Here is a 54663-nt window from a genome sequence, read left to right on the forward strand (position 1 = left end):
GGATATGTAACGGGCAAGCGGGACGCTCGCGCCGGCGGCGTCGACGCGAAGCGCGGCGGGCGGTCGCGCTGCATGCGGCGTGACGGGCGGCGGCTAATGCAATCCGTGCCGCCAGCGCCGCTCGTGCCACCCGTGCCGCTCGTGCCACCCGTGCCGCTCGTGCGATCCACGGCGCGGGGCCGCCAATGAATGCGGCCAGTGCGACTCGTGCCCCGCGACCACCCGCATCCGCCCTCAGCCCACACGCCCCGTCCGACACCGCACGCGAGCACGTACGCCGCGATCAGCGCGGGCTGGTCCAGCCCTTGTAGCCTTTCACGTTGTCGCGCGTGACGAGCGTCGGCTCGATCAGGATCATCGGGTTGGCCGGCTTCTGACCGTTCATGATGCCGTAGCCGACGTTCACCGCCTGTTGCGCCATCGCCCACGGGTCCTGGCTCGACGACGCCTGCACGAGCGTGTTCGACTTCAGTGCGACCTCGATGTCGGGCGCGCCGTCGACCGACGTGATCACGATGTTCGGGCGGTTCAGTTGCTTCGCCGCGAGATCGCTGCCGATCGCCTGCGGATCGTTGATCGTGAACACGCCGTCGAGCTTCGGAAAGCGCGTCAGGTAGCCTTGCATCGCGTTCATCCCGCCTTCGCGCGAGCCCTTGCCGTCCTGGTCGCTCGACAGCAGCTTGATGCCCGGGTTCTTCGCGAGCACGGCCTTGCAGCCGTTCACGCGGTCGATCACGGCCGACACCTGCGGGCCGTTCTCGATGATCACGTTGCCCTTGCCGTTGAGCTTCTTCGCGAGGTAGTCGCACGCGAGTTCGCCGGCCTTCACGTTGTTGGTCTGCACGGTCGCGTTCGCGCCGGCGGCCGCGACGTCGACGGCGACCACCGTGATGCCGGCTGCCTGCGCCTTCTTCACCGCCGGCTCGATCGCCTTCGGATCGGTCGCGTTCAGTAGGATCATGTCGACGTGCGCGGAGATGAAGTTGTCGATCTGCGTGAACTGCTTGTTCAGATCGTAGTCGGCCGACACCGCGGTGACTTTCGCGTTCGGATTGATCTGCTTCGCGCGCGCTTCGGCGCCCTTGACGATCGTGACGAAGTACGGGTTGCCGAGCGATCCGACCGTGACGCCGATCGATTTCAGCGGCTTGTCGGCCGCGTGGGCGGCGGCGGTGCCGAATGCGAGCGCGCAGGCGACGGCGGTCAGGGCGGCTTGGTGCTTGAACATGTCGTTGTGTCTCCGAAGGTCCGTTGGCGGTCGGGCGCAGGAGGACCTGCCTGCGCCCCGATGGTTGAACGGGAAGGGCGGCTCAGGTGCGGGCCGAGTCGCGCTGGCGATAGCGGTCGAGCGCGACGGCGCCGATGATCACGAGCCCCTTGATGATGTACTGCCAGATGTCCGATACGCCCAGCAGCACGAGGCCGTTGGTCAGCACCGCGATGATCAGCGCGCCGATCAGCGTGCCGACGATCGAACCGACGCCGCCGACGAAGCTCGTGCCGCCGAGGATCACCGCGGCGATCGCGTCGAGCTCGTACGACTGGCCGAGCTGCAGGCCGTTGGCCGCGTAGAGCCGGGCGGCCGACATCACCGCGCCGAGCCCGGCGAGCAGCCCCGACGCCGCATAGACGAACAGCTGGATCGCGCGCACGTTGATGCCCGACAGCCGCGCGGCTTCCGGGTTGCCGCCGACCGAGTAGATCCGCATCCCGAGCACGGTGCGGCGCAGGATGAACCACGACAGAGCGATCACCGCGCAGGCGATCACGACGAGCCAGGGCACGCCGAGTACCGTGCCGTTGCCGATGAACGCGAACGGCAGTTGCGGGTTGAAGATGGTCGTGTCGTTGCCGATCAGGCGCGCGACGCCGCGCACGGCCGTCATCGCGCCGAGCGTGACGATGAACGGCGGCAGGCGCAGGAACGAGATCAGGCCGCCGTTGATCGCGCCGAACGCGAGGCCGACGGCGAGCGCGATCGGCACGCCGAGCCAGCCCCAGCCGGGGATCGTCGACGCGAGCAGCGCGGCGACCGCCGACGCGGCGAGCACCGAGCCGACCGACAGGTCGATGCCGCCCGTCAGGATCACGAACGTCATGCCGGCGGCCAGCACGATGTTGATCGACGCCTGCTGCGTGACGATCGACAGGTTCTGCAGCGTGAAGAAGCCGTCGGTCAGGAAGCCGAAGCCGATGCACAGCACCAGCAGCACGGGCAGCATCCCTGCCGTGCGCAGCAGCGACTGCATGCGTGCGCGATGATCGGCGCCGCGCAACAGCGGCGTGCGGGTGGCGACCGGTTGGGCCGCCGCGGAAGCGAGGTTCCGTTGCTTGGGCTGGTTGATCATGTCGGTACCTTGGATGAAGGAGTGAGTGAGGGCCGCGGTCAGTGCGCGTCGGCGAGTTCGGCCTGCGAGCCGGTCGCGAGCGCGATGATCGCTTCCTGCGTGATCGGCGTGTGCGTGTGGCCGCCGAGTTCGCCGGCGATTTCGCCTTCGCGCATCACGAGCACGCGGTCGGCGACGCCGATGATCTCCGGCAGCTCGCTCGAGATCACGATCACGCCGACGCCCGCGCGGGCCAGTTCGTTGATGATCCGGTAGATCTCGGACTTGGCGCCGATGTCGACGCCGCGCGTCGGTTCGTCGAGGATCAGCACGCGCGGCTTGGTCTCGAGCAGCCGCGACAGCAGTACCTTCTGCTGATTGCCGCCCGACAGCGCGCCGACGTTCACGTTCGCGTGCGGCACGCGGATCGACAGCGATGCGATCGCGTCGCGCGCGCGCTCGGCGCCGCGCGCGAGATCGAGCGTGCCGAGCCGCGCGTCGCGGTTGCACACCGAGATGTTGATGTTGTCGCGCACGCTCATGTCGAGGAACAGGCCCTGGCGCTTGCGGTCTTCGGTCAGATAGACGAGGCCGGCGTCGATCGCATCGCGCGGCGAATGTGCGCCGAACGTGCGCTCGCCGAGCTTCACCTCGCCGCGCGTGCGCGGCTCCGCGCCGAAGATCAGCCGCGCGAGTTCGGTGCGGCCCGCGCCGACCAGCCCGGCGATGCCGAGCACTTCGCCCGCGTGCAGGTCGAGGCTGCAGCCGCGCACGCGCTCGTCGTCGGCGATGTCGCGCACCGACAGCAGCAGGTGGCCGGGGTCGTACGGCGCGTGTTCCTTCTTGTAGAAGCCGGAGATGTCGCGGCCCACCATCATCGCGACGAGCCGGTCGGCCGACAGCGCCGCGCGCTCGAGCGTGCCGACGTAGGTGCCGTCGCGCAGCACCGACACGCGGTCGGACAGCTCGTAGATCTCGGCCATTCGGTGGCTGATGTAGATGATCGCGAGGCCTTCCTCGCGCAGCTGGCGGATCAGGCCGAACAGATGTTCCGTTTCGCGCGACGACAGCGGCGTCGTCGGTTCGTCCATCACCAGAATGCGTGCGCGGGTATGCACGGCGCGCGCGATCTCGACGAGCTGCTGCTCGGCGATCGACAGCGTGCCGACCAGCGTGTCCGGCCCGAACGGCGCGCCGAGGCGCGCCAGCACGTCCTGGCAGCCGCGCGCCATCGCCGCGCGGTCGATGGTGCCCCAGCGCCGGTTGCCGCGGCGCAGCTCGCGCCCGACGTAGATGTTCTCCGCGACGGTGAGGTTCGGCGCGAGGCACAGCTCCTGATAGATCACCGCGACGCCGGCATCGCGCGCGGCGAGCGGGCCGTCGACGTCGATGCGCTGGCCGTCGATCAGGATTTCGCCGCCGGCGTCGGCACGATACGCGCCCGACAGGATTTTCATCAGCGTCGACTTGCCCGCGCCGTTCTCGCCCATCAGCGAGTGGATCTCGCCCGGATAGACGGTCAGGCTGACATTGTCGAGCGCGCGCACGGCCGGGAACGTCTTGCTGATTCCGCGCATTTCGAGCAGCGGCCGCGGCGACTCAGATCGCGACATGGTTGACCTCCTGCGATTCGATGCGGGCGCCCCTGAGGATGCCGGCCCGCGGGGAGAAGTTGAAGTACATCGGCAGCGTCGCGGCGCCGATCGCGCCGGCGTCGGCGCCGAACGTGCCGCGCACGAGCGTCGGCGTGCCGCGCGCTTCCGGAGCGGTGGCGACGAGCGCAGCGCGCAGGCGGCTGGTCAACGCGTCGAGCAGGCCCGCGTCGGTATCGGCGTCGAGCACGACCACCGGCGCATCGACGACGCACAGCACCGCACGCAGTGCCGGTGCGAGCGCATCGACGCAGTCGTCGATCCATTCGGTCACCGCCGGCAGGCCACGGGCGATGCACGCCTCGAGGTCGGCGCGGCTTTCGACCGTCTCGCCGTGATGGCGCAGATGGCGCACCAGCGCATGCAGCGACGCGCGCGCGAGCAGGATGTCCCACGGCCCGCGTGGCGGCGGCGCGGAGGCGAGCCGGCTCGGCAGCACGGGGATCACGGCGATGTCGCCGGCATTGCCCGTCACGCCGCGCAGGCAGTCGCCGTCGATCGCGATGCCGCCGCCGATCGCCGGGCCGATGAACAGATAGACGAAGTCGTCGCACTGGCGGCCGTACCCGTAGAACAGTTCGGCGATGGCGGCCGCGTTGCCGTCGTTCTCGCCGAACACGGGCAGCGACACCGTGCGCCCGAGGTCGCTGGCGAAGTCGACGTCTTCCCACGCGCGGAACGTGTCGGGCGCCAGGCCGAGCTCGCGCATCCACGCGCCGAGGTTGTACGGCTGGGCGACGCCGATGCCCGCGAGCCGCGCGCGTTCGTGCGCGGGCAGCAGAGCCTGCATCGCGTCGATGTCGTGGCGCACGATCTCGATGACTTCGGCGGGCGGCGGCAGCAGGGTGTCGTGCGAACGGCGGCCGAGTACGTCGCCGGCGAAATTGACGAGCGCCGTCTCGATGCGCATGCGGTCGAGATGGACGCCGATGCCGAACGCGCCGCGCGGATCGAGACGGATCAGCGACGCCGGCTGGCCGCGCTGGCCTTCGGTGCGCCCGGCGAATTCGATCAGCTTCGCATCGGCGAGCGACGCGATGATGCTGCCGACGGCCGTGCCGGTCATGTTCGCGAGTCGGGCGAGATCGGCTTTCGACGCGCTGCCCGCGCGGCGCAGCGTCTTCAGCAACAGGCGCTCGTTGTAACGGCGCACGTTGGCCGAGTTGCTGCCCTGACCGATGTGCGGGCTTCTCATCGCGTCTCCTTCCATGTCGCACCGGTGTCGGCGCATTAAATAAATCATGTTGATTTATTTAACCGCGTGGACGGCGTCATGTCAGCCTAGGGAAATCCCGGTTTTTCTTGGTGACGAGAGTGGGGGCATGCGGGAGAGGGCGGTTGCCGGCGCGTTACCGCGCGGATGCGACGCATGCCGGGCGGCTGGTCGCGTCGTGTCGGCGCGATCGGGAATCGTGGTTCAGGGAGCAGAAATGAAAAAAGGCCGGCTAAAAGCCGACCTTTTCGAAAACAGATGGTGCCCAGGAGAGGACTCGAACCTCCACGATGTTGCCACCGCTAGGACCTGAACCTAGTGCGTCTACCAATTCCGCCACCTGGGCACGTTTCGCTTGCTGCGATACGAAGACCGCTATTCTAGCGTGTCTGAGAGATCTGTCAACAGAATTTGAGGTCGCGAACGATAATATTTTTCGGATGAAATTTCACGGCGGTGCAGGGTGAAGTTGCCGCGCATCACGCCGCTGGATGAATCGCGCCGCATGCGCGTGGCTTCCCCCAGCCCGTGCACTTGGCGAGCCCATCGAATCGCGCGCGGAAAATAAAAAAGGCCGGCTAGAAGCCGACCTTTTCGAAAACAGATGGTGCCCAGGAGAGGACTCGAACCTCCACGATGTTGCCACCGCTAGGACCTGAACCTAGTGCGTCTACCAATTCCGCCACCTGGGCACGTTTCGCTTGCTGCGATGCGAAGACCGCTATTCTAGCGTGTCTGGGAGATCTGTCAACAGAATTTGAGGCTGCGAACGATAATATTTTCCGGATGCGATTTCACGATGGTGCAGGGTGAGGTTGCCGCGCATCACGCCGCTGAACGAGTGCACCTGGCGATCTCATCGAACCGCGCGCGGAAAATAAAAAAGGCCGGCTAGAAGCCGACCTTTTCGAAAACAGATGGTGCCCAGGAGAGGACTCGAACCTCCACGATGTTGCCACCGCTAGGACCTGAACCTAGTGCGTCTACCAATTCCGCCACCTGGGCACGTTTTGCAGTAGCTGCTTGCTGCAAAGAAGCGAAATTATAGCGCCCCAATTATTCGTGTCAACACTTTTTTGCGATGCACCGTGAACGGCGCGCGGCGGCGCATGCATGCGGCATTCGGGTCATTTCGCGACACGGGCGGGTGATAGAATGACTCGCCGCCGTCACTATAGAACTGTCTGACGGACACTTCTATGTTGATGCCGTGCACCATCAGTCAACGCAACGAGAACAACCATCGACAAGCCCTTGAGCAAATACCCGTACCCCATTCCGAGCCGTGAAGAAATTCTGGGCGTGCTGCGCACGAGCGACGCGCCGCTGGCCGCCAACGACATCGCCGAGGCGCTGTCGATCAAGCGCCAGGAGCGCGAGGGGTTCTTCCGGCGTGTCGCCGCGATGGAACGCGACGGCCAGATCCGCCTCGACAAGCGCGGGCACTATCAGCTCACCCACCCATCGAACTTCGTCGCCGGCCGCGTGCAGGGGCATCGCGACGGCTACGGCTTCGTGATCCGTGACGACGGTCAGGACGACCTGTTCCTGCCCAACGGCGAAATGCAGAAGGTGATGCACAACGATCGCGTGCTCGCGCGCATCGTCGGCTACGATCGCCGTGGCCGCCCGGAAGGTCACGTCGTCGAAGTGACCGAGCGCGCGAACAAGCGCGTGATCGGCCGGCTGCTCAACGAGAACGGCGCGCTGATCGTCGCACCGGAAGACAAGCGCATCGGTCACGACATCCTGATCACGCAGAACGTGAAGAAGGCGAAGGTCGGGCAGGTGGTCGTCGTCGAGCTGACCGACTTCCCGAGCCGCCATTCGCAGCCGCTCGGCCGCGTCGTCGAAGTGCTCGGCGACATCGACGATCCGGGGATGGAAATCGAGATCGCGGTGCGCAAGTACGGCGTGCCGCACGAATTCAGCCAGCCGGCGCTCGACGAAGCCGCCGCGCTGCCCGACAAGGTACGGCCGGCCGATCTGCGCTTCCGCGTCGATTTGCGCGACGTGCCGCTCGTGACGATCGACGGCGAGGACGCGCGCGACTTCGACGATGCCGTCTACTGCGAGCCCACCAAGGTCGGCCGCGGCGACGGCTTCCGGCTGATCGTCGCGATTGCCGACGTTTCGCACTACGTGCAGCCCGGCAACGGCCTCGACGCCGACGCGCTGGAGCGCAGCACGTCGGTGTACTTCCCGCGCCGCGTGATTCCGATGCTGCCGGAGAAGCTGTCGAACGGCCTGTGCTCGCTGAATCCGCAGGTCGACCGCTGCGTGCTCGCGTGCGACATGGTGATCACCGCGCGCGGCGAGATCAAGGCGTACCAGTTCTATCCGGCCGTCATCCACTCGGCCGCGCGGCTCACGTACACCGAAGTCGCTGCCGTGCTGTCGAACACGAAGGGGCCGGAAGCCGCGCGCCGCGCGGATCTCCTGCCGCACCTGCAGGATCTGTACGGCGTGTACAAGGCGCTGTTCGCCGCGCGTCAGAAGCGCGGCGCGATCGACTTCGACACGACCGAGACGTACATCGTCTGCAATTCGCAGGGCAAGATCGAGCAGATCGTGCCGCGCCAGCGCAACGACGCGCACAAACTGATCGAGGAATGCATGCTGGCCGCGAACGTCTGCGCGGCCGATTTCCTGAAGCGCAACAAGCATGCGGGCCTGTACCGCGTCCATGCGGGCCCGACGCCCGAGAAGCTCGAGAACCTGCGCGCGTTCCTGCGCGGCATGGGCCTGACGCTCGGCGGCGGCGAGAAGCCGCACGCGAGCGACTATGCGGCGCTGATGGCGCAGATCCGCGACCGGCCCGACGCGCAGATGCTGCAGCCGATGCTGCTGCGCTCGATGCAGCAGGCCGTGTACAGCCCGGACAACATCGGCCACTTCGGTCTCGCCTATGAGGCGTACGCGCACTTCACGAGCCCGATTCGCCGCTATCCCGATCTGCTCACGCACCGCGCGATCTACGCGATCCTGTCGGGCAAGAAGTACACGCCGAAGGCGCCGGAAGGCTTCGAGCTGAACACCGCGCTGTCGCCCCGCGCGCGCGCAATGCAGCAGGCCGACGACGAAACGCGCGGCCGCTCGCGCCCGAACACGGCGATCTGGGAAGAGCTCGGCCTGCACTGCTCGGCGAACGAGCGACGCGCCGACGAAGCATCGCGCGACGTCGAAGCGTGGCTCAAGTGCTACTTCATGCGCGACAAGCTCGGCGAGGAGTACGGCGGGATGGTGAACGGCGTCACGTCGTTCGGCATCTTCGTGCAGCTCGACACGCTGTTCATCGAAGGGCTCGTGCACGTCACGGAGCTCGGCTCGGACTATTTCCAGTACGACGAGATCAAGAACGAACTGCGCGGCGAGCGCACGGGCATCCGCTATCGCTTGTCGGATCGCGTGCGCGTGCAGGTGAGCCGCGTCGATCTCGACGCGCGCAAGATCGACTTCCGCCTCGTGCGCGACACGCCGGTGAAGGCGCCGCGTCCGGCGCCGCAGGCGCCCGCTGCGGGCGGCAATGGCAACGCCAATGCCAACGGCAGCGATCGCGGCGGCCCGCGCTTGCGCATGCTGCCGGCCGCGGACGAAGCCGCGCCGCGCCGCAAGCAGGCGGCGAGCGCGCCGACTGCCGCGGTGAAGGAGGCACGTGCCGCGCGCGCCGCAAAGAAGAAGGGCGGTGCGGCGGCGAAGACGCCCGCCAAGAAGGCGCACCCACGCAAGAAGTATTGAGCGTACGGGGCGGCGCCGGCGCCGCCCTCGCCGTATCGACAGACGCCGCGTTGCACCGGCCGCCGGCCGGCCACGCGGCGCTTTCCTTTTCCATGGTCGCGGCCGCGCGCGTTGCGCGGCCGCACGTTTGATCGAAGGTTGTTCCAGTCATGTCACGTCTGAAGGTTCTTTACGGTTTCCATGCGGTGACCGCACGTATGCGGCACGATGCGTCGACGGTTGCGGAGGTGTTGTACGACCAGACGCGCCGCGATCGCCGCATGCAGGAGTTCCTGCACGCCGCGAAGGAAGCGGGCGTGCGGCTGATCGCGGCCGACGAAACGCGTCTGTGGGGGCTCGCGCATACCGAGCGCCATCAAGGCGTCGTCGCGCGCGTCGAGGACGTTCCGCTCGCGCAGAACCTGTCCGAGCTGCTCGACGGCATCCAGGGCCCGGCGCTGCTGCTGGTGCTCGACGGCGTCACCGATCCGCACAACCTCGGCGCGTGCCTGCGCGTCGCCGACGCGGCGGGCGCCCATGCGGTGATCGCGCCGCGTGACCGCGCCGTCGGCCTGAACGCGACGGCCGCGAAGGTCGCGAGCGGCGCGGCCGACACCGTGCCGTACATCACCGTCACCAACCTCGCCCGCGCGCTGCGCGAGCTGAAGGACGCGGGCGTGTGGATCATCGGCACCGCCGACGAAGCGTCGGGCACGCTGTACGACACGAAGCTCGACGGCCCCGTGGCGATCGTGATGGGCGCGGAAGGCGAAGGCATGCGCCGGCTCACGCGCGACACGTGCGACGACGTGATGAGCATCCCGATGGCCGGCAGCGTCGAAAGCCTGAACGTGTCGGTCGCGAGCGGCGTATGCCTGTACGAAGCGGTACGGCAGCGGCGCGTGAAGGGCTGACGCGCCCGGCGTTGCGTATGGGCAAGCCGCTTCACCCGAACCACGCGTGCCGCGATCGCGCGCGGCGCGTGCTCGACGCACTGCGAACCAGGTTCCTGTTGCGCATCGGTGCGTCGTGCGCGATCGCCGGCATGCTGGCCGGCTGCGCGTCGCCTTCGTTGGTCGAGCGCGGCAGCTACTACGCGGACACGAGCCTGCACGCGCGCGGCGCCGATTCGCGCATCCGCTTCCTCGTGATGCATTACACCGAAAGCGACGAAGTGCGAGCGTTGCGCACGCTGACGGGCGACTCGGTCAGCGTGCACTACGTGGTGCCGCCGCAACCGCGCATCGAACGCGGTGAGCCCGTCGTGTACCAGCTCGTTCCGGAATCGAAACGCGCGTGGCATGCGGGCGTCAGCGCATGGCAGGGCACGACCGAGCTCAATGCGGTGTCGATCGGCATCGAGAACGTGAACCGCGGGCCGCTCGATCCGCAGCACCGCAGCTGGCAACCGTACACGCCGGAGCAGGTCGATGCGCTGATCCGGCTCTCGAAGGACATCGTCGCGCGCTACGGCATCCCGCCGACGCGTGTGGTCGGCCACAGCGACATCGCGCCGCAGCGCAAGATCGATCCGGGCCCGCTCTTTCCGTGGCATGCGCTCGCGCAGGCCGGCGTCGGCGCGTGGCCCGACGATGCGACCGTCGCCGCGCGGCTCGGTACGCGCGATCCGCATGCACTCGTCGACGTGCGCGAGCTGCAGTTGAAGCTCGCGCGCTACGGTTACGACGTCCCGACCGATGGCGTGCTCGATGAGCGCTCGCGGCGCGTGTTCGCGGCGTTTCAGATGCACTTCCGGCCGTCCGACTATGACGGCAATCCGGATGCGGGCACCGACGCGATCGCGCAGGCGCTGCTCGACAAGTATTTCCCCGGCACGCCGGCTGGCGGCGACGCGACGGCGCCCGGCGCACCTTGATCGCCGGCACCTCCCGCGCCGAAAAAGCGTGGGCCGTGGTCCGAGTCCGGTAAACTGGCGCCTTTTCGCCATCCCGCAGCATTTCCACCATGACTCAAGACGAACTCAAACGCCTGGTCGGCCAGGCGGCCGCCGATTATGTGATCCAGAACGTGCCCGAAGGCGCGGTGATCGGCGTCGGCACCGGCTCGACCGCCAACTGCTTCATCGATGCGCTCGCGGCCGTCAAGTCGCGCTATCGTGGCGCCGTATCGAGCTCCGTCGCGACGACCGAGCGGCTCAAATCGCACGGCATCAAGGTGTTCGATCTGAACGAGATCGACGCGCTGCAGGTGTACGTCGACGGCGCCGACGAGATCGACGCGAGCGGCGCGATGATCAAGGGCGGCGGCGGTGCGCTGACGCGCGAGAAGATCGTCGCGTCGGTGGCCGATACGTTCGTCTGCATCGCCGACGGCAGCAAGCGCGTGCCGGTGCTCGGCGCCTTCCCGCTGCCGATCGAAGTCGTGCCGATGGCGCGCACGGCGATCGGCCGGCGCGTCGCCGCGCTCGGCGGGGTGCCGGTGCTGCGCGTGACGAAGGACGGCGCGCCGTACATCACCGACAACGGCAACGAGATCATCGACGTCAAAGGGCTGCAGATCGCGGAGCCGCGCGCATTCGAGGCGAAGGTGAACGCGTGGCCGGGCGTCGTGACGGTCGGCCTGTTTGCCGAGCGCGGCGCGAACCTGTGCCTGCTCGGCACGGAAAACGGCGTTGAAACGATTATTTACCCCGCTTAATCGTTTCTGAATGAGAAGCAGTCCGTAGTTGCGTCACGAGTCGTAACGGACTGCATGTTTAAATATTGTTCAATGGCCCGCCCGGCAAGCGCAGAGCGCTTCCCGGGCTTTTTTTGAGGCCTTATAAATCACTCCATATAAAAGAGGGATAACCCTGTCAGGTGTTTACCAGATAGCGAAATATCTCCGAACTCATCAACTTATAGATCATAAGAACAGTCGTAACCAGGGCCGGCGGAACTGCGGAGCAGTTATTCGCAAATAGACGCACGGGGAGGTGTCATGGAGCAGGGCAAAGACCGGTCACTGGTCGCTAAAGTGATGGATGGACTTGTCGCGGGTATCGTCGAGGACAAGTACGGCGGCATTTTGCCGCCGCAGGATGTGTTGTCGAAAGAGTTCGACGTCAGCCGCACGGTCATGCGCGAAGCATTGTCGATGTTGCTGGCGCGCGACATGCTCGACGTGCGTCCCAAAGTCGGCACGCGGGTTCGGCCGATGCGCGATTGGCGGATGATCGATGAAGACGTCGTGAGCTGGCGGTTTCGTGCGAAGCCCGACCCGCAGTTCATGCGCGACGTGATCGAATTCCGCATGCTGATCGAGCCGCGCGCCACCGCCCAGGCGGCCGTGCGCGCGACGGCGGTCGACATCGCCGGGATTCGCGAGGCATTCGAGGCGTTCAAGGTGCTGCAGCCGGGCGACCCGAACTACGACACCGCGGACGAGCTGCTGCATACGCGCATCGTCCAGGCGAGCGGCAACCAGTTCTTCCAGCAGATGGCGGCGATCGTGCGAGGCGCGGTGCGGCTCGTGAATCCGCGCGTCGTGCAGAAGGAAGGTGCGCACGACATCGCGGTGAAGGCCCATGCGCGCGTCGTCGACGCGATCGAACGACGCGATCCGCGCGAGGCCGAGGCCGCCTCGCTCGCGCTGATCGACTTCAGCGCCGACGAGATCTCGCGCGACTTCTCCGTCGACGTGCCGGTGCGGGCGTGACGCTGCACGGGTCGTTCATCGGCGAGCCGGTGCGCGTATCATGACGGCCGGCCGGCTGTGCGCCGGCCACCGTCATACGACCGCCACGGAAGATCCGATGAACGACTTGAACGACCGCCCGGTGCGCTTCGGCATCGTCGGCGCAGGCAGCATCGCCCACCGTTTCGCGCAAAGCCTCTCGCACGTGCCCGGCGCCGTACTCAGCGGTGTGTGGGCGCGCCGCGCCGACGCCGCCATCGCGTTCTGCAACAGCTGCGGCGGCACGCCGGCCGCGAGCCTCGATGCACTGCTGGCAAGCGATATCGACGCCGTCTACATCGCGACACTCCACGACAGCCATGCGCAGTACGCGCAGGCCGCGCTCGCGGCCGGCAAGGCCGTGCTGTGCGAAAAACCCGCGACGCTGAACGCAGCGCAGCTCGATGCCGTGCTCGACGCGGCACGCGTGGCGGGGCGGCTTTTCATGGAGGCGATGAAGCCGCCGTTCTTTCCGTTGTACCGACGATTGCGCGCGCATCTCGATGACGACCCGATCGGCGAGATCCGGCTCGTGCGCGCGGGCTGCGCGTCATCGACGGTGCCGGCCGAGCATTCCGTCTATCGGCTCGACCGCGCAGGCGGCGCGTTGCTGGACATCGGCATCTACGAAGCGTTTCTCGCGGTCGACTGGCTCGGCGCGGTGCACGACGTGCAGACGCTCGGCCGCGTCGGTGCGACCGGTGTCGACGTATTCGCGAGCCTGAACAGCCGCCACGCGAGCGGTGGCATCGCGCAGCTCTTTTGCGGGCTGGACGTGATGGGGCGCGGCGACGCGTTGCTGGCGGCGGCCGGCGGGCACGTGACGATTCACGAGAAGTGGTGGAACCCGGCGCGCGCGACGATCCGCTACGCGGACGGCCGTACCGTCGAACTCGATGCGCCGGTCGAAGGCGGCGGCCTCAATTACGAAACCGCGCATTTCTGCGAATTGCTGCGCGCGGGCGCGCTCGAGAGCCCGATCATGACGCACGACCATTCGCGGCAGATGATCGCGATGACCGATGCGGCACGCGCGGCGCTCGGCGTGCGCTATTCGGGCGAGTAGGGAGAGAGCAGGCTGGCCGCGCCGGCCGCGAAGCGCAGCGCGGCGTTCAGTGCCGGCCGGGCAGCGACAGGCGCTTCTCGTACCAGCGCTGGACCCATTCGAGGATCTGGCACAGCACCCAGTACACGGCCGCGGCGGCCAGATACAACGGCAGCGGCTGATAGGTCGCCGCGATCACTTCCTGCGCGCTGCGCAGGAGTTCGGTGACGGTGATCACCGACACGAGCGACGTGTCCTTGATCAGGCTGATCAGGCTGTTCGACAGGCTCGGCACCGCGATGCGCAGCGCCTGCGGACCGATCACGTAGCGCAGCGTCTGCGACCACGACAGCCCGAGGCTGTAGGCGGCCAGCCACTGGCCGCGCGCGATCCCGTTGATGGCGCCGCGCATGCTTTCCGACATGTACGCCGCGACGTTCGCCGACAGCGCGATGACGCCGGCCGGCGTCGGATCGAGCGAGATGCCGAGGCTCGGCAGCCCGTAATAGATGACGAAGATCTGCACGAGCAGCGGCGTGCCGCGCATCAGGCTCACGTAGCCGCGAGCGAGCCATGCGAGCGCGTTGACCCAGATCCGTTCGAAGCCTTCGAGCGCTTCGCTTTGCCGGATGCCCATCATCGCGAGCACGACCGCGCCGAGCAGGCCGAACACCATCGACAGCACGGCGAACTTGACGGTCAGCACGGCGCCCTGGGCGAGCACCGGCAGCGATTGGACGAGCAGGGACGTTGTCGACATGGATGGCGAATCGAGTGCGTGCGCGAAAGCGCAATCATAAACCGGACGAATAAAACAAAGGGCGGCATCGTTTCGGATGCCGCCCATTCCAGCCCGCCGTCAGGCGGGAAACAGAGGCGTGCTTACTTGACGGGCTTCGTCACGTCGATGCCGAACCACTTGTCCGAGATCTTCGTGAACGTGCCGTCGGCTTCGAGTTGCGTCATCGCGTCGTCGATCGCCTTCTGGAACTTCGGGTTGCCCTTCTTGAACGGGATGCCCGACGGGTTCGCCGAGCCGACGTTCGCGCCCGGGCGCAGCGGCAGCTGCGAGTTCTTCGTCAGATACGCGAGCATCAGACGGTCGTTCAGCGCCGCGTCGAGACGGCCGGCCGCCAGGTCGCGCAGATACTCGGGCGCGCCCGGGTACGTCTTCACGTCGATGCCGGGCACCGACTTCGCCATGTCCATGTAGTTCGTGCCGAGCGCGACGCCGAGCTTCTTGCCCTTCAGATCCTCGAGCGACTTGAACTGGCGCGTGTCGTCCTTGCGCTGGATCAGCTGCGCGGACGAGTACGTATATGCCGGCGAGAAGTCGAGCGTTTCCTTGCGCTTGTCGGTGATGCCAACCTGGTTGGCGATCACGTCGAACTTGCCAGCCTGCAGGCCCGCGATGATCCCGCTCCATTCGGTCGTCACGAACTCGGCCTTCACGCCGAGCTTCGCGGCGACGGCCTTCGCGATGTCGACGTCGAAGCCGACGAGCTCGCCCTGCGGGCTCTTCGAGTTGAACGGGGGGAACGTGCCTTCGAGGCCGACGCGCAGCGTGCCGCGTTGCTTGACCTCGTCGAGGAGGTCGGCCGCGTGCGCGGTGGCAGCAGCGAACGACGTGCCGACCAGGCCGGCGACCAGCAGCTTCTTCAGCAGCGAAATTTTCATCGTGTGAGCTTCCTTGCCCCAGCGGGCGTGATTCGGACAGTGACGCCGATCATAGCAAGAATGCAATCGGCTACTAAATATCGTTTGATTATGGCTATATTACGCGGCGCGCTCGGCGGCGATTGCCTTCACGCATTCGGCGACGAGCGCCGGGCCGCGATAGATGAAGCCGGTATACAGCTGGACCAGCGACGCGCCGGCGGCGAGCTTCGTGCGGGCGTCGTCGCCGGAGAAGATGCCGCCGACGCCGATGATCGGCACCGCGCTGCCGAGTTCGGCGTGCAGCTTGCGGATCACTTCGTTCGAGGCGTCGAAGACCGGCCGGCCCGACAGCCCGCCGGCTTCGTCCGCGTGCGGCAGCCCTTGCACGGCTGCGCGCGACAGCGTCGTGTTGGTGGCGATGACCGCTTCGATCTTGTGGCGCAGCAGCGTGTCGGCGATTTCCTTGACCTGCTCGTCGTCGAGATCGGGGGCGATCTTCAGCGCGAGCGGCACCAGCTTGCCGTGCAGGTCGGCCAGCCGCTGCTGCTTGTCCTTCAGCGCGGCGAGCAGCGCGTCGAGCTCGCCGGCGCCTTGCAGCTGGCGCAGGTTCTTCGTGTTCGGCGACGAGATGTTGATCGTCACGTAGCTCGCGAACGGATACACGCGTTCGAGGCAGTACAGGTAGTCGTCGGCCGCGCGCTCGATCGGCGTGTCGGCGTTCTTGCCGATGTTCAGACCCAGCACGCCGCGATAGCGGGCCGCCTGGACGTTCTTCACGAACTGGTCGACGCCGTGGTTGTTGAAGCCCATCCGGTTGATCAGCGCGTCGGCCTGCGGCAGCCGGAACATGCGCGGGCGCGGATTGCCCGGCTGCGGCCGCGGCGTGACCGTGCCGACCTCGATGAAGCCGAAGCCGAGCGCGGCGAGGCCGTCGATGGCCGCGCCGTCCTTGTCGAGGCCCGCCGCGAGGCCGACCGGGTTGCGGAACGTGAGCCCCATCACGGTGCGCGGCGCATCGGGCACGCGGGCCGACAGCGCGCACGCGAGGCCCGTGCGGCCGGCCGCGCCGAGCGCGCGCAGCGTGAGGTGATGAGCGTCTTCCGCATCCATCTTGAACAGGGATGCGCGGGCCAGCGGGTAGAGGGAACTGAACACGGGAATTGGGCGGACGGCCGAAATGGATGACAACCCGCTATTTTACCGGGAGTTGCGCGGCAAGGGCGCGCTTCGCTTCGTAGGCGTCTCCGTTGCGCGGCGGCGCGGCGCGGTGCGCGGGCAAAGGGGAGAGTGAAGGCGCGCGAGCGCGCGCCGTCCTCAGCCTGCGCCGGAATGCCCGCCCGGCAGCGGCGCGCGGGCGAGCGCGGCGTCGACGGGCGGCAGGTCGACGCGGGCCGGATCGAGCGTCTTCCAGCGTCCGTCGAGCAAGCCTTCGAGCGGATGGAAGTTCGCCTTGTACGCCATCTTCGGGCTTTCGCGGATCCAGTAGCCGAGATACACGTACGGCAGCCCGAGGCTTCGCGCCTGCTCGATCTGCCACAGGATGTTGTAGGTGCCGTAGCTCGTGTGCGCGTCGTCCGGCTCGAAGAACGTGTAGACCGACGACAGCCCGTCGCCGAGGATGTCGATCATGCTGACCATGCGCAGCTTGCCGGGCTCGCCGCCCGACGCGTCGAGGTCGCGGAATTCGACGAGCCGCGAGTTGATCCGGCTTTGCAGCAGGAACTGCTCGTACTGGTCGCGGCTGTCGCGGTCCATGCCGCCGCCCGCATGACGCGCCGACTGGTAGCGCATGTAGAGCGCGTAGTGCTCTTCGTCGTAGTGCAGCGGCGAGACCGTCGCCACCAGTGCGCGGTGGCGCTTCCACATCCGGCGCTGCGTGCGCGACGGCGTGAACGCGCGCACCGGCACGCGCACCGGCACGCACGCGCGACAGCCGTCGCAGTACGGCCGATAGGTGAACACGCCCGAGCGGCGAAAGCCGGCCTTCACGAGTTCGGTATAGATGTCGGAGTTGATCAGGTGGCTCGGCGTCGCGACTTGCGAGCGCGCGATGCGACCGTCCAGATAGCTGCACGGATAAGGCGCCGTTGCATAGAATTGCAACGCCGAAAGCGGTGAAAGCGGCAGCTCAGTCGGGTGAGTCATGGGCAGCTCTCGATGCAGGGAAGGAGTGCCGCGCTAGCGCTCGATCCCACGAGGGGCCGCCGCTCCGGCGGGGCCCGTCAGCGCGGCGAGCGCGCGCTTGTCGAACTGCCACGGAATCGGCGGTTCGGCCACCGCGCGGCGCACGTGAGCGACAAAGGCCTTGCGTGCGATCTCGCGGCCGCCGAGCGACGCTAGATGCGACGTATTCTGCTGGCAGTCTATCATTTCCAGCCCCTGGTCGCGAAGGTGCGCGACCAGCGTCGCCAGCGCGATTTTCGATGCGTCGGTGGCATCCGCGTACATCGATTCGCCGAAGAACATCCGTCCGAACGCGACGCCGTAGAGGCCGCCCACCCGCCGGCCGTCGTGCCACGTCTCGATGCTGTGCGCGTTGCCCGAGCGGTGGAGCGACGTGTACGCGTCGATGATCTCCGCGGTGATCCACGTGCCGCGCTGACCGCGGCGCGGCGCCTGCGCGCAGGCGCGCATCACGCCGGCAAAATCGTGATCGACGCGCACTTCCCATGCGGCGTCGCGCAGCACGCGCTTGAGCGTCTTGCGCAGCGACGGCGACACCTTGAATTCCGCCGGCGCGAGAATCATCCGCGGATCGGGGCTCCACCACAGCACCGGCTGGCCGTCCGAGTACCACGGGAAGATGCCGCGCAGGTAAGCGTCGATCAGCCGCGACGGCAGCAGGTCGGCGCTCGCGGCGAGCAGCCCAGGCGCGCCGGTCGCGGGCCCGAGCGCGCGTTCGACGGGCGGAAACGGATCGTCCGGGTCGAGCCAGGGGACCATGGGGCGCGGGCTCAGCCGGTGCGCAGCGAGCGGAAGATATCGCCGGTATGCACGCCGTAGTCGCCGGCGGCGCGATCGGCGAAGAAGAAACGCAGCGTCTGGCTGACGGTCGGGAACGCGATCTCGTCCCACGGGATGTCGGCTTCGTCGAACAGCTTCACTTCGAGGCTTTCCTCGCCGGCCTCGTAGTCGGGATCGATGAGCCGCGCCAGATAGAACAGGTGGACCTGGTGCACGTGCGGCACGTTGAGCAGCGTGAACAGGTTCTGTATCTCGACGCGCGCGCCGGCTTCCTCGAGCGTTTCGCGTGCGGCGGCCTCGGCCGTCGTCTCGCCCATTTCCATGAAGCCCGCGGGCAGCGTCCAGAACCCGTAGCGCGGTTCGATCGCGCGGCGGCACAGCAGCACCTGATCGCCCCAGACCGGCACCGTGCCGACCACGTTGCGCGGATTCTGGTAATGGATCGTGCCGCAGTGATCGCAAACGAAGCGCTCGCGGTTGTCACCCTGAGGAATGCGCGCGATGACTTCGTGGCCGCAGACGGAGCAGAATTTCATGTCGAGTGGAAGGGACGAGGTGATGCGAGTGTATCACCGGGGCCGCGCATTCTCGAACGCCGGCGCGTGTGCGCGGTGTACCGCGGTGCGCGCGACGAGCGATGCAAGAAACCAGGCGCGGAAAAACAAAAAGCCCGGCGCAGAGCCGGGCTTTTTGCATGAATCGGGACGTTGGTTGCGGGGGTAGGATTTGAACCTACGACCTTCGGGTTATGAGCCCGACGAGCTGCCAGACTGCTCCACCCCGCGTCCGTCGAAGAATTGAATTATATGGACTTCCCCAAATGCATGCAAGCACTTTCTGACAATCGTGCTGCACGGCCCATCGCGGGCCGCGCAGGGCGGAGGTTCGGGCGCGTGCGCTAGAATCGCTCGGTTTGCTCGTGTCATTCATACCGCAGCGCGGCCGTGCGCATCTCGCATCGTCGCCGTTGCAACCCTCACTACTGCCTCGACGGATTCATGGACATCGCTCACGATCTGCAATCGATCGGCGCGCAGGAACAGGCGCTCGTGTTTCCCCAATTCGACCCCGCGCGCGCATGGTCGCTCGGCAACCGCATGCATGCGCTCGCGACGGCACGCGGCCATGCGATCGCGATCGACATCGCGACGTTCGGTCAGCCGCTGTTCTTTGCGGTGCTTGCGGGCGCGACGCCCGACAACGCGGACTGGGTGCGTCGCAAGCGCGCCGTGGTCGCGCATTTTCGCCGCAGCTCGTATGCGATCGGCCTGCGCATGCAGCAGGCCGGCGCAACGCTCGCGGACAAGCACGGGCTGCCGATCTCCGAATATTCGCCGCACGGCGGCTCGTTTCCGCTGACCGTCGCCGGGGCCGGCGTGATCGGCTCGATCACCGCATCGGGGTTGCCGCAGCGCGCGGATCACGAGTTCGTCGTCGAAGCGCTGTGCGCCGAACTCGGACACGACTATGCGGTGCTGGCACTCGAAAGGAGCTGACCGATGCAACTGCCCGGTTACGCATGGCTCGCGATCGCGATCGTCGCGGAAGTGGTCGGCACATCCGCGCTGCGCGCGGCCGACGGCTTCACGCGCTTCTGGCCGTCGGCGCTGGTCGTCGCCGGCTACGGGATCGCGTTCTACTGCCTGTCGCTCACGTTGCGCACGATGCCCGTCGGCATCATCTACGCGGTGTGGTCCGGCGCCGGCATCGTGCTGATCACGCTCGTCGCGATGCTGCTGTATCGCCAGGTGCCCGACGTACCGGCGGTGATCGGCCTCGGGCTGATCGTCTCGGGCGTCGTGGTACTGAACCTGTTCTCGAAGATGCAGGCGCACTGAGCGTGCGCCCGCGATACGCCGGATGACTCACATGACCGATTCCACTTCCCGTTCCGGGCCCGCTGGCGCGGACACGCCTCAGCCCGATGTGCGCGCGTACGTCGCGAACCGCATCGGCTATCTCGAACTGAACCGCCCGAAGGCGCTCAATGCGCTGTCGGTCGGGATGATCCGCCTGATGCAGCAGGCGCTCGACGCGTGGCGCGCCGATCCCGACGTGGTCGCCGTCGTCGTGCACAGCCCGCATCCGCGCGCATTTTGCGCGGGCGGCGACGTGCGCTTCTTCCACGACGCATGGCAACGCGGCGAGCGCGATGCGATCGACACGTTCTTCATCGACGAATACACGCTCAACCATACGATCTTCACGTATCCGAAACCGTATATCGCGCTGATGCACGGCGTCGTGATGGGCGGCGGCATGGGCATCTCGCAGGCCGCGCGCCATACCGGCGGCCTGCGGGTCGTGACCGATTCGACCAGGATGGCGATGCCCGAGACGCGCATCGGCCTGTTCCCGGACGTCGGCATGAGCTGGTTTCTCGCGCGCACGCCCGGCACGATCGGCCGCTACCTCGCGGTGACGGGCGCGACGCTCGATGCGGCCGGCGCGTTGTACGCGCAGCTCGCTGACGTCTATCTGCCCGATGCGGCGCTGCCTGCGCTGCTCGATACGCTGCGCAGCGCGCGCCTCGACAGCGGCGCGCACGCAGTGCAATGCGTGATCGACGCGGCCGCCGCGCACCGCGTCGTGCCGACGCCCGATACGTCGGCGCTCGCCGCCGCGCGCGCCGGCATCGACCGCCATTTCGCGCAGCCCGACCTCGGCGCGATCCTCGCGTCGCTCGACGCGGCGCGCGACGGCGCGGCCGTCGACGGATGGGTCGCGCAGGCCGCCGATGCGATGCGCAGCCAGTTGTCGCCGCTGTCGATGGCCGTGTCGCTCGAGGTCGTCGAGCGCGCGCGCGATGCGACGATGGCCGATTGCCTGCGGCGCGACCTCGACCTCACGCGCTCGACGTTCGCGCACGGCGACGTGATCGAAGGCGTCAGGGCCTTGATCGTCGACAAGGACCACCAGCCGGTGTGGCGCTTCAAGTCGATCGACGCGCTCGATCGCGCGCACGTCGTCGCGATGTTCGACAGCCCGTGGACGCCCGACACCCATCCGCTGCGCGACCTCGAGGACTGATCGCGAGCGTCACGCGATCGCTTCAAAAACAAAAGAGGCCGCGTGCAGATGCACGCGGCCTCTTTGCGTTGCGGATAGCGGTTCGGCCGCGTCGCGGCCGCAACGCCGTCCGCGCTGCGGACGGGCGCGCTTACTCGTCGCCGGCGTCGTCCGACATGAACGCGCGCATGAACACGAGCGCGCCGAATCCCCACACCGCGTTGGTCGCGAAACCGGCTGCGAGCACGGGCATCATGTTGCCCGACGGCCAGATGCCGCGCAGCGGATCGATCGCGAACACGCGTGCCGCGGTCAACACGATGCCGCCGAATACCAGTGCGCCGATCCACGGTGCTTCGCGATCCGGCGACACGCGCAGCAGCCACGCCATCGGCACCGCACAGCACGCGCTGATCAGCGCGTTCGCGACGAATTCAGGAATACCGAGCGGCGCGAACGGTTGCGTCGAGAAGCCGGCGGCGGCGATCAGATCGGCCGTATGCAGCAGCGCGAGCGTCGCTTCGCGGAAGAACAGGGCGGCCAGGAAGCCGGACAGGAACGGCAGGATCAGTTTCTGCATCGATGAGTGCATTGCAGGCGTGCACGACGCAAGCCGGGCGCGCGAAGTTGTTCGGAGAGATCCGTCATTATAGGGGCCGGTCGACGCGATATTCGCTGCAGCGTCGTGCTAATCACGAAAGCGGAAAACCTAAGCTCAAAAAAATCGTTCCTAAGCCCTGTAGCGATCCATAGACTGATTTCCCGGAATCAGCCGTGCAGTGGCGCTCTCGCGAGCGGCACGATCAGGCCGGCGAGCCATCCCGATTTGAATGCACACCATGCATGCGCCGCGTAATCGCGATGCATGCAGGGGCGCCTTTTGTCCGAATTCCGGCACGAACAGTCAAGCAGGAGCAGCAGATGAACGTTTTCTGGTTTATTCCCACGCACGGCGACAGCCGATACCTCGGCACGACCGAAGGCGCGCGCGCAGCGGACTACGACTATTTCAAGCAGATCGCCGTCGCCGCCGATACGCTCGGCTACGAAGGCGTGCTGCTGCCCACGGGCCGTTCCTGCGAGGATGCGTGGGTCGTCGCGTCGAGCCTGATCCCGGCGACGCAGCGTCTGAAGTTCCTCGTCGCGATCCGTCCCGGCATCGCGTCGCCGGGGCTGTCGGCGCGGATGGCCGCGACGTTCGACCGGCTGTCGGGCGGCCGGCTGCTGATCAACGTCGTGACGGGCGGCGACTCCGCCGAGCTCGAAGGCGACGGCCTGTTCGCCGATCACGACACGCGCTACGAAATCACCGACGACTTCCTGAACATCTGGCGTGGGCTGCTCACCGCGTCCCACGACAACGGCGGCTTCGACTATATCGGCAAGCATCTGCAGTCGAAGGGCGGCAAGGCGCTGTATCCGCCCGTGCAACGGCCGCATCCGCCGCTGTGGTTCGGTGGCTCGTCGCCGGCCGCGCATGCGATCGCAGCCGACCACATCGACACCTATCTGACCTGGGGCGAGCCACCCGAGGCCGTCGCGAAGAAGATCGCCGACATCCGCGCCCGCGCCGACGCGCGCGGCCGCAAGATCAAGTTCGGCATCCGCCTGCACGTGATCGTGCGCGAGACCGAGGACGAAGCGTGGCGCGACGCGGAGCGCCTGATCAGCCGTCTCGACGACGAAACGATCGCCCGCGCGCAGCAGGTGTTCGCGAACATGGATTCGGAAGGCCAACGCCGGATGGCCGCGCTGCACGGCGGCAAGCGCGGCGGCCGCGACACGCTCGAGGTGTATCCGAACCTGTGGGCCGGCGTCGGTCTCGTGCGCGGCGGCGCGGGAACGGCGCTCGTCGGCAATCCGCAGCAGGTCGCGGAACGCATGCGCGAATACGCGGATCTCGGCATCGAGACGTTCATCCTGTCCGGCTATCCGCATCTCGAGGAGTCATACCGTTTCGCGGAACTCGTGTTCCCGCTGATCAAGAGCGGCGGCGCGAAGCGGGCGTCCGGTCCGCTGTCCGGGCCGTTCGGCGAGATCGTCGGCAACAACTATCTGCCGAAGGCGAGCCAGAGCTGAACGAAGGAGGCTGGCGATGACAACGAAAATCTCCGTGACCGCCGCCGTCGCCGCCCGCGCGTGGCGCGGCGTCGCGCCGTGGCTCGTGCCGCTCGCGCTGTTGGCCGGGTGGGAGATCGGCGCGCGCGTCGGCTGGCTGTCGACCCGCGTGCTGCCGGAACCGGTGGCGGTGGTGCGCGCCGCATGGTCGCTCGTGACGTCGGGCGAAATGTGGGCGAACGTCAAGGTCAGCACGTGGCGCGCGCTGTTCGGCTTCGCGATCGGCGGCGGCGTCGGCCTGGCGCTCGGCCTCGCGACCGGTCTGTCGAAGGCGGCGGAGGTCGCGCTCGATTCGACGATCCAGATGATCCGCAACATCCCGGCGCTCGCGATGATTCCGCTCGTGATCCTGTGGTTCGGCATCGACGAGAAGGCGAAGCTGTTCCTCGTCGCGCTCGGCGTGTTTTTCCCGGTCTACATCAACACGTATCACGGGATCCGCTCGGTCGACGCGAACCTGATCGAGATGGCGAAGAGCTACGGCGTGCGCGGCTTCGCGCTGTATCGCGACGTGATCCTGCCCGGCGCATTGCCGTCGATCCTCGTGGGCGTGCGCTTCGCGCTCGGGCTGATGTGGGTGATGCTGATCGTCGCGGAAACGATCTCCGCGCAATCGGGTATCGGCTACATGACGATGAACGCGCGCGAATTCCTGCAAACCGATGTAGTGGTGGTCGGCATCCTGCTGTACGCGGTGCTCGGCAAGCTGGCCGACGTGCTCGCGAAATGGATCGAGCGCGTGACGCTGCGCTGGCACCCCGCTTATCAACCCGGAGCAAAGGCATGAATGCGACGACTTCGGCGGCGGCCTACGGCGCGCTCGCCGGCGCAGACCTCGAGGCCGAGCTGGCACACGCGCGCGTGACCGACGATGACGCGCGCGACGCGGCGCTCGCCGAGCGGGACGGCCGCGCATCGGTGGTCCCGATCGCGCCGCGCCGCGCGGGCAATCCGTCACGGGACGATGCGGTGACGCTGTCGGGCGTCAGCAAGCGGTTCGGTGCGCGCACCGTGCTCGATGACGTCGAACTCGGCATCGCGCGCGGCAGCTTCGTGGCGATCGTCGGTCGCAGCGGCTGCGGGAAATCGACGCTGCTGCGTCTCGTCGCGGGGCTCGACGCGCCGAGCAGCGGCACGCTCGCGACGCACGGCGACGGCGGCGGCGTGCCCGACACGCGGATCATGTACCAGGACGCGCGCCTGCTGCCGTGGAAGACCGTGCTGCAGAACGTGATGCTTGGCCTCGGCCGCGGCCGAGAGGCGCGCGAGCGGGCGCGTGCGGTGCTCGACGAAGTCGGACTGCTGGAGCGCGCGAACGACTGGCCGGCCCAGCTGTCGGGCGGCCAGCGGCAACGCGTCGCGCTGGCCCGTGCGCTCGTGCACCGGCCGCAGTTGCTGCTACTCGACGAGCCGCTCGGCGCGCTCGACGCGCTCACCCGCATCGAAATGCATGCGCTGATCGAGCGCTTGTGGCGCGAGCACCGGTTCACCGCGCTGCTCGTCACGCACGACGTGCAGGAAGCCGTCGCGCTCGGCGACCGGATCCTGCTGATCGAGCAGGGGCGCGTCGCGCTCGATCAGCCCGTGCCGCTCGAGCGGCCGCGTGCGCGCGCGTCGGCGGCGTTCGCGGCGCTCGAGGACCGCGTGCTGCAACGCGTGCTCGCCGGCGGGCCGGGCGGTGCCGATCCGCACGCGGCACGCGACGACGATTACGTACGACCGGCCGCGCAGATTCGCTGGGCCGTTTAAACGCGGGCGGCTGAGGCCGCCCGTCCCTGGACTTTCCATTCGGAGCGATTACCCGATGAGCATCACTGCAATCAACGTACGTAACCAGTTCAAAGGCAAGGTGAAGGAGATCATCCGCGGGCCGGTGGTGTCGGAAGTCGACGTCGAGACGCCGTTCGGCATCGTCACGTCGGTGATCACCACGCGCTCGGTCGACGAACTCGAACTGAAGGTCGGCGCGGAAGTCGTTGCGCTCGTCAAGTCGACCGAGGTGTCGATCGCGCGCCTCTGAGCCGGTTTGCCGTGCCGGCGCGCGGGTGGGGCGGTTGCCCGTCCGCGCGGCGGCGGGCGGCGGGTTCAGCCCGCGTTTGCCTCGGTATTCGCCGTCCGGACGAAGTGCTAGGATGGAGCGACACCGATGCCGGAGGCCAACGCATGACCCCCATCCTTTCTCCCGAAGCCATCGAGGCGCTGAAGTGGATCGACCAGTTCGGCGACAGCCGGCCGGTGCCCGCCGCGTTCGACGACGTGGTGTATGCGTTGCTGAACGAAGGGCTGATCTACCAGGCGGCAGCCGGGCGCGTCGATCTGACCGCCGACGGCCGATCCGTTTTGTCCAACGAATACGATTGAGCGCGCGTCGCCGGCCGCCGCGGCGGCCAGGCGCCGTGGCGCGACGGAGCCAGCGATGGAACCGACGGGCAGCGATCTCGGCGATTTCAGCGAGCCGTACCGAGGCTATGAGATCGAGGTGAAGACCGAGCAGGTGTGGGACGGCGAGCACGCGCACTACCGCGTGCTGCAGGACGCCGTCGTGCGGATCGACTGGCGGCTCGTGAAAGTCGACGGGATGCTGCTGACCGAACGACGTGTGATCGAGCGCGTGCTCGACGAGGCGCGGCGCGCGGTGGACGTCGAACTGGGCGACGGCGCGGCCGCGTAGCCTCGTTACGGTGGCCGGCGCGGCCGTGCGGCCCGCGTTGCGGTAAAATCACGGGTTGCCTTTCGCGCTGCTTGCTGCCCCGAATTCCATGTCCGCACCGTCTACGCTTCCTCCCCGCCGCGTTTCCGTGGCGCCCATGCTTGACTGGACCGATCGTCATTGCCGCTCGTTCCATCGCACGCTGACGCGCGACACGTGGCTGTATACGGAAATGATCACGACGGGCGCGCTGCTGTTCGGCGACGCGCAGCGGCATCTCGCGTTCACGCCGAACGAATCGCCGGTCGCGCTGCAACTCGGCGGCAGCGAACCGGACGATCTCGCCCGCGCCGCGAAGCTCGGCGAGCAGTGGGGCTACGACGAGATCAACCTGAATTGCGGGTGCCCGTCCGAGCGCGTGCAGCGCGGCGCATTCGGTGCGTGCCTGATGAACGAGCCGCAACTCGTCGCCGACTGCGTGAAGGCGATGCGCGATGCGGTGTCGGTGCCCGTGACGGTCAAGCACCGGATCGGGGTCGACGCAGTGGAGGACTATGCATTTGTGCGCGACTTCGTCGGCACGGTTGCGCAGGCAGGCTGCGACACGTTCATCGTGCATGCCCGCAATGCGATCCTGAAAGGGCTGTCGCCGAAGGAGAACCGCGAGATCCCGCCGCTCAAGTACGACTATGCGTATCGGCTGAAGCGCGATTTCCCGGCGCTGGAGATCGTGATCAACGGCGGGATCAAGACGCTCGACGAGGTGGCGGAGCATCTCGAGCACGTTGACGGCGTGATGCTCGGCCGCGAGGCGTATCACAACCCGTACGTGCTCGCGGGCGTCGATGCGCGCTTTTACGGATCGACTGCGCCGGCGCCGACGCGCGAAGAGGCCGAGGCGAAGCTGATCGAATATTGCGCGGCGGAGTTGAAGCGCGGCACCTATCTCGGCGCGATCGTCCGGCACGCGCTCGGGCTGTATCGCGGTGTCGCGGGCGCACGTGGCTGGCGGCGCGTGCTGTCGGACAACAAGAAGCTCGCGCGCGGCGATCTGAGCGTGTTCGACGAGGCGCGCACGCATCTGAACGACGCTATCGAAAATTTTGAAAAAAATGCTTTGCAAGATGGAAAAGTGTTCGTATAATCTTGTTCTTCGCTGCTGAACACGAAACGAAACAGCGAAGACGCAAAGCAGTATCAGTGGTGGCTGTAGCTCAGTTGGTAGAGTCCAGGATTGTGATTCCTGTCGTCGTGGGTTCGAGTCCCATCAGCCACCCCAAAGAATTCCTAGCGGTATCAAGTTGTTGAAAACGGCACTGTCCATCAGGACAGTGCCGTTTTTGTTTTGGCATTCCCGAATTGGGAATTGCGCGCGGTAACGCTTTACGAGCTATGTGAAGTCGCAGGGGCGGGCAGCCGTCGCCGGACGCATGCCGATCCCGCAACGCACCGGGTCCGCCTTTGCCGGGTCACGAATACGTGCGCCGGCTCCCAGTGCCGAGTCCGTCGCGCGGCAGCGGTGCGCTGCCGGAAACGGCTCGCGGCCGAGCAGTCGCTTCTCGTCGCGCCGTTGAAGCCGCGCGCGTCAGCCGACGCAAGCCACCCGAACCCGGCCCGGGACCCGCGGCGAACCCAGACAGCGTCCCTCATCGAGCGGAGTTTGACCCGCGGCGGTCGCCGTCCTAGTTGTCTTGAACGGCCGCGTCACCGGTCTGGGCAATCTTGGATAGCACGCGCTTCTGATATGCATACCAGGACATCAGGCAGTCTTTATCGCGGCAATTTTTTTCTCGAAAGTTCCATTGCCGCCTCGTTCTATTATTGAACGCCGTTTTGTCTACCGCGGCCTCCTTGGCCTGACGGTACGTGTCGGCGAGGTCGCGGTCAGCTGCCGCCAAATCCGGATCGTGACAGATCAGAAACTCTGGAATCGACTTCGCCTTGCTGCAGTCGAAGCTCGTTTGCTGGACGGGGCCGTTGGCAGAGTCATACTGAGCGTCGGTGGCGGGTGTGGTCGTGGTCGGTGGTTGCAGCACTTGCGATGACGATGTTGCACCGACCGGAGCTTGGCTCACGGTCTGACTTGGCGCTCTCTGGCCGAACGGAATCAGTTGCCCGGCTACGGCATCTTCCACCATTCCATTCAACAGGGATCCCGGCGCAACACGTATGGTTTCCGTCTTTACCACCATATCTCCGGCCATAGTCTGCGATTTTGCGAATTCACAGGGCGCTTGACACGCGACGCGCGTCGAGAAATTCGGATTATCTTCGTCGATCAACAGCAGGATGTACGTGCCGTCGCGAAGGCCGACGTATCGCATCATGACCAAAGGCTTGGCCGTCTTTCCGGCACGAATATCATCTTCGCTTAGGCCCGGCTCGTAACCATAAGTCCCGTCCTGATTGATGGCGTAATTATGCCGAGGCGCGGGCGGGGCAGTGGTGGTCGTTTGCGTCGGAGAAACCTGAGAGGCCGGGGCAGTGTCACTGGCCGCGGCAGGTGCCGCCGTTGTGGTTGCCGAATGAGTGTTGTCCTGCTTCGAATTACATCCCGCGAGAGCTGCAACGACAAGCAGCACAGGGCCAATATGTTTCATGGTCTTCCTCGTTTCTTGTTTGATTTAGTATTTCCATTGCGACTAGCAGATTTCGCTGCACGCACATGCGCCTAAGGTGCGCTTGCGAGTCGATCATGTCAGTCGGCCGCGGGCATCGCAAGCGGCCCATCGCATAGCCGAGCCCGGTACCTACGGTCTGGTTCAAGGTTATTTGTTTTGTTAACTAATTTGATGCTAAATCAGTATGCCGGTGTTGACTTGGATCAGTCGGTGGCTGAAGGTGTCAAATCAGCATTTTTTTCTGATGGACACAAACGGGGAAGCAGCACGATCGCTTTTGGCGCCCCTATTTTCAGCATGATTACCGCCGCAATATCACCGCCAATTCGACCGCGGTTTATTCTGTCGATATCCGACACAAGGTTTATGGAGGAACGAGCGCCTTGGAATATGCCGAAAACGGACCGAACGGCGGGCACCCGAGCGAGGCGATCGCCATGGTTTCAGCGGAGGAGCGCTACCGCTCGCTGGTCGACGCAATCCGCGACTATGCGATTTTTCTGCTGGACCCGACTGGCCATGTCGCCAGCTGGAACGCCGGCGCGGAGCGTATCAAAGGCTATCGCGCCGACGAAATCATCGGCCAGCACTTCTCGGTCTTTTACCCATCCGACGCGCAACAGCGCGGCTATCCGGCGGAAGAACTCGCTCGCGCCGTCACGCTCGGACGCTGGGAGGACGAAGGGTGGCGCATACGCCGCGATGGTTCGAGGTTCTGGGCCAACGTCGTCATTACGCCGCTGCGAGACCGCGACGGCATGCTGGTCGGCTTCGCGAAAGTCACGCGCGACCTGACCGAGCGCCGCAGCAATGAAGAGAGACTGCGTCAGAGCGAAGAGCGCTTGCGTTTGCTGATGGACGCGGTCGAGGATGCCGTTTTCATGCTCGACCCGGACGGTCACATCACCAGCTGGAACGCCGGTGCGAAGCGGCTCAAAGGTTTCGAACCGGCGGAGATCATCGGCCACCACGTGTCGCGTTTCTATCCGGCGGAAGACATCGCGGCGCGCAAGCCGGAGAGGGAACTGGCGACCGCGGCCGCACAGGGCCGGGTGGAGGACGAGGGCTGGCGGCTGCGCAAAGACGGATCGCGTTTCTGGGCCAACGTCGTGATTACGGCGGTCTACGGTCCGGCCGGCAAATTGCTGGGCTTCGCGAAAGTCACGCGCGACATGACCGAACGTAATCGCCTGAAGCAACTGGAGTACGCAAGCGAACTTGCGGCGCGTATCGAGACGGCCCGAGAGGAAGAAAAGAAGCGGATCTCGCGAGAACTGCACGACGACCTCGGCCAACAACTGACGGCGCTGAAGATGGGCCTGAACAGGCTCGTGACGCAGGATGACGCGACGCCGAGTGCCCAAGCGGCCCAACTCGCCGACAGCATGCGCGCCGCGCTCGACCGCGCGATCCTGTCGGTGCGACGCTTGTCGGCCGGTTTGCGGCCGGCGATCCTGGACGATCTCGGCCTGCTTCCCGCGCTCGAGTGGCTGGTGGACGACTTTCGGCAACGCTCCGGCTTGCGGGTGCTGTTCCACACAGAGCGTTGCGATGTGAGATTCACGGACGCCGCGTCGACGGCGTTGTTCCGCATCGTCCAGGAGGCGCTCACGAACATTGCGCGGCACGCATGGAATCCGACCGAAGTCCGGATCGCATTTCGTTGCACGGAATCGCAATGCGACCTGTCGATCGAGGACGACGGCGAGCCGGCCCCGTCAACCGAGCGCCCGCCGGCTGCGGTTCACTCGTCGGGGCTCGCCGGCATTCGCGATCGCGTGCGACGGCTCGGCGGCACGAGCGTCGCGGAGCCTTTACCGTCGCGGGGCTTCGGCATCAGTCTGTCGGTCCCACGCAGGTCGGTCACGACCGACTGAGGCCAACGGCACAACGTCGTCGCGCCGTGTTCGCGAACGTCGAGACCGAACCGCCGCCACTGCCGATCCGATCGAGCCTCACATACCGCAATAGCGCGCGAGCAAATCCGCTTCCGTCTCATGCACCTCCACCGGCACGCGCGTCGCGCCCGCGTGCGCCAGATAGCGCGCGCGATGCTGCCCGTTCCGGAACGACGCAACGCCGGTCTTCGACAGACTCGGGATGCCGAGCAGCGTCCGCGGCCTCGTCTCGCGGAACGTGATGAACGGCATGTCCGGAATCCGCGCCTTGTCCGGGTCGAGAAATTCGCGAATGCCGGCCGCCTTGCCGGGCGGCCAGTCCTGAACGGACGGCAGCACGTAATCGGTCGTGTCGCGGTCCGCGCACGCGAGCAGCCGACGCAGGTCGATGGTCACGACGCGATGTCGCGAGTCGTCGGATCCGAATACCCGCTTGAGGTGCGTATAGGCGTAGGCGGCGTGTCCGGGCAACGGAACGATCCAGACGTCGACGCCGTCGTGTTGTGCCTGAGCGAGTGTCATGGTTTGCATCGTATTGCGGTGATTTCTATAGCTCGACTGTCGCAGTGCGGCGGCCTCCGTCCGCAGCGGAATGCGGCGACAGAGGTCACACGAGCAGCTAACGCGCGATCGCCGCCGCGCCGCGCTCGTCGACGCGTTCGCGATCATTCCGAGAATAACGGCACCGTGCGTCCGGAATTTATTCCCACGAGCGAAATTCACACAAGATTCACGCGGTGCAGCGCGCATCCGGACGCGCCGGCACATCGCGGACGCGGCGCGTGCCGCGCGGAGGGAAACAACGGAATTCGCCGACGAAAGGTGCAAGCGTCGCTGTCGCCGAGTGCGATCGACACTGGCGCTTGCCGGTTGCAAGGGTGAGTTGTCGCACAGACGGTTGCGCGCGCCACGATCACAATCCGACGAGTTGACCGTTCTCCCCGGCCCGGTCAACGTTTCCCCGCTCGCTCGTGCAGGAGCGGGGACTTTTTGCAGGCCGGATGCGTCAGTGGCTGTCAGGGCTCGAGCGAGCGCTCGGGACGACCGCGTCTATAGGTTGATGATGCCTATTTCCGCCGATGCGCCGCCGGGGCGTCTCGGCCCGCCAGCCGTCAGCGCGCGCGCTACGCTCCGGCCCGCTCACCCAGCCTGTTCGACGCTCGTTTCCCAACCGTCGTAGTTGCCGCCGAGCGCGCGCACCTCGCGGTTGATCTCGAGCGTATGGCGCGTGATGTCGGCCAGCGCCATCGTCCCTTCGTGCGCGAAGCGCACGGCCGATTTGCCGTCCTCGGTCGGCGCGACCGATTCGACCAGATAGCCCTTCGATTCGGCCCAGTCGGCGAACTGGTGCGCGTCGCTCGGATCGGGGAAGTAGGCCCAGTGCGCCACGCGCCGGCTCACGTCGCCGACGTCGCCTTTTTGCAGCAGGGCGTCGAGCCCGCGCATGTCGCGCATCAATTGCCAGTCGTCGTCGGTCGGGTAGAGCGTGCGCCAGTAGGTCTCCTTGTCCGGATCCTCGTGGTATGCGTATTGAAGTGCGTAGGCCGTCTGGTCGGCCAGCGCGTCGACGATCCCGGCCGCGGTGTCTTCGTCGAACGACACGTAAAACAGGAAATCCTGGTTGTTGTCGACGGTGATGCGGCCGACCTGTACGCCGTTGCGCCCGGTCACCGCGGCGTCCAGCAGCGTCTCGACGCGCGTGAGTTCGGCGAATTCGTCGCTGCCGGGCAGGCCGTCGGGCGTCGGATGCGCGAGCGCGACGCGCACGCTGAGCAGCGACGTGCGCGGGTCGGTCTCGGCGATTTCCGCGAACGCGTGATTGAAGCTGATGAAAGCCTGATGGTCGCCCATTCTGGCCGGGAAGGTTCCCCAGGCGTCGGTCATGTGTTTCTCCGGTGCACGATGGTCTGTTGACGGTTGCAAAGCGTCTCAATGTATCATCGAAAATCGCGTCGGCCGAAGCCGCGCGCGCGGCCGGTCGCAACCGTTTCGAAGGAGAGGTCGATGTCGATGTTCGCGGTGAATGGTGTCCGAATCGATGTGCGCAGCGCGCGGGTGACACACGTGCGCTGGGCGGCCGTCAACCCAACGGACCGCTCGTGGGCCGCAGCGCCCAGCGAGGCGACGGTCGCGGAGGTCGCCCGCGCGCTCGCCGCCGGCGCCGACGTGTTGGCCGTGTTCGACGAAGCGGACGCAACGGCCGTCGGGCCGAGGTTGAAACGCGTGCTGTACCGCGACGCATCCGAAGGGATCGAGCTCGACATCGACGCGACGAACGAGTCGCGCACGCTGCGCGACCTTCCGCAAATCTGACGGCAACTGCGGCGCGCGCCCGCACTGCGCAGCGCAGCACGACGACCCATCCCGCCGCGGCGGCAAACGCGATGCCGCCGGTCTCCAGCGCGCCGTTGGCGCCGCACCGCGCTCGCTGCCCGCGTACGTTCGTGCCGGTCCGGCACGACGCAAAAAAATTTCCGAACCGATGTCGATTTCAGTCGAGCCCGTTCGTCGTGTCATCGGCGGCGGATGCATCGCGCGTCCGTCCCGTTTCCGATACGACAACTCACTGAAGGAGCGACACCCATGGCCACGTCCGTCAAACCGATTCCGGAAGGGATGCGCACGCTGACGCCGCACCTGATCTGCGCCGGCGCAACCGCCGCGATCGAGTTCTACACGCGCGCGTTCAACGCCACCGAACGGTTCCGCCTGATGCTGCCCGACGGCCGGCTCGCGCACGCGTGTCTCGCGATCGGCGATTCGGCGCTGATGCTCGTGGATGAAATGCCCGAGCACGGCGCGGTCGGGCCGAAGGCGCTGAAGGGCACGCCGGTCAGTCTGCATCTGTTCGTGCCGAACGTGGATGCGGCCATCGAGCAGGCCGTCGCGGCCGGCGCGACCCTCCGGGTTCCGGCGGCCGACATGTTCTGGGGCGATCGCTACGGTCAGGTCGAGGATCCGTTCGGTCATCGCTGGTCGATCGCGACCCACCAGCGCGATCTGACGCCCGGGCAGATCGCCGAGGCGATGGCCAGCGCGCCGCCTTGCGGCAGCTGACCGCAGCAGGCAGGCCCCGCGGGGCCGACGCAGCGGGCTGAACGCCGCAGCCCCGGCCGCGCGCCGCCGCGGCATCGGCAGCGGCGTGCCGGCGCTCAGCCGCCGGTGGCCTTGCCGCGCCGCTTGTCCTCGTACATGCGCCGGTCGGCCGAATCGAGCAGGTCGGCCACCGTGCGATGACGGGCGGGATCGTAAGCGACGTGGCCGACGCTGAAGCGGATCGCGTAACCGCGCGCGTCGTCCGCGTTGCGCCGCTCGAGCGCCTGCTTCACGCGTTCGATCGGCTCGCCGACGTCGGCCGGGTCGATCGCGCTCAACAGCACGACGAACTCGTCGCCGCCGAGCCGGGCGATCACGTCGCTGTCGCGCAGCGTGCCGGTGAGCGTCTGCGCGAACGCCTTCAGTGCACGGTCGCCTTCCGCATGGCCGCAGCGATCGTTGATCGCCTTGAAACCGTTCAGGTCGAAGAACAGCAGTGCCGCTTGCCGGCCCGTGCGCTCGCACAGGCCGAGCACCTGACGCGCGAGAATCTCGAAGCCGCGCCGGTTTGTCAGTTGCGTCAGCTCGTCGGTGGTCGCGAGATGGAGCGCCGCGATTTCGCGTTCGGTCATGTGGGCGAGATCGCCGAGCAGCGCGAGCTCGTCGGCGCACAGCTCACGCGGCCGCGTATCGATCAGGCACAGCGTGCCGACCGGCGCGCCGTTCGGCGCGGCAAGCGGACGGCCTGCGTAGAAGCGAATGCCGGGCTGGCCGGTGACGAGCGGGTTGTCGTGGAAACGATCGTCGTTGAGCGCGTCCTTGACGACCATCGTGTCGTCCGCGAGCAGCGCATGCGCGCAGAACGACACGTCGCGCGAAGTCTGCGTGGCGTCGAGCCCCGGATGACTCTTGAACCACTGGCGGTCCTCATCGACGAGGCTCACGACAGCGATCGGCACGTCGAACAGCCGGCGCGCGAGGCGCGTGATGCGGTCGAAGCGTTCTTCGGGCGGCGTGTCGAGAATCGACAATGAATGGAGTGTGGCGAGCCGGGCCGTCTCGTCGGCCGGTTTGGAAGCAATCTGCATGGGTCTTTGTCTCGGGTGCCGGCATGGGCAGCCGGTCATCGAACGAATGTCGCCTCGCGCGGACACGACGTAGCAGGCGGGCGGCGGTTGCTGCCGAAGGCGCGCCGACGAGCGACTGTGAATCAGTATCGCGCATTCTCCATCGCGCCGCCAGAACGGGCTGGGCGCTCAAGCCGCCCGCTGCGAGGCCGTAAACAGGGGCGAGATCAATCGTTCCGCTATCGCCTCATGGTCCGTTTTCTGTATGCAGCGTATCTCGCGTTTGCGCTGTATCTGCTCTATCCGATGGTCCAGAACACGCTGGCCTTCAGTGCGGGCTGTATCGTCGGCGCGCTGCCGGGCGGTGCGCGCGACGTGCCCAAGCCTTCCGCGAGCGACGCGCACGCGCATCCCGGGCGATGTGTCGCGACGGCGCAGAGCGGTGGACGCTCTTCTGCCGAGATCCACTGACGTCGCTCGTTCGTACCGGCTGCGCTAGCGTCGTGCGTGCGGGGCTGGCCATTCGGCCAGGTTGATGCGTGCGCCGTCCACGCGGATCATGGACGACGTCGCGGTGCTTGCCGACCGCGGCGTGCGTGAACGGCCACGGCGATCGCGCCGATGCGGCGCGTCAATACGATGAGCGATACGGCGTGCCCTGGTCGAAGCGGCTCTGCCAATGCGCGAGGTAGCGCGACGCGAGCTGCGGGTTGTTCCACACCACGACGACGTTCTCCGAATTACGGCTGGCGGCCGACGCGCTGTAATTGAACGAGCCCGTCTCGACATGCTCGGCGTCGATCACGAGGTACTTGTCATGGTGGATCGCGTACACATCGATCGTGCGTGTCGGGATGCCCGCGTTGACGAGCAGGTTCAATGCCTGCTGGCTGCTTTTCGCGCGGTTGCCCTTGTCGTCCACGACCACCGCGACGTTGACGCCGCGCCGCTTCGCGGCGAGCAGCGCGCGCGTGATCGGCGGCGACGTGAACGAATAGGCGGCCACGCGGATGGAAGTGCGTGCTGCGCCGATCGCCTTCAGCACCAGCGCCTCGGCGCCGCCATCGGGCGAGAACGCCGATTCGACGACCTGCGTGGCGGGCGCTGCATGGGTGGGGGCGGGCAGCAGCTGCGTGACGAAATCGATCGCCTGCTGAAGCAGCGATTCGTTGTGCGTCTTGCCGAACGCGGCGAACGGAGTGGCGAGCAGGGAAGCGGCGAGACAGGCGGCGGCGAGGCGTTGGCGCGACAACATCGTGGACAGCGAATGATTTTGAGACAGCGGGCCGTGAGTGTAACGCAGACAGGGCGGCGCGGCCACGCCCGGATGTGGATGCAACGGACGACGTGGCGGGTGCGGGTACCGGGATCGCCTGCGGCAACGTGCGGCGCCCGGGGCAGCAGGCGGTCCGTAAGCGTACGCACGGCCCATCTGAACGGCGCGCGCCGATGTGATAGCGTTCCTGCTTTCCACTGACGCGACGGGAGCACCATGGAATACCGCACACTCGGCGATTCCGGCATCGAGGTCAGCCTGATCGGCCTGGGCACGATGACTTGGGGCGAGCAGAATTCGGAGCGCGACGCGCACGAGCAGATCGATTACGCGCTCGCGCAGGGCGTGACGCTGATCGATACCGCGGAGATGTACCCGGTGCCGCCGAAGGCCGACACGCAGGGCCGCACCGAGCAGTACATCGGCACCTGGCTCGCGCAACATCGTGCGCAGCGCGCACGCATCGTGCTCGCGACGAAAATCGCCGGCCCGGCGCGACAGCCGCACAACCCGCGTCACATTCGCGGCGAAGGCAATCAGTTCGACCGCAAGAATCTGACCGAGGCGCTCGATGGCAGCCTGAAGCGTCTGCAGACCGACTATGTCGACCTGTACCAGCTGCACTGGCCCGATCGCAGCACGACGACGTTCGGCCGTAGCGCGTATCCGTGGATCGACGATGCCTATACGGTGCCGATCGAGGAAACGCTCGGCGTGCTCGCGGAGTTCGTGAAGGCCGGCAAGGTCCGCGCGATCGGCGTGTCGAACGAAACGCCGTGGGGCGTCGCGCAGTTCCTGCGCGCGGCCGAGCGGCTCGGGTTGCCGCGCATCGCGAGCATCCAGAATCCGTACAGCCTGCTGAACCGCACGTTCGAGAATGGCCTGTCGGAGTTCACCCATCGTGACGGCATCGGTCTGCTCGCGTATTCGCCGCTCGCGTTCGGCTGGCTGTCGGGCAAGTACGAAAACGGCGCGCGGCCGGCCGGTGCGCGCATCACGCTGTTCGAGCGCTTTCAGCGTTACAGCAAGCCGCACACCGTTGCCGCGACGTCGCGCTACGTCGCACTCGCGCAGCGCCACGGGTTGTCGCCCGCGCAGCTCGCGCTCGCGTTCGTCAACAGCCGGCCGTTCGTGCGCAGCAACCTGATCGGCGCGACGTCGCTCGAGCAGCTGAAGGAGAACATCGGCAGCATCGACGTGAAGCTGTCCGACGAGGTCCTCGCCGAAATCGACGCGCTGCACGAATTGCAGCCGAACCCGGCGCCGTAAGCGGCCTCGATCAACGCGCGGCATCGCTATCGATGCTGCGAGGTCGCTTCATGGCGCAGCGTGGTCAGCGCATCCCGAGCCGGATGCGCGCGCTCGGCTGTGCGGCAAGACCGAACGGCGCCAGCCCATCAGGTACAGTCCAGGCGCGAGCTGGTTGCCGGGCGGCGAGCGGCTGCTGCACTTCGCACGGCTGCCTGTTGGAGGTCGAGCACGCGATGAAGGAAATCGGCGTGCTGGAAGTGCTGTATGGCAGCGTGTTGAAGATTGTGTGCCCGGAGGGATTCTTGAGCGAGTTCCTGCCCGGCGCGCTCGCCGCCTTCAAGGCGCGCCGCGCCGGTTTCTCGCTGTGGCGCCCGTGCGCGCTTTTCGCGATCACCTGCTCGACGCGATGAGCGCCACGCCGACCGCACGCCGCCGGCGACGCCCGGCCGTGAGATAATTGCGAATCCGCCTTCCGTGCCCGTGCGGCTCGCCGAGCCGCATCGCCCCTGTTCGACGCCAAATTGAAGAACCTGATTGTCACCCTCGATCGCGCCGGCGAGTTCGACGAGATCATCGACGTGCGCACGCCGCTCGAGTTCGCCGAGGACCACATCCCCGGCGCGCTGAACGCGCCCGTACTCAGTAACGAGGAGCGCGTGATCGTCGGCACGATGTACCGTCAGGTGTCGCCGTACGAAGCGACGCGGGTCGGCGCGGCGATGGTCGCGCGCAACATCGCGCGGCATCTCGATACCACCTTCGCCGACCGTCCGCGCAACTGGCGGCCGCTGATCTATTGCTGGCGCGGCGGCAAGCGCTCGGGTTCGATGACGGCCTGGTTCAACCTGATCGGCTGGCAGGCGCGCCAGCTCGACGGTGGCTACAAGGCATACCGGCGCTCGGTGTGCGCGACGCTCGATACGCTGCCCACGCAGTTTCGCTATATCACGCTCGTCGGTCATACGGGCTGCGGCAAGACACGGCTGCTGAACGCGCTGCGCGCAGAAGGGGCGCAGACGCTCGATCTCGAGGCGCTCGCCCGTCATCGCGGCTCGCTGCTCGGCGCGCTGCCGGGCGTGTCGCAGCCGACGCAGAAGGCGTTCGATTCGGGGCTGGTCGGGACGCTCGAACGTTTCGACCCCGCGTGGCCGGTGTTCGTCGAGTCCGAAAGCCGCAAGATCGGGCTGGTGCAACTGCCGCTCGCCTTGCTCGATGCGTTCCGTGCGGGGCCGTGGGTGCAGGTCGAGGCCGCGCACGACGAGCGCATCGCGTTCCTGCTCGACGACTATGCGCATCTGTTCGACGACCGCGACGCGTTCAAGGCGCAACTCGCGCGGCTGATCGGGCTGCACAGCCGCGAAGAGGTCGCGCACTGGAGCGCGCTGGTCGACGCCGATGCGCGCGCCGACCTGTTCCGCGCGCTGATCGACCGGCATTACGATCCTGCCTATGCGCGCACCTATCGTTCGTCGTACGACAGACCGAACCGCGTGCTGACGTTCACGTTCCGGCCGAACGCAGCCGACGCGCGCGATCAGGCGCGCGCGTTGCTCGATGCGCTCGCGCAGGCCGGCCTGCCGGCATCGCCCGCGGGCGATGCGGCGGCGCGTGCCGACACCAATACCGATACCCACAACAACGCAACGACTCCCACACGATGACGACCACACGCTCCCAACCCAGTCCGGCGCTCGGCTGGATGACCTTCCTGCTGATCGCAGTCGCGGGCCTGTTCTACGTGAAATGGTTCCCGTACTACAACAAGGCGTTCGTCGCCGCCGAGCATCACTCGATCGGCAACTCGATCCTGATGGGCACGTCGGCGAACGCGCCCGAACCGTCGCTGAAGGCGGCGCTCGACTACGCATGGGCGTACGGCAAGGCGATCTGGCAGGCGATGGTGCTCGGCCTGCTGCTCGGTTCGGCCGTGCAGGCGCTGTTGCCCGCGCACTGGGTCGCGCGCGTGCTCGGTCGCAGCGGCTTCGGCAGCGTCGCCGCGGGCGGCCTGCTGTCGCTGCCGGGCATGATGTGCACCTGCTGCGCGGCGCCGGTCGTCGCGGGCCTGCGCGCGCGGCATGCATCGCCGGGCGGTGCGGTCGCGTTCTGGCTCGGCAACACGGTGCTCAATCCGGCCGCGCTGGTGTTCATGGGCTTCGTGCTCGGCTGGCAATGGAGCGCGCTGCGTCTCGTGCTCGGCGTCGCGATGGTGTTCGGGATCGGCTATCTGCTGAACCGCATCGCGCGCCCCGAGGATCGCAGCATCGACGACGCGCAGCTCGCCGCGCTGGCGGCCGAGCAGGCCGCCGCGGGCAATCCGTTCGTCCGCTGGGTGAAGCTGCTCGCGCGCATGGCCGTGCGGCTCGTGCCCGAATACATCGTGCTCGTGCTGCTGCTCGGCGCGGCGCGCGCGTGGCTGTTCCCGCACATCGGTCCGGACATCGGCAACCATCTCGGCTGGATCGTCGCGTTCGCGGTCGCCGGTACGCTGTTCGTGATCCCGACCGCCGGCGAGGTGCCGATCATCCAGGCGATGCTGTCGCTCGGCATGGGCGTCGGCCCGGCCGCCGCGCTGCTGATGACGCTGCCGCCGATCAGCGTGCCGTCGCTCGCGATGCTCGCGCGCTCTTTCAAGCCGTACATGCTGGCGATCGTCTCGGTGCTCGTCGTCGTGTTCGGGGTCGTGAGCGGGCTGCTCGCGATCGCGTTCGGGTTCTGACCGGCGGCCGGCGCCGTATTGGCGGATGCTCGCTGCTGCCGCCGCTGTCACCGCAGTAGCCGCGCGCGACAGCCGCCCATGCGGACCAGCGAGCCGGCCGTGTGCGCGTGCCCGGTGACCGGCCGGCCGGCGCGCCGCCCGCGCCTCGTATTCACCCGGCGCCGCCGCTACACGCGTGCGGTGCCCTTTACAAGAAGCAAACAGGAAAACGCATGACCCAACCGAAGATTCATCCTCGACTCGAAAAGGCGCTGACGCGCGGCGATCTCGCGATCCGCCAGGCCAATTCCGCACGCGCCACGGCCGTGCTGAACGCGCTCGGCACGATGATCATCGAAGCGTCCGCCACGATCGGCGTCGAAGCGAGCATCGAGATTCCGCACGGCGATCGCATCTACGACCCGGTCAACGGGCTGTGGCCGCAAAAGATGCTGGTGTCGTTCGACGGTCCGGTAGCCGAGGCCGACGCGGAGGAATTGCGCGCGGTCTATCTGATCGCCGACGATCCCGGCACGCAGTTCCGCGTCGAGTGGCATCGCGCGGACGGCAAGCTCGGTCGTCAGGAAGGCGGCCCGCTGGCGACCGTCGCGTTCCTGACCGACGTCGAAATTCCGTGGAGCGACGACGACGAGTGACGTCGTCGTCGGCTCGGCACACCGGCCGGCGCGGTATGCGCGTGCGCGTCAGCGCATCATCCGCCGCCGGAACAGCCACGCCGACACCACGAAGCCGCTGAGCGCATAGGCGGCGAGCACCGCGACGTGCAGCCCGACGTCGGTTGCCGGCCGGCCGAGCATCGCGGGCCGGATCAGTTCGACCGCGTTCGCGAGCGGCAGCAGATGCGCGGCGTGCTGCGCGAGCGGCGGCAACTGCGTGATCGGGAAGAACACGCCGGACAGCAGCAGCATCGGCGTCAGCACGAGCGTCTGGTAGAACATGAAGAAGTCGTAGGACGGCGCGAGCGCGGTGACGATCATCGCGGTGCTCGCGAACGCGAGGCCGGCGAGCGCGATCACCGGCAGCGCCGCGAGCATCGACGGAAACCGCGCATAGCCGAGCAGGCCGGCGACCAGCATGATCGCGGCGCCCGACAACAGCGCCTTGCTCGCGCCCCAGACGATCTCCCCGAGCACGATGTCGCCGAGCGCGAGCGGCGTGTGCATGATCGCTTCCCACGTGCGCTGCACGTGCATGCGCGAGAAGCCCGAATACATCGACTCGAAGCTCGCGGACATCATCACGCTCGAACCGACCGTGCCGGCCGCGAGGAACGCGATATACGACACGCCGTCGACGTGCCCGAGCATCAGCCCCAGCCCGAATCCCAGCCCGAACAGGTAGATCATCGGATCGGCGAGATTGCCGAACAGCGACGCGAGCGCGAGCTTTCGCCACACCAGATAATTGCGCCGCCACACCGCGATCCAGTTGGTCGCATTCGCGGGCAGCGCGATCGCGAAGCGCGTTTCGCGCGGCGGGGCGGACGATGTGGAGGCGGAATAGTTGCGAACGTCCATGGTCGGTCAGTCCTGCATTTCGCGGCCCGTGAGCCGCAGGAACACGTCTTCCAGATTGGCCGGACGGTGCAGATAGCGCAATCCCGCACGGCCTTTGAGTCGCGCGGCGAGCGGTTCGGGGTCGCTCACGTAGCAGAACAGCGTTTCGCCGCTGATCTCGGTGCGCTCGGCGAACGACGCCACCTCGTCGCGCAGCGCGACCGGATCCGGCCCGTAGATCTCGATCACGTCGCAACCGATCTCCGACTCGATCAGCGCGTGCGGCGCGCCTTCGGCGATCTTGCGGCCTTCCTCGATCACGCACAGCCGATCGCACAGGCGCTCGGCTTCTTCCATGAAGTGCGTCGTGATCAGGATCGTCTTGCCGCGCGCGAGCAGCGAGCGCAAGCGCTCCCACATCAGGTGCCGCGCCTGCGGATCGAGGCCGGTCGTCGGCTCGTCGAGCACCAGCACGTCGGGATCGTTCACGAGCGCCCGCGCGAGCGTCAGGCGCCGCTTCATGCCGCCCGACAACTCGCCGACGCGCGCGTCCGCCTTGTTCTCCAGCTTCGCGAATTCGAGCAGCGGCGGCACGAGTGCGCGCGCGGCCGGCGCGGAGATCCCGAAATAGCGGCTGAACACGAGCAGGTTCTCGCGGACCGCGAAGTCCGGATCGAGATTGTCGAATTGCGGCACGACGCCGACGCGCCGGCGCGCATGGCGGGCGCGCGACGGGACCGGCTCGCCGCAGAGCGAAATGGCGCCCGCGTCCGGATAGACGAGGCCGAGCAGCATTTTCAGTGTGGTGGTCTTGCCGGCGCCGTTCGGGCCGAGCAGCCCGTAGCATTCGCCGGCCTCGACGTGGAAGGACAGGTCGTTGACGACGAGTCGGTCGCCATAGCGTTTTTCGACGTTCCGGAAATCGATCGGTGCAACGGACATGGGCAGGGTGTCGTTGTGAACGGGCGCCGCCGCGCCGGCCGGCTCGGCGGATGCCACGCGCCGCATGCGAACGGCTCGGACTGTCGCCGGTCACACGGACATGGCTCGCGTGCCCGCGCTGACGGCACGGACGACCCATTCTAGTGCATCGACCGCGCTGCTTCAGCGCGGGCCTGCGGTTTGCGTCGGATGCGCACACGAATCGTGCGCTGCATCATCGCCGACGCGCGTGGTGCGGCGAATCAGCGTTTTCCATCCCTTGCGCGTTGGATTGCGGCGCACCATGATGATTGCATAGCGCACGTAGTCGCGACCGGGAGGTTTCATGGCTAGCTACAACAAGATTCTGCTTTGCTACGACGGCACGCTCGAGGGACGCAAGGCACTGCGGTGCGGTGCGAATCTCGCGCTCGACCTGAAGGCGGAAACGCATTTGCTGTCGGTCGTCGACATGCGCTCGAGCATCGCGCAGAGCGCGGGACTGCTGACCGATGTCGCGTGCGGCCGCTTCGAGGAAACCGCGCGCGAGATCCTCCAGGAAGGGGTGAACTGGCTGCGCGAGCGCGGCGTGCAGGCCGAAGGTCATTTTGCGTTCGGCTACCCGATCGACGAAATCGCGAACCTCGCAACCGAGATCGGCGCCGACCTCGTCGTCGTCGGCCATCGCTGTCGTAGCGGATTGTCTAGATGGTGGATGGGGGCCGGCAACACGCTACTGCTCGATCGCGTGAACTGCAGCATCCTCGTCGCATGTTCGTCGGCCCAGGAGCAGAAGGCCGAAATCGCACGCGAGCGCGAGGCGGCTACCGCGAGCGGTAAATAGTGGGCTAATGGCACGAGGATGCACGCGTTTGCCGCATGACCAGCTCGCTGGCTTCGCGATGAGCGCGTGCCGCATCCGCGGCATCGCCTACCGGCAACGCGCGCTCAACCGTGCAGGTCGATTGCCGCGAGCTTCCACGTAAACTGGCCGAAGCGGTGGAAAATCGCCGCGTAGCGTGTGTCGTCGGCGCTGCGCTGGTATGTCACGACGAACTCGTCGATATTGCGGTAGCCCGCGCTCATTTGCTGCGTCCGGCTGGGTTCGCTCGCGCCGGCGGGCGCGGGCGCCGGGACCGATGTGGCGCCGCTGGCGGGTGCCGGCACGCTCGCTGGACTGCCGGCGCTCGTCGGTGGCACAGCCGGCGCGCTGGCTGGCGCGGTGCCTGACGGCGACCCCGACGGCGAGCCGGCCCATTCGGGAGGCCGTTCGCCGGGACTACCGCGCGGCGGGATGCCGCTCATCAACGCTGCAACACCTTCCGGCGTCGCGTACGCGTCGACCAGCGGGCCGATCAACGCAGACCCGATCAACGCGCCCAGCACCGCGAACGGATTGTTCTTCTTCACCGCGTCGATCCGGCGCATCAATTCTTCCGTGACCTGCTGCTTCAGACTGATGCGCAGCGACGGAAAATCGACGTACTCGCTGACCGCCTGCGCATCGCGCGCATCGATTGCCGATTTGAGCCGGCCGAGTGCCACGTATGGCGACGCATATGCGTAACCGATCGCCGCCAGTACGGCGACGATCAGCATGGCGATCAGTAGCGGCTTGAGCCGCCGGACGCGGCCCGCAGATCCAGTCACGATGCCTCCGGTGCGGATGGGTTCCGCCCTCAGAGACCGTGGTGCGCTGCCGATCGTTCCTCGGCGATGCAACGGTCGATCATCCGGCAGACGGCGTCGATCGTCCCCACCATGATCAGGCGCGAGCGGCCGTGATAGACGCGCACCGGTGCGCGGCGCGCCGGTTCCGCATGATTCAGGCCGGCATTCAGCGAGACCCGCGCGAATGCGGGCAGCGCCGACGGCAGCAGCGACGCCTGCCGTTCGACTGCGACTTCTTCGCTCACTGCGGGCGCCGCAGCGGACAGCGGCGCGCAGGGCGTGCGGCCGCGCAGGTGACGCAGGCGGCCGAATTGACGGAAAGGCAGCAGACGGGACAGGCGTTCCATGGTGTTCTCCTCAGCGAGACCGATTGTCAGAGTTCGCCCGAGCGGATCAGCCCGACGGCGATGCCTTCCAGCGCAAATTCCGCGCTGCCGGCTTTGACGAAGATGTTTTCGTAATCCGGGTTCTCCGCGATCAGCTCGATGCCGCCGGGACGGCGCATCAGGCGCTTGACGGTGACGTCGTCGCCCAGCCGCGCGACGATGATCTGGCCGTCCTTCGCTTCGGTGCGCTTTTGCACCGCGAGGAGGTCGCCGTCGAGAATGCCGGCGTCGCGCATCGACAGGCCGCGCACCTTCAACAGATAGTCGGGCTTGCTCGTGAAGAGCGCCGGATCGCACGCGTAATGCTGCGAGATGTGTTCCTGCGCAAGGATCGGGCTACCGGCAGCGACGCGGCCGACGAGCGGCAGCGACAACTGCATCAGCCCGGCGTGCGGCAACGTGAACTGGTGCGGCATGTCGTCGATGCCGAGCAGGCGGATGCCGCGCGAGGCGCCTGCCGCCAGCTCGATCACGCCCTTGCGCGCCAGCGCGCGCAGGTGCTCCTCGGCTGCATTCGGCGAGCTGAAGCCCAGTTCGGCGGCGATCTCGGCGCGCGTGGGCGGGAAACCCGAGCGCTCGATCGCGCGGCGGATCAAGTCGAACACTTGCTGCTGACGTGCGGTGAGTTTGGTCATGGCTCAACTGTATGGATAGACAGTGAGCTGTATTTTTATACAGTACTTCGCGAATTTCAAGTGTTACTTGAGGTTCGATGCGATCGCGCCGGTTCCGCCGTCGTTTTGCGACGTCCCGACGCCGGTTCATCCGCCGCAACCGTCCGCCCAGTCTGCGTTAGCACTTTTGAGTATTAAAAAATGAAGAACGATTATTTTTAATAATGTAACCCGTTCGTTAGACTGGCCCGACATCGCAACACCGACGACACTGGAGAACCAATGATGGCGAAGCGCAATACGGGGCTGGGCGGCGCAGCGGGGCGCCTGATCGCAACACTGGCGCTGGGCGCGGCGGCCGCGCTCGGCGTCGCCTCGCACGCATGGGCCGACACGACGTTCCTGAACGTGTCCTACGACCCGACGCGCGAGCTGTACCAGGACTACAACCAGGCGTTCGGCAAGGAATGGAAGGCGAAGACGGGCGAGACGGTCAACTTCAAGCAGTCGCACGGCGGCTCGGGCGCGCAGGCGCGCTCGGTGCTCGACGGGCTGCAGGCCGACGTGGTCACGCTCGCGCTGGCATACGACATCGATGCGCTCGCGAACAAGGGGCTCGTCGCGAAGGACTGGCAGAAGCGCCTGCCGGACAACGCATCGCCGTACACGTCGACGATCGTGTTCCTGGTGCGCAAGGGCAACCCGAAGGGCATCAAGGACTGGGACGATCTGACCAAGCCCGGCATTTCGATCGTCACGCCGAACCCAAAGACCTCGGGCGGCGCGCGCTGGAACTATCTGGCCGCGTGGGCGTACGCGGTGCACAAGCCGGGCGGCAGCGAGCAGAGCGCGAAGGAGTTCGTGACGAAGCTCTACAAGAATGCAGGCGTGCTCGACTCCGGCGCGCGCGGCGCGACGACGAGCTTCGTGCAGCGCGGCATTGGCGACGTGCTGATCGCGTGGGAGAACGAGGCGTTCCTGTCGATCAAGGAATTCGGCACCGACAAGTTCGAGATCGTGGTGCCGTCGGTGAGCATCCTCGCCGAGCCGCCCGTCGCGGTGGTCGACAAGGTGGTCGACAAGAAGGGCACGCGCAAGCTGGCCGAGGCCTACCTGAATTTCCTGTACAGCCCGCAGGGCCAGGAGATCGCCGCGCGCAACTACTACCGGCCGCGCTCGAAGAACGTGCCGGCGGAGCTGACGAAGCAGTTCCCGAAGCTCAAGCTGTACACGGTGGACGACACGTTCGGCGGCTGGACGAATGCGCAGAAGACGCATTTCGCGGACGGCGGCGTGTTCGATTCGATCTACAAGCCGCAATAACGCCACGCAGTAACGACACGCAGCACACGATAACGACAGCGGCGCGCCACGACAGCGCGCCGCATACCCGACGGGCCGGCGCGCGATTCCGAGCGCCGGCATATGCGTCGGGCCCATGAGCAGCATCGACCCAGCAAGAGCATCCGATGACGACGTACATCTTTCGCAAGCCGAGCGCGCTGCCCGGTTTCGGCGTGACGCTCGGCATCACGGTGGCGTATTTGAGCCTCGTGGTGCTGATTCCGCTCGCCGCCACATTTCTCAAGACCGCGACCTTGTCGTGGGACCAGTTCGTCGCGGCCGTCACGTCGCCGCGCGTGCTCGCGTCGTACCGGCTGACGTTTTCGGCCGCACTCGGCGGCGCGTTGATCAACGCCGTGTTCGGCTTTCTCGTCGCGTGGGTGCTGGTGCGCTACACGTTCCCGTTCAAGCGGGTCGTCGATGCGATCGTCGACCTGCCGTTCGCGCTGCCGACGTCCGTCGCCGGCATCTCGCTCGCGGCCGTCTACGCGACCAACGGCTGGGTCGGCCAGTATCTCGCGCCGCTCGGCATCAAGATCGCGTTCACGCCGGCCGGCGTGCTGGTCGCGTTGACGTTCATCGGGCTGCCGTTCGTCGTGCGCACCGTGCAGCCCGTGCTCGAGGATTTCGAGCGCGAGCAGGAGGAGGCCGCCGCATGCCTCGGCGCGTCGCGCTGGCTCACGTTCCGCCGCGTCGTGCTGCCGGCCTTGCTGCCCGCGCTGCTCACCGGCTTCGCGCTCGCGTTCGCGCGCGCGCTGGGCGAGTACGGGTCGGTGATCTTCATCGCCGGCAACGTGCCGATGAAGTCGGAGATCACATCGCTGCTGATCATCACGAAGCTCGAGCAGTACGACTACGCGGGCGCGACCGCGCTGGCGGTCGTGATGCTGGTCGTGTCGTTCCTGATGCTGCTGCTGATCAACACGCTGCAGTGGTATCTGCAGCGCCGCACGAGCCGGGGCGCGAGCGCGCCCGTCGCGGTGGCCGCGAGCGCCGCGGGAGGTGCGCAATGAGCCGCCAGTCCAGCATCGTGTCGAACAACCATGCCGCCGCGCACGCCCGCGCGGCGACGCGGCTCGATCCCGTGAGCGAGCCGCGCGCCGTGCGCTGGCTGCTGATCGGCGTCGCGCTCGCGTTCCTCGCGTTCTTCCTCGTCGTGCCGCTCGCCGCGGTGTTCTTCGAGGCGCTGCGCAAGGGCGTCGGCTTCTATCTCGAATCGCTCGCCGATCCGGACGCGTGGTCGGCGATCAGGCTGACGCTGACGGTGGCCGTGATCGCGGTGCCGCTCAATCTCGTGTTCGGCGTGTGCGCGTCGTGGGCGATCGCGAAGTTCGAGTTCCGCGGCAAGGCGTTGCTGACCACGCTGATCGACCTGCCGTTCTCCGTGTCGCCGGTGATCTCGGGGCTCGTCTACGTGCTGTTGTTCGGTGCGCAGGGCTGGCTCGGGCCGTGGCTGCAGGACCACGACGTGCAGATCATCTTCGCGGTGCCGGGCATCGTGCTCGCGACGATCTTCGTCACGTTCCCGTTCGTCGCGCGCGAGCTGATCCCGCTGATGCAGGCGCAGGGCAGCGACGAGGAGGAAGCCGCGCGCGTGCTCGGCGCGTCGGGCTGGCAGATCTTCCGGCGCGTGACGTTGCCGAACGTGAAGTGGGGCCTGCTGTACGGCGTGATCCTCTGCAATGCGCGCGCGATGGGCGAGTTCGGCGCGGTGTCGGTCGTGTCCGGCCACATCCGCGGCGTGACCGACACGATGCCGCTGCACGTCGAGATCCTGTACAACGAATACAACTTCGCGGCGGCGTTCGCGGTGGCGTCGGTGCTTGCGCTGCTCGCGCTCGTCACGCTCGCGCTGAAGCTGCTCGCCGAGCGTCACCTCGCCGCCGAACTGGCCGGGGCACGCGACGACGTTCCCGCTCATGCCGGCCCCGTCGCGGCCGTTTCGTCGAAATCGTAAAGAGGCAAACAGAATGGGTATCACCGTCCGTCATCTTCAGAAGCGCTTCGGCGATTTCACCGCGCTCGACAACGTGTCGCTCGATTTCCCGCCGGGCGAGCTCGTCGCGCTGCTCGGGCCGTCCGGCTGCGGCAAGACCACGCTGCTGCGCGTGATCGCGGGCCTCGAGCACGCGGACGCCGGCCAGGTCGTGCTGCAGGGCCTCGACGTCGCGTCGGTCGGCGCGCGCGATCGCCAGGTCGGCTTCGTGTTCCAGCATTACGCGCTGTTCCGCCACATGACCGTGTTCGAGAACGTCGCGTTCGGCCTGCGCGTGAAGCCGCGCCGCGAACGCCCGTCGGAAACGGTGATTCGCGACAAGGTGCACGAGCTGCTGAAGCTCGTGCAGCTCGACTGGCTCGCGCAGCGCTATCCGTCCGAACTGTCGGGCGGCCAGCGCCAGCGCATCGCGCTGGCTCGCGCGCTCGCGGTGGAGCCGAAGGTGCTGCTGCTCGACGAGCCGTTCGGCGCGCTCGACGCGAAGGTGCGCAAGGAACTGCGCAGCTGGCTGCGGCGCCTGCACGACGACCTGCACATCTCGACGATCTTCGTCACGCACGACCAGGAGGAGGCGCTCGAAGTGGCCGATCGCATCGTCGTGCTGAACCGCGGTCACGTCGAGCAGGTCGGCAGCCCGCAGGACGTCTACGACCATCCGCAAAGCGCGTTCGTCTACGAATTCCTCGGCGCGGCGAACCGGCTGCCGGGCACGGTCGCCGCGCGCGGTTTCGTCGCCGAGGGCGCGGCGGCGTCGATCGCGGTCGACGCCGATTTCGCGGGCCCCGCACACGCCTACGTGCGGCCGCACGACCTGCAGCTGTGGCCGGTGGGCGACGGCCATCGCGACGGCATCGCGGTGGACGTGCGCCGCGTGATTCCGCTCGGCGGTTCGGTGCGCGTCGAGCTGGAGGCGCGCACGGGCGGGGCGCTGGAAGCCGAGCTCGATCGCGACGCGTGGCGTGCGCTCGCGCTGCAGGTCGGCGACGGCGCGACGGCCGTGCCGCGCGCGCTGCGGGTCTTTCCCGCACACTGACGCCCGAACCCGGTCATGAGAAGAGGGCGGATACCGCTCCCGATCGATCTTCGAACAACGACAGCCCAAGAGGCATACCCATGAATTTTCAGCAATTGCGCTTCGTGCGCGAGGCCGTGCGCCAGAACATGAACCTGACCGAAGTCGCGAACGTGCTGTACACGTCGCAGTCGGGCGTGTCGAAGCAGATCAAGGATCTCGAGGACGAGCTGGGCGTCGACATCTTCATCCGGCGCGGCAAGCGGCTCACCGGCCTCACCGAGCCGGGCAAGGCCGTGCACCAGCTGATCGAGCGGATGCTGCTCGACGCCGAGAACCTGCGGCGCGTCGCGCGCCAGTTCGCCGATCAGGACAGCGGCCACCTCGTCGTCGCGACGACGCACACGCAGGCGCGCTACGCGCTGCCGAAGGTGATCCGCCAGTTCACCGAAGTGTTCCCGAAGGTGCATCTCGCGCTGCGCCAGGGTAGCCCGCAGCAGATCGCGCAGATGATCCTGAACGGCGAAGCCGATCTCGGCATCTCGACCGAGGCGCTCGACCGCTATCCGGACATCGTCACGTTCCCGTGCTATTCGTGGCACCACACGGTCGTCGTGCCCAAAGGGCATCCGCTCGTCGGACGCGAGCATCTGACGCTCGACGAGATCGCCGAATATCCGATCATCACCTACGACCAGGATTTCACCGGCCGCTCGCACATCGACCAGGCGTTCGCGCAGGCCGGCGCGGTGCCCGACGTCGTGCTGACCGCGATCGATGCTGACGTCATCAAGACTTACGTCGAGCTCGGGATGGGGATCGGCGTGGTCGCGGCGATGGCGTTCGATCCGCAGCGCGACACGGGGCTCGTCGCGCTCGACACGCAGCACCTGTTCGAGGCGAGCACGACCCGCGTCGGGCTGCGCAAAGGCGCGTTCCTGCGCGCCTATGCTTACCGCCTGATCGAGATGTTCGCGCCGCAGTTGAACGAAGCCGAGATCGCGGCGCAGTTGCGCGAGGCGGTGTAACTGGCGGCGAAGTGAAGGGCGGCAGGCGGGCGCTCGCCTGCCGATCCCTGCGGCCGCGCGACGACGCGGCATCGCGTGGTCCGGCCGGCCGGGCGCGGCTGACGGTGCGCTGCCGCGATTCACGCGACGGTCTGAAGCGCATCGCCTCGGCTGGAGGTGGCACATCCGCCACATCTGGAAACACCGCGCCGGCAAGTCCTGCCGCAACGTACCGCCGCAGCATAACCAGCCATCGCGGCGTAACGCACCCCAGCCCGCTCAGAACAAACCCTTAAATAGCGATCGCCCGGGTTGCGCGCCGAACCGAAACGGTACAGCATAGCCGTCACTCCGCCGGCTTCCCGCCGGCGGTGGCGCGTCGACGACAGCGCGCGCCAGGCAGTCGGCCGTCTGCCCCGTTTCCATTTCGTGATACCGACAAGCAGCATCGATGGCCAATGTCCGGCTCATGTAGCGCAAACGTTTGCTTGCATTAAAACAACAGCCAAACAAAACAATCCGGCCCGCCGGGCCGATCGCCAGGAGATGAGTATGAAGGTCCTGTTTCGCCGTCGCTTCCTGACCGCCGCGCTCGCCGCCGTCGCGGTCGCCGCCACCCCGGCCGCGTATGCGCAGTCTGCGGCCAAGCCGAAGGTCGCGCTGGTGATGAAGTCGCTCGCCAACGAGTTCTTCCTGACGATGGAAAACGGCGCGAAGGAATACCAGAAGCACAACGCCGGCCAGTTCGACCTGGTCACGAACGGCATCAAGGACGAGACCGACACCGCCAACCAGATCCGCATCGTCGAGCAGATGATCGTGTCGAAGGTCGACGCGATCGTGCTCGCGCCGGCCGATTCGAAGGCGCTCGTGCCGGTGGTGAAGAAGGCGGTCGACGCGGGCATCGTCGTCGTGAACATCGACAACCGGCTCGATCCCGACGTGCTGAAGTCGAAGAACCTGAACGTGCCGTTCGTCGGCCCGGACAACCGCAAGGGCGCGCGCAAGGTCGGCGACTACCTCGCGAAGAGGCTCAAGGCGGGCGACCAGGTCGGCATCGTCGAAGGCGTGTCGACGACCACCAACGCGCAGCAGCGCACGGCCGGCTTCCAGGATGCGATGAAGGCGGGCGGCATGAAGGTCGTGTCGGTGCAGTCGGGCGAATGGGAGATCGACAAGGGCAACGCGGTCGCGTCCGCGATGCTCAACGAATACCCGAACCTGCGCGCGCTCCTGTGCGGCAACGACAACATGGCGATCGGCGCCGTGTCGGCGGTGCGGGCGGCGGGCAAGCAGGGCAAGGTGCTGGTGGTCGGCTACGACAACATCAACGCGATCAAGCCGATGCTGAAGGACGGCCGCGTGCTCGCGACCGCCGACCAGTACGCGGCGAAGCAGGCGGTGTTCGGCATCGACACGGCGCTGAAGGCCATCGCCGAGCATCGCAAGCAGTCTGAGCTGTCCGGCGTGGTCGAGACGCCGGTCGACCTCGTCACCAAGTGACCACGTGACGCCGCACCGATGACGGCCGCCGTCCCTCAAGAATTCCGGGCGGCGGCCGTTATCTGGAGTGAGCGCGATCACGGCCACGGCATACCCATGCACTTGTGAGCGTCATAACCGCACGCCGCGGGCGCGCGGCCGCAACCAGGATCGCGATGGAACCGACCTTCCAACCTTCCCGTCCAGTCGTCCCCGTGCTCGCCGTATCCGGCGTGGGCAAGACCTACGCCGAACCGGTGCTCGCCGACGTCACGCTGACGCTCGCGGCGGGCCAGGCGCTCGCGCTGACCGGCGAGAACGGCGCGGGCAAGAGCACGCTGTCGAAGATCATCGGCGGGCTGGTCGAGCCGACGACCGGCACGATGCAGCTCGGCGGCGACGCGTATGCGCCGGCCAGCCGCACGCAGGCCGAGGCGCTCGGCGTGCGCATGGTGATGCAGGAGCTGAACCTGCTGCCGACGCTGACGGTCGCCGAGAACCTGTTTCTGAACCGGCTGCCGCGGCGCTTCGGCATCATCGACCGCGCGCGGCTGCGCGCCGATGCGCGGGCCGCGATGGCGCAGGTCGGGCTCGACGCGATCGATCCCGATACGCCGGTCGGCGCGCTCGGCATCGGCCATCAACAGATGGTCGAGATCGCGCGCAATCTGATCGGCGACTGCCGCGTGCTGATCCTCGACGAGCCGACCGCGATGCTGACCGCGCGCGAGGTCGAACTGCTGTTCGAGCAGATCGACCGCTTGAAGGCGCGCGGCGTCGCGATCGTCTATATCTCGCACCGGCTCGAGGAGCTCGCGCGCGTTGCCGAGCGGGTCGCGGTGCTGCGCGATGGCCGGCTCGTGCACGTCGGCGACATGGCCGCGATCAGCGCCGACGGGCTCGTCACGCTGATGGTTGGCCGCGAGCTCGGCGAGCACATCGATCTCGGCGCGCGCCGGATCGGCGCGCCGCGCCTCGTCGTGTCGGGCATGACGCGCGGCACGGCCGTGCAGGACGTGTCGCTCGAAGTGCGCGCCGGCGAGATCTTCGGCATCTCCGGGCTGATCGGCGCGGGGCGCACCGAATTGCTGCGGCTGATCTACGGCGCGGACACGCCCGATACGGGCATGATCGCGGTCGGCGAACCGCCGCAGCCGGTGCGCATCCAGTCGCCGGTCGACGCGGTCGCGCACGGCATCGCGCTGATCACCGAGGACCGCAAGGGCGAAGGGCTGCTGCTCACGCAATCGGTCGCCTCCAACGTGTCGCTCGGCCAGCTCGATCGGCTCGCGCGCGGCGGCGTCGTCGATACGGCGCGCGAAACGGCGCTCGCCGAGCAGCAGATCGACGCGTTGCGGATCCGCACGCACGGCGCGGCGCAGCCAGTCGGCGAACTGTCGGGCGGCAACCAGCAGAAGGTCGTGATCGGCCGCTGGCTCGCACGTGACATGGGCGTGCTGCTGTTCGACGAGCCGACGCGCGGCATCGACGTCGGCGCGAAGTTCGAGATCTACACGCTGATGGGCGCGCTGGCGCGCGACGGCCGCGCGCTGGTGGTCGTATCGAGCGACCTGCGCGAGCTGATGCTGATCTGCGACCGGATCGGCGTGATGTCGGCCGGCCGCATGACCGCCGTGTTCGAACGCGGCAACTGGACTCAGGATGCGCTGCTGGCCGCCGCGTTCGCCGGCTTCGGCCGCGACGCGTTGCCGGACGGCACGCAGCATCCGGATGCGGGAGCGGCGCCGCGCGCGGCTTCCGCGGTTTCGACCACAGGACCACACTCATGACCCAGCCTCCCGTATCTCCGAGCGACGCAGGCGCACAGCAGGACCTGACCGGGCGCCGCGCGCGCACGCTGTCCGGCACACGGCTCGGCGTCTCGAACTACCTCGGGCTCGCCGGTGCGCTCGTCGCGATGGTCGCGCTGTTTTCGGCGCTGAGCTCGCACTTCCTGACCTACGACACGTTCAGCACGATCGCGAACCAGATTCCCGATCTCGTCGTGATGTCGGTCGGCATGACGTTCGTGCTGATCATCGCCGGCATCGACCTGTCGGTCGGCTCCGTCCTGGCGCTGGCCGCGTCGATGGTCAGCGTGGCCGCGCTGAAATGGCAGTGGGCGCCGTTGCCGGCCGCGCTGAGCGGCATCGCGGTCGCCACCGTGACCGGCTCGCTGACGGGCGCGGTGACGGTCGGCTGGCGGATTCCGTCGTTCATCGTGTCGCTCGGCGTGCTGGAAGGCGCGCGCGGGCTCGCGTACCAGCTGACGAATTCGCGCACCGCGTATATCGGCGACGCATTCGATTTCCTGTCGAACCCGATCGCGCTCGGCATTTCGCCGGCGTTCCTGATCGCGGTCGCGGTGATGATCGCCGCGCAGTTCGTGCTGACGCGCACCGTGTTCGGACGCTATCTCGTCGGAATCGGCACGAACGAAGAAGCCGTGCGGCTGGCAGGGGTTAACCCGCGGCCGTATAAAATCCTCGTATTCGCATTGATGGGCGCGCTTGCCGGGCTCGCGTCGCTGTTCCAGATTTCGCGGCTCGAAGCGGCGGACCCGAACGCGGGCGTGGGCCTCGAGCTGCAGGTGATCGCGGCCGTCGTGATCGGCGGCACGAGCCTGATGGGCGGGCGCGGCTCGGTGATCAGCACGTTCTTCGGCGTTTTGATCATCTCCGTGCTGGCGGCGGGGCTTGCGCAGATCGGCGCGAACGAGCCCACCAAACGGATCATCACGGGGGCGGTGATCGTGGTGGCCGTCGTGCTCGACACGTATCGCAGCCGGCGCTCGCGCGCACGGTAGAAGCCGGCGCTCGCGCGCACGGTAGAACAACATG

The 54663-nt window shown here is 67.1% G+C and carries 54 protein-coding genes, 5 tRNA genes and 1 pseudogene; 35 read left to right on the forward strand and 25 right to left on the reverse strand.

Features of this window, described 5'->3' with window-relative positions:
- Positions 1–283: 283 nt before the first annotated feature.
- From C3Y15_RS04700 to C3Y15_RS04730, 7 genes are all read right to left on the reverse strand, one after another.
- Positions 284–1228 carry an ABC transporter substrate-binding protein gene (locus tag C3Y15_RS04700; RefSeq protein ID WP_011884652.1) on the reverse strand — a complete coding sequence of 315 codons (945 nt, stop codon included), beginning with the start codon at positions 1226–1228 and terminating at the stop codon, positions 284–286.
- Between the two features lie 82 nt (positions 1229–1310).
- On the reverse strand, positions 1311–2348 hold the full coding sequence (locus tag C3Y15_RS04705) for a ribose ABC transporter permease (RefSeq protein WP_011884653.1): 1038 nt from the start codon (positions 2346–2348) through the stop codon (positions 1311–1313).
- Positions 2349–2386: 38 nt separating this feature from the next.
- On the reverse strand, positions 2387–3940 hold the full coding sequence (locus tag C3Y15_RS04710; RefSeq protein ID WP_014722957.1) for a sugar ABC transporter ATP-binding protein: 1554 nt from the start codon (positions 3938–3940) through the stop codon (positions 2387–2389).
- A complete protein-coding gene (locus C3Y15_RS04715; protein WP_045579474.1) occupies positions 3927–5174 on the reverse strand; it encodes an ROK family protein in 1248 nt (415 codons plus the stop codon). The genes C3Y15_RS04710 and C3Y15_RS04715 overlap by 14 nt, the downstream gene beginning before the upstream one ends.
- A gap of 277 nt (positions 5175–5451) precedes the next feature.
- A tRNA-Leu gene (locus tag C3Y15_RS04720) sits at positions 5452–5538 on the reverse strand.
- 259 nt (positions 5539–5797) lie between these two features.
- Positions 5798–5884, reverse strand: a tRNA-Leu gene (locus C3Y15_RS04725).
- 226 nt (positions 5885–6110) lie between these two features.
- Positions 6111–6197 (reverse strand) — tRNA-Leu (locus C3Y15_RS04730).
- A gap of 249 nt (positions 6198–6446) precedes the next feature.
- On the opposite strand from C3Y15_RS04730, the gene rnr reads away from it, so the two are divergent.
- The 6 genes from rnr (at position 6447) to C3Y15_RS04760 (ending at position 13650) form a co-directional block, all read left to right on the forward strand.
- Positions 6447–8930, forward strand: a complete 2484-nt coding sequence (gene rnr / locus C3Y15_RS04735) for a ribonuclease R (protein ID WP_011884656.1) — start codon at positions 6447–6449, stop codon at positions 8928–8930.
- A gap of 149 nt (positions 8931–9079) precedes the next feature.
- On the forward strand, positions 9080–9823 hold the full coding sequence (rlmB, locus tag C3Y15_RS04740; protein WP_011884657.1) for a 23S rRNA (guanosine(2251)-2'-O)-methyltransferase RlmB: 744 nt from the start codon (positions 9080–9082) through the stop codon (positions 9821–9823).
- Between the two features lie 131 nt (positions 9824–9954).
- Entirely contained in the window at positions 9955–10785 is an 831-nt protein-coding gene (locus C3Y15_RS04745) for an N-acetylmuramoyl-L-alanine amidase (RefSeq protein ID WP_046427142.1), read from the forward strand.
- An 89-nt stretch (positions 10786–10874) separates the two neighbouring features.
- The gene (rpiA, locus tag C3Y15_RS04750; protein ID WP_011884660.1) at positions 10875–11567 is read left to right on the forward strand and encodes a ribose-5-phosphate isomerase RpiA; all 693 of its coding nucleotides are present in this window, start codon (positions 10875–10877) and stop codon (positions 11565–11567) included.
- A 282-nt stretch (positions 11568–11849) separates the two neighbouring features.
- Positions 11850–12566 carry a FadR/GntR family transcriptional regulator gene (locus tag C3Y15_RS04755; RefSeq protein ID WP_011884662.1) on the forward strand — a complete coding sequence of 239 codons (717 nt, stop codon included), beginning with the start codon at positions 11850–11852 and terminating at the stop codon, positions 12564–12566.
- A 97-nt stretch (positions 12567–12663) separates the two neighbouring features.
- Positions 12664–13650, forward strand: a complete 987-nt coding sequence (locus C3Y15_RS04760; RefSeq protein ID WP_059460557.1) for a Gfo/Idh/MocA family oxidoreductase — start codon at positions 12664–12666, stop codon at positions 13648–13650.
- 46 nt (positions 13651–13696) lie between these two features.
- On the opposite strand, the gene C3Y15_RS04765 is transcribed toward C3Y15_RS04760, so the two are convergent.
- The 7 genes from C3Y15_RS04765 to C3Y15_RS04795 all read right to left on the reverse strand — a co-directional run bounded on the left by C3Y15_RS04765 (position 13697) and on the right by C3Y15_RS04795 (position 19037).
- A complete protein-coding gene (locus C3Y15_RS04765) occupies positions 13697–14389 on the reverse strand; it encodes an amino acid ABC transporter permease (protein WP_041493821.1) in 693 nt (230 codons plus the stop codon).
- Positions 14390–14511: 122 nt separating this feature from the next.
- Complete coding sequence (locus C3Y15_RS04770; RefSeq protein ID WP_011884668.1) at positions 14512–15306, reverse strand: cystine ABC transporter substrate-binding protein; 795 nt, start codon at positions 15304–15306, stop codon at positions 14512–14514.
- A gap of 99 nt (positions 15307–15405) precedes the next feature.
- On the reverse strand, positions 15406–16443 hold the full coding sequence (locus tag C3Y15_RS04775; RefSeq protein ID WP_034193041.1) for a quinone-dependent dihydroorotate dehydrogenase: 1038 nt from the start codon (positions 16441–16443) through the stop codon (positions 15406–15408).
- A 159-nt stretch (positions 16444–16602) separates the two neighbouring features.
- Positions 16603–17433 carry an arginyltransferase gene (locus C3Y15_RS04780; protein WP_011884672.1) on the reverse strand — a complete coding sequence of 277 codons (831 nt, stop codon included), beginning with the start codon at positions 17431–17433 and terminating at the stop codon, positions 16603–16605.
- 33 nt (positions 17434–17466) lie between these two features.
- Entirely contained in the window at positions 17467–18231 is a 765-nt protein-coding gene (gene aat / locus C3Y15_RS04785) for a leucyl/phenylalanyl-tRNA--protein transferase (RefSeq protein ID WP_014722964.1), read from the reverse strand.
- Between the two features lie 11 nt (positions 18232–18242).
- On the reverse strand, positions 18243–18788 hold the full coding sequence (locus tag C3Y15_RS04790) for an NUDIX hydrolase (RefSeq protein WP_011884676.1): 546 nt from the start codon (positions 18786–18788) through the stop codon (positions 18243–18245).
- A 172-nt stretch (positions 18789–18960) separates the two neighbouring features.
- A tRNA-Met gene (locus C3Y15_RS04795) sits at positions 18961–19037 on the reverse strand.
- Positions 19038–19250: 213 nt separating this feature from the next.
- Here C3Y15_RS04795 and C3Y15_RS04800 point away from each other — a divergent pair.
- From C3Y15_RS04800 to C3Y15_RS04810, 3 genes are read left to right on the forward strand one after another with little or no spacing between them, the layout of a single operon-like run.
- Positions 19251–19748: a heme-degrading domain-containing protein gene (locus C3Y15_RS04800; RefSeq protein WP_014722965.1), complete on the forward strand. Its 498-nt coding sequence runs from the start codon at positions 19251–19253 to the stop codon at positions 19746–19748.
- Between the two features lie 3 nt (positions 19749–19751).
- Entirely contained in the window at positions 19752–20090 is a 339-nt protein-coding gene (locus tag C3Y15_RS04805; protein WP_011884680.1) for a multidrug efflux SMR transporter, read from the forward strand.
- Positions 20091–20121: 31 nt separating this feature from the next.
- Positions 20122–21282 (forward strand): enoyl-CoA hydratase/isomerase family protein, encoded by a 1161-nt coding sequence (locus tag C3Y15_RS04810; protein ID WP_124259874.1) that lies wholly within the window; start codon positions 20122–20124, stop codon positions 21280–21282.
- Positions 21283–21412: 130 nt separating this feature from the next.
- On the opposite strand, the gene C3Y15_RS04815 is transcribed toward C3Y15_RS04810, so the two are convergent.
- Positions 21413–21841, reverse strand: a complete 429-nt coding sequence (locus C3Y15_RS04815; protein WP_014722967.1) for a hypothetical protein — start codon at positions 21839–21841, stop codon at positions 21413–21415.
- A gap of 341 nt (positions 21842–22182) precedes the next feature.
- On the opposite strand from C3Y15_RS04815, the gene ssuD reads away from it, so the two are divergent.
- The 8 genes from ssuD (at position 22183) to C3Y15_RS04855 (ending at position 27308) form a co-directional block, all read left to right on the forward strand.
- A complete protein-coding gene (gene ssuD, locus C3Y15_RS04820; RefSeq protein WP_014722969.1) occupies positions 22183–23340 on the forward strand; it encodes an FMNH2-dependent alkanesulfonate monooxygenase in 1158 nt (385 codons plus the stop codon).
- Positions 23341–23356: 16 nt separating this feature from the next.
- Entirely contained in the window at positions 23357–24166 is an 810-nt protein-coding gene (ssuC, locus tag C3Y15_RS04825) for an aliphatic sulfonate ABC transporter permease SsuC (RefSeq protein ID WP_059694758.1), read from the forward strand.
- Positions 24163–25128 carry an ATP-binding cassette domain-containing protein gene (locus C3Y15_RS04830; protein WP_059895626.1) on the forward strand — a complete coding sequence of 322 codons (966 nt, stop codon included), beginning with the start codon at positions 24163–24165 and terminating at the stop codon, positions 25126–25128. Before ssuC ends, C3Y15_RS04830 begins: the two co-directional genes overlap by 4 nt.
- A 55-nt stretch (positions 25129–25183) precedes the next feature.
- Positions 25184–25399: a molybdopterin-binding protein gene (locus C3Y15_RS04835; RefSeq protein WP_006400187.1), complete on the forward strand. Its 216-nt coding sequence runs from the start codon at positions 25184–25186 to the stop codon at positions 25397–25399.
- Positions 25400–25542: 143 nt separating this feature from the next.
- Complete coding sequence (locus C3Y15_RS04840; protein WP_011884695.1) at positions 25543–25740, forward strand: hypothetical protein; 198 nt, start codon at positions 25543–25545, stop codon at positions 25738–25740.
- A 55-nt stretch (positions 25741–25795) separates the two neighbouring features.
- Entirely contained in the window at positions 25796–26050 is a 255-nt protein-coding gene (locus C3Y15_RS04845) for a hypothetical protein (RefSeq protein WP_124259875.1), read from the forward strand.
- 136 nt (positions 26051–26186) lie between these two features.
- A complete protein-coding gene (gene dusA / locus C3Y15_RS04850) occupies positions 26187–27173 on the forward strand; it encodes a tRNA dihydrouridine(20/20a) synthase DusA (protein WP_014722972.1) in 987 nt (328 codons plus the stop codon).
- A 59-nt stretch (positions 27174–27232) separates the two neighbouring features.
- Positions 27233–27308, forward strand: a tRNA-His gene (locus C3Y15_RS04855).
- Positions 27309–27711: 403 nt separating this feature from the next.
- Here C3Y15_RS04855 and C3Y15_RS04860 read toward each other — a convergent pair.
- Positions 27712–28440 carry a hypothetical protein gene (locus C3Y15_RS04860; RefSeq protein ID WP_045579472.1) on the reverse strand — a complete coding sequence of 243 codons (729 nt, stop codon included), beginning with the start codon at positions 28438–28440 and terminating at the stop codon, positions 27712–27714.
- A gap of 593 nt (positions 28441–29033) precedes the next feature.
- Here C3Y15_RS04860 and C3Y15_RS04865 point away from each other — a divergent pair.
- Entirely contained in the window at positions 29034–30527 is a 1494-nt protein-coding gene (locus C3Y15_RS04865) for a PAS domain S-box protein (protein ID WP_106919337.1), read from the forward strand.
- A 78-nt stretch (positions 30528–30605) separates the two neighbouring features.
- Here the strand turns inward: C3Y15_RS04865 and C3Y15_RS04870 are convergent, their stop codons facing one another.
- Complete coding sequence (locus C3Y15_RS04870) at positions 30606–31070, reverse strand: hypothetical protein (RefSeq protein ID WP_011884706.1); 465 nt, start codon at positions 31068–31070, stop codon at positions 30606–30608.
- A gap of 618 nt (positions 31071–31688) precedes the next feature.
- A complete protein-coding gene (locus tag C3Y15_RS04875) occupies positions 31689–32432 on the reverse strand; it encodes a DUF695 domain-containing protein (protein WP_014722976.1) in 744 nt (247 codons plus the stop codon).
- A gap of 120 nt (positions 32433–32552) precedes the next feature.
- On the opposite strand from C3Y15_RS04875, the gene C3Y15_RS04880 reads away from it, so the two are divergent.
- Positions 32553–32861: a hypothetical protein gene (locus C3Y15_RS04880; protein WP_011884709.1), complete on the forward strand. Its 309-nt coding sequence runs from the start codon at positions 32553–32555 to the stop codon at positions 32859–32861.
- Between the two features lie 270 nt (positions 32862–33131).
- A complete protein-coding gene (locus C3Y15_RS04885) occupies positions 33132–33605 on the forward strand; it encodes a VOC family protein (protein ID WP_014722977.1) in 474 nt (157 codons plus the stop codon).
- Between the two features lie 95 nt (positions 33606–33700).
- Here C3Y15_RS04885 and C3Y15_RS04890 read toward each other — a convergent pair whose 3' ends face one another.
- On the reverse strand, positions 33701–34672 hold the full coding sequence (locus C3Y15_RS04890) for a sensor domain-containing diguanylate cyclase (protein WP_011884713.1): 972 nt from the start codon (positions 34670–34672) through the stop codon (positions 33701–33703).
- 228 nt (positions 34673–34900) lie between these two features.
- On the opposite strand from C3Y15_RS04890, the gene C3Y15_RS04895 reads away from it, so the two are divergent.
- On the forward strand, positions 34901–35122 hold the full coding sequence (locus tag C3Y15_RS04895; protein WP_011884715.1) for a hypothetical protein: 222 nt from the start codon (positions 34901–34903) through the stop codon (positions 35120–35122).
- Between the two features lie 160 nt (positions 35123–35282).
- Here C3Y15_RS04895 and C3Y15_RS04900 read toward each other — a convergent pair whose 3' ends face one another.
- The gene (locus C3Y15_RS04900) at positions 35283–35906 is read right to left on the reverse strand and encodes a phospholipase D family protein (RefSeq protein ID WP_011884717.1); all 624 of its coding nucleotides are present in this window, start codon (positions 35904–35906) and stop codon (positions 35283–35285) included.
- Between the two features lie 237 nt (positions 35907–36143).
- Here C3Y15_RS04900 and C3Y15_RS04905 point away from each other — a divergent pair, with 237 nt between their 5' ends.
- The 5 genes and pseudogenes from C3Y15_RS04905 to C3Y15_RS04925 all read left to right on the forward strand — a co-directional run bounded on the left by C3Y15_RS04905 (position 36144) and on the right by C3Y15_RS04925 (position 40529).
- On the forward strand, positions 36144–37196 hold the full coding sequence (locus C3Y15_RS04905) for an NADP(H)-dependent aldo-keto reductase (RefSeq protein ID WP_014722978.1): 1053 nt from the start codon (positions 36144–36146) through the stop codon (positions 37194–37196).
- Between the two features lie 163 nt (positions 37197–37359).
- A pseudogene (locus C3Y15_RS04910) lies at positions 37360–37546 on the forward strand (LysR family transcriptional regulator); the annotation flags it as partial.
- 153 nt (positions 37547–37699) lie between these two features.
- Positions 37700–38839 (forward strand): tRNA 2-selenouridine(34) synthase MnmH, encoded by a 1140-nt coding sequence (gene mnmH, locus C3Y15_RS04915; RefSeq protein ID WP_069224191.1) that lies wholly within the window; start codon positions 37700–37702, stop codon positions 38837–38839.
- Positions 38836–39894: a permease gene (locus C3Y15_RS04920; RefSeq protein WP_124259876.1), complete on the forward strand. Its 1059-nt coding sequence runs from the start codon at positions 38836–38838 to the stop codon at positions 39892–39894. The genes mnmH and C3Y15_RS04920 overlap by 4 nt, the downstream gene beginning before the upstream one ends.
- A 212-nt stretch (positions 39895–40106) precedes the next feature.
- Complete coding sequence (locus C3Y15_RS04925) at positions 40107–40529, forward strand: hypothetical protein (protein WP_011884724.1); 423 nt, start codon at positions 40107–40109, stop codon at positions 40527–40529.
- A gap of 48 nt (positions 40530–40577) precedes the next feature.
- Here C3Y15_RS04925 and C3Y15_RS04930 read toward each other — a convergent pair whose 3' ends face one another.
- Positions 40578–41411: an ABC transporter permease gene (locus C3Y15_RS04930; protein ID WP_045579134.1), complete on the reverse strand. Its 834-nt coding sequence runs from the start codon at positions 41409–41411 to the stop codon at positions 40578–40580.
- A gap of 6 nt (positions 41412–41417) precedes the next feature.
- A complete protein-coding gene (gene nodI, locus C3Y15_RS04935) occupies positions 41418–42332 on the reverse strand; it encodes a nodulation factor ABC transporter ATP-binding protein NodI (protein WP_124259877.1) in 915 nt (304 codons plus the stop codon).
- A gap of 325 nt (positions 42333–42657) precedes the next feature.
- Here nodI and C3Y15_RS04940 point away from each other — a divergent pair, with 325 nt between their 5' ends.
- Positions 42658–43155 carry a universal stress protein gene (locus tag C3Y15_RS04940; RefSeq protein WP_011884727.1) on the forward strand — a complete coding sequence of 166 codons (498 nt, stop codon included), beginning with the start codon at positions 42658–42660 and terminating at the stop codon, positions 43153–43155.
- 104 nt (positions 43156–43259) lie between these two features.
- Here the strand turns inward: C3Y15_RS04940 and C3Y15_RS04945 are convergent, their stop codons facing one another.
- From C3Y15_RS04945 to lexA, 3 genes are read right to left on the reverse strand one after another with little or no spacing between them, the layout of a single operon-like run.
- Positions 43260–43961: a DUF2939 domain-containing protein gene (locus tag C3Y15_RS04945; RefSeq protein ID WP_124259897.1), complete on the reverse strand. Its 702-nt coding sequence runs from the start codon at positions 43959–43961 to the stop codon at positions 43260–43262.
- 29 nt (positions 43962–43990) lie between these two features.
- Positions 43991–44329 (reverse strand): hypothetical protein, encoded by a 339-nt coding sequence (locus tag C3Y15_RS04950; RefSeq protein ID WP_011884731.1) that lies wholly within the window; start codon positions 44327–44329, stop codon positions 43991–43993.
- A 26-nt stretch (positions 44330–44355) separates the two neighbouring features.
- On the reverse strand, positions 44356–45003 hold the full coding sequence (gene lexA, locus C3Y15_RS04955) for a transcriptional repressor LexA (RefSeq protein ID WP_011884733.1): 648 nt from the start codon (positions 45001–45003) through the stop codon (positions 44356–44358).
- Positions 45004–45267: 264 nt separating this feature from the next.
- Between lexA and C3Y15_RS04965 the strand changes: the two genes are divergently transcribed.
- From C3Y15_RS04965 to C3Y15_RS05000, 8 genes are all read left to right on the forward strand, one after another.
- Positions 45268–46305 (forward strand): sulfate ABC transporter substrate-binding protein, encoded by a 1038-nt coding sequence (locus tag C3Y15_RS04965; RefSeq protein WP_043291695.1) that lies wholly within the window; start codon positions 45268–45270, stop codon positions 46303–46305.
- Between the two features lie 146 nt (positions 46306–46451).
- Entirely contained in the window at positions 46452–47339 is an 888-nt protein-coding gene (gene cysT / locus C3Y15_RS04970; RefSeq protein ID WP_124259878.1) for a sulfate ABC transporter permease subunit CysT, read from the forward strand.
- Positions 47336–48283 carry a sulfate ABC transporter permease subunit CysW gene (gene cysW / locus C3Y15_RS04975; protein WP_045579131.1) on the forward strand — a complete coding sequence of 316 codons (948 nt, stop codon included), beginning with the start codon at positions 47336–47338 and terminating at the stop codon, positions 48281–48283. Before cysT ends, cysW begins: the two co-directional genes overlap by 4 nt.
- A 13-nt stretch (positions 48284–48296) precedes the next feature.
- Positions 48297–49355 carry a sulfate ABC transporter ATP-binding protein gene (locus tag C3Y15_RS04980; protein WP_059475799.1) on the forward strand — a complete coding sequence of 353 codons (1059 nt, stop codon included), beginning with the start codon at positions 48297–48299 and terminating at the stop codon, positions 49353–49355.
- An 80-nt stretch (positions 49356–49435) separates the two neighbouring features.
- On the forward strand, positions 49436–50362 hold the full coding sequence (locus tag C3Y15_RS04985) for a CysB family HTH-type transcriptional regulator (RefSeq protein ID WP_011884743.1): 927 nt from the start codon (positions 49436–49438) through the stop codon (positions 50360–50362).
- Between the two features lie 531 nt (positions 50363–50893).
- The gene (locus tag C3Y15_RS04990) at positions 50894–51844 is read left to right on the forward strand and encodes a sugar ABC transporter substrate-binding protein (protein WP_059462586.1); all 951 of its coding nucleotides are present in this window, start codon (positions 50894–50896) and stop codon (positions 51842–51844) included.
- A 155-nt stretch (positions 51845–51999) separates the two neighbouring features.
- Complete coding sequence (locus tag C3Y15_RS04995) at positions 52000–53613, forward strand: sugar ABC transporter ATP-binding protein (RefSeq protein ID WP_011884749.1); 1614 nt, start codon at positions 52000–52002, stop codon at positions 53611–53613.
- Positions 53610–54629: an ABC transporter permease gene (locus tag C3Y15_RS05000; protein ID WP_011884751.1), complete on the forward strand. Its 1020-nt coding sequence runs from the start codon at positions 53610–53612 to the stop codon at positions 54627–54629. Before C3Y15_RS04995 ends, C3Y15_RS05000 begins: the two co-directional genes overlap by 4 nt.
- Positions 54630–54663 lie beyond the last annotated feature (34 nt).

It is taken from the genome of Burkholderia sp. B10 (assembly GCF_004368385.1).
Taxonomy (GTDB): Bacteria; Pseudomonadota; Gammaproteobacteria; order Burkholderiales; family Burkholderiaceae; genus Burkholderia; species Burkholderia vietnamiensis.

What these genes read in the sequence shown, in the direction of transcription:
- C3Y15_RS04895 (WP_011884715.1), top strand. Translation starts at nt 34,901, where the DNA reads ATGGTCCGTTTTCTGTATGCAGCGTATCTCGCGTTTGCGCTGTATCTG.
- C3Y15_RS04925 (WP_011884724.1), top strand. Translation starts at nt 40,107, where the DNA reads ATGACCCAACCGAAGATTCATCCTCGACTCGAAAAGGCGCTGACGCGC.
- cysW (WP_045579131.1), top strand. Translation starts at nt 47,336, where the DNA reads ATGAGCCGCCAGTCCAGCATCGTGTCGAACAACCATGCCGCCGCGCAC.
- C3Y15_RS04880 (WP_011884709.1), top strand. Translation starts at nt 32,553, where the DNA reads ATGTCGATGTTCGCGGTGAATGGTGTCCGAATCGATGTGCGCAGCGCG.
- C3Y15_RS04705 (WP_011884653.1), bottom strand. Translation starts at nt 2,348, where the DNA reads ATGATCAACCAGCCCAAGCAACGGAACCTCGCTTCCGCGGCGGCCCAA.
- C3Y15_RS04715 (WP_045579474.1), bottom strand. Translation starts at nt 5,174, where the DNA reads ATGAGAAGCCCGCACATCGGTCAGGGCAGCAACTCGGCCAACGTGCGC.
- dusA (WP_014722972.1), top strand. Translation starts at nt 26,187, where the DNA reads ATGCTTGACTGGACCGATCGTCATTGCCGCTCGTTCCATCGCACGCTG.
- C3Y15_RS04965 (WP_043291695.1), top strand. Translation starts at nt 45,268, where the DNA reads ATGGCGAAGCGCAATACGGGGCTGGGCGGCGCAGCGGGGCGCCTGATC.
- C3Y15_RS04950 (WP_011884731.1), bottom strand. Translation starts at nt 44,329, where the DNA reads ATGGAACGCCTGTCCCGTCTGCTGCCTTTCCGTCAATTCGGCCGCCTG.
- C3Y15_RS04900 (WP_011884717.1), bottom strand. Translation starts at nt 35,906, where the DNA reads ATGTTGTCGCGCCAACGCCTCGCCGCCGCCTGTCTCGCCGCTTCCCTG.
- C3Y15_RS04760 (WP_059460557.1), top strand. Translation starts at nt 12,664, where the DNA reads ATGAACGACTTGAACGACCGCCCGGTGCGCTTCGGCATCGTCGGCGCA.
- C3Y15_RS04845 (WP_124259875.1), top strand. Translation starts at nt 25,796, where the DNA reads ATGGAACCGACGGGCAGCGATCTCGGCGATTTCAGCGAGCCGTACCGA.
- rpiA (WP_011884660.1), top strand. Translation starts at nt 10,875, where the DNA reads ATGACTCAAGACGAACTCAAACGCCTGGTCGGCCAGGCGGCCGCCGAT.
- C3Y15_RS04835 (WP_006400187.1), top strand. Translation starts at nt 25,184, where the DNA reads ATGAGCATCACTGCAATCAACGTACGTAACCAGTTCAAAGGCAAGGTG.
- C3Y15_RS05000 (WP_011884751.1), top strand. Translation starts at nt 53,610, where the DNA reads ATGACCCAGCCTCCCGTATCTCCGAGCGACGCAGGCGCACAGCAGGAC.
- ssuC (WP_059694758.1), top strand. Translation starts at nt 23,357, where the DNA reads ATGACAACGAAAATCTCCGTGACCGCCGCCGTCGCCGCCCGCGCGTGG.
- C3Y15_RS04930 (WP_045579134.1), bottom strand. Translation starts at nt 41,411, where the DNA reads ATGGACGTTCGCAACTATTCCGCCTCCACATCGTCCGCCCCGCCGCGC.
- C3Y15_RS04710 (WP_014722957.1), bottom strand. Translation starts at nt 3,940, where the DNA reads ATGTCGCGATCTGAGTCGCCGCGGCCGCTGCTCGAAATGCGCGGAATC.
- C3Y15_RS04885 (WP_014722977.1), top strand. Translation starts at nt 33,132, where the DNA reads ATGGCCACGTCCGTCAAACCGATTCCGGAAGGGATGCGCACGCTGACG.
- C3Y15_RS04920 (WP_124259876.1), top strand. Translation starts at nt 38,836, where the DNA reads ATGACGACCACACGCTCCCAACCCAGTCCGGCGCTCGGCTGGATGACC.
- C3Y15_RS04940 (WP_011884727.1), top strand. Translation starts at nt 42,658, where the DNA reads ATGGCTAGCTACAACAAGATTCTGCTTTGCTACGACGGCACGCTCGAG.
- C3Y15_RS04985 (WP_011884743.1), top strand. Translation starts at nt 49,436, where the DNA reads ATGAATTTTCAGCAATTGCGCTTCGTGCGCGAGGCCGTGCGCCAGAAC.
- C3Y15_RS04840 (WP_011884695.1), top strand. Translation starts at nt 25,543, where the DNA reads ATGACCCCCATCCTTTCTCCCGAAGCCATCGAGGCGCTGAAGTGGATC.
- C3Y15_RS04800 (WP_014722965.1), top strand. Translation starts at nt 19,251, where the DNA reads ATGGACATCGCTCACGATCTGCAATCGATCGGCGCGCAGGAACAGGCG.
- C3Y15_RS04905 (WP_014722978.1), top strand. Translation starts at nt 36,144, where the DNA reads ATGGAATACCGCACACTCGGCGATTCCGGCATCGAGGTCAGCCTGATC.
- C3Y15_RS04790 (WP_011884676.1), bottom strand. Translation starts at nt 18,788, where the DNA reads ATGAAATTCTGCTCCGTCTGCGGCCACGAAGTCATCGCGCGCATTCCT.
- aat (WP_014722964.1), bottom strand. Translation starts at nt 18,231, where the DNA reads ATGGTCCCCTGGCTCGACCCGGACGATCCGTTTCCGCCCGTCGAACGC.
- C3Y15_RS04815 (WP_014722967.1), bottom strand. Translation starts at nt 21,841, where the DNA reads ATGCAGAAACTGATCCTGCCGTTCCTGTCCGGCTTCCTGGCCGCCCTG.
- C3Y15_RS04780 (WP_011884672.1), bottom strand. Translation starts at nt 17,433, where the DNA reads ATGACTCACCCGACTGAGCTGCCGCTTTCACCGCTTTCGGCGTTGCAA.
- C3Y15_RS04810 (WP_124259874.1), top strand. Translation starts at nt 20,122, where the DNA reads ATGACCGATTCCACTTCCCGTTCCGGGCCCGCTGGCGCGGACACGCCT.
- C3Y15_RS04765 (WP_041493821.1), bottom strand. Translation starts at nt 14,389, where the DNA reads ATGTCGACAACGTCCCTGCTCGTCCAATCGCTGCCGGTGCTCGCCCAG.
- rlmB (WP_011884657.1), top strand. Translation starts at nt 9,080, where the DNA reads ATGTCACGTCTGAAGGTTCTTTACGGTTTCCATGCGGTGACCGCACGT.
- lexA (WP_011884733.1), bottom strand. Translation starts at nt 45,003, where the DNA reads ATGACCAAACTCACCGCACGTCAGCAGCAAGTGTTCGACTTGATCCGC.
- C3Y15_RS04770 (WP_011884668.1), bottom strand. Translation starts at nt 15,306, where the DNA reads ATGAAAATTTCGCTGCTGAAGAAGCTGCTGGTCGCCGGCCTGGTCGGC.
- cysT (WP_124259878.1), top strand. Translation starts at nt 46,452, where the DNA reads ATGACGACGTACATCTTTCGCAAGCCGAGCGCGCTGCCCGGTTTCGGC.
- C3Y15_RS04700 (WP_011884652.1), bottom strand. Translation starts at nt 1,228, where the DNA reads ATGTTCAAGCACCAAGCCGCCCTGACCGCCGTCGCCTGCGCGCTCGCA.
- C3Y15_RS04875 (WP_014722976.1), bottom strand. Translation starts at nt 32,432, where the DNA reads ATGACCGACGCCTGGGGAACCTTCCCGGCCAGAATGGGCGACCATCAG.
- C3Y15_RS04995 (WP_011884749.1), top strand. Translation starts at nt 52,000, where the DNA reads ATGGAACCGACCTTCCAACCTTCCCGTCCAGTCGTCCCCGTGCTCGCC.
- C3Y15_RS04755 (WP_011884662.1), top strand. Translation starts at nt 11,850, where the DNA reads ATGGAGCAGGGCAAAGACCGGTCACTGGTCGCTAAAGTGATGGATGGA.
- C3Y15_RS04745 (WP_046427142.1), top strand. Translation starts at nt 9,955, where the DNA reads ATGCTGGCCGGCTGCGCGTCGCCTTCGTTGGTCGAGCGCGGCAGCTAC.
- nodI (WP_124259877.1), bottom strand. Translation starts at nt 42,332, where the DNA reads ATGTCCGTTGCACCGATCGATTTCCGGAACGTCGAAAAACGCTATGGC.
- C3Y15_RS04805 (WP_011884680.1), top strand. Translation starts at nt 19,752, where the DNA reads ATGCAACTGCCCGGTTACGCATGGCTCGCGATCGCGATCGTCGCGGAA.
- C3Y15_RS04870 (WP_011884706.1), bottom strand. Translation starts at nt 31,070, where the DNA reads ATGACACTCGCTCAGGCACAACACGACGGCGTCGACGTCTGGATCGTT.
- C3Y15_RS04890 (WP_011884713.1), bottom strand. Translation starts at nt 34,672, where the DNA reads ATGCAGATTGCTTCCAAACCGGCCGACGAGACGGCCCGGCTCGCCACA.
- C3Y15_RS04990 (WP_059462586.1), top strand. Translation starts at nt 50,894, where the DNA reads ATGAAGGTCCTGTTTCGCCGTCGCTTCCTGACCGCCGCGCTCGCCGCC.
- C3Y15_RS04980 (WP_059475799.1), top strand. Translation starts at nt 48,297, where the DNA reads ATGGGTATCACCGTCCGTCATCTTCAGAAGCGCTTCGGCGATTTCACC.
- C3Y15_RS04830 (WP_059895626.1), top strand. Translation starts at nt 24,163, where the DNA reads ATGAATGCGACGACTTCGGCGGCGGCCTACGGCGCGCTCGCCGGCGCA.
- ssuD (WP_014722969.1), top strand. Translation starts at nt 22,183, where the DNA reads ATGAACGTTTTCTGGTTTATTCCCACGCACGGCGACAGCCGATACCTC.